Below are 56,182 nucleotides of genomic sequence, written 5' to 3' on the forward strand. Positions count from 1 at the left end.
ACCCCAGCCCAAGCGCTGGCCGACCTGCTCGCCAACCCGGCAGCAGCATGAACCCGTTGCTTCCACCGATGGATTCCGCCCTGGTTCTCTGCTCATATTTTGAGGGGAGAACCGGTGAGTTGAGGGGAGAACCGGTGAGTTGAGGGGAGATCCGTTCAAATTGCGGGAGGTCGAGGGGCGGGGTGCTCTGAGGGTGGGGTGTGGCGGGGCGGGGGGCCGGGGGTGCGCCGGGATTCGTCGTCGCTGGGGTTCTGCAACAGCACTACGGACTCGTCACCACTGACCGAGCGGAGTGCCATGGAATGGGTGGGGTGGCTGGGGAGTTTGCCGGTCGATTCGGGTCGATTCGGGTCGATTCGGGTCGGTTTTGGTCCCCGGTTCTGGTGAGACGGCTCGGGCGGGTTCGGGTGTGCTCGTTGTGTGGAAACTTCTTGTCGGCTGGTGCACTTTTGTTTCCACACAGGGGGGTTGGCCCGCCTTCGGCGGCCACTGAAGCCTTCGGGTACGGCGGGTCTGTGGCTGAGGGGGATGGCGCGGTCGGCGACCACGTTCACGCTGCTTTGGGCTGACGGGCTGTGGCTGGGGTTCATGAGGGGTCGCCCTGAAAGTGAGCGTTGCTTGGGGTGGGCGTTGCGGACGGGTGATCTGTCCACCGCGGCGGGTCAGCTCTCAGGCATCCTCGTCGTTGGCGGCAACCAGAGCAGGTCAGACACAGGCAACGTGGACGCGATCGCTGAGCGCACCATCCCCCTCAGCCCAAGACTGCCCTAGCCACCCTCCTCTGTAAGCCGGCCGCGGCGGCGAGCAACCACGAGCACACGTCGTCGGCCGCATCTGAGCGGCGTGCACGCACCCGCCCAACCATGTCCGATTCGTTCAAGACATCAGCTGACTTCTGCGAGAGGGTCGAGGGTATGGACATCTTCACCGCAGGTCGTGATTTCGTACGTCTCGAGGGCCGGCTGGTCGAGAACCGGTTGTTCGCCACGGTCTTCGACGGGGCCGACCCCGCTGGAGTCGTTGACGCGCTGCGTGGTTATCAGAACGCGGACGGTGGGTTCGGGCACGGGCTGGAGCCGGACAAGCGCTGCCCGGACAGCCTCGGGCTGGACGTCGAGACGGCGTTCGACATCCTGCTGGCGGCTGGTGCGCGGGACGAGGTGATGATTCGGCGTGCCGTCGACTGGCTGGCTTCGGTCGCGACCCCCGATGGCGCGGTGTCACTGGCGGCGCCGGTGATCGAGAGCTATCCGCGCGCCGAGCACATGAGCGAGTGGACGTACCAGCCGAGCCTCAACCCGACCGCCGGACTGGTCGGCCGGCTGCACAAGCTGGACGTCGAGCACCCGTGGCGCGAGTTGGCCGGCGGTTGGTGCGCTGCCCAGTTGGCCGCCGAGTTGCCGACCGAGGCGCACTCGCTGCACGAATCCCTGGAGTTCCTGGAGCACACGGGTGACATCGATCTGGATCGGGTCCGCGAGTGGCTGCCCAAGGTGTCGTATTACCGAGCAGATGCGGCCGATCCGTCGTACGGGGTGACGCCTTTGCAGTTCGCGCCCACCCCTGAAAGCCCTTGGCGTGCACTGTTTTCGGAGGCTCAGCTGGAGGCCCACCTCGACCGCTTGATCGCCGACCAGCAGGCCGACGGCGGCTGGGCGATCACCTGGGAACCCCCGGGCCAGGCCGCGACCCTGGAGTACCGGGGCATCGTGACGGTCGGTGCGCTAAGAACCCTGAAGGCCTACAACCGGTTGTGAATCAGACGGTCGGCCAGATCGGTGCGGGTGTAGAGGACGACTCGGCCGGCGCGGGCGCGGGCGACCAGGCCGTTGGCGTGCAAGGTGGCCAGGTGCTGGGAGATCGCGCTCGGGCTGACGTCGCGGCGGCGGGCGAGTTCGATCGTCGAGGTCGGGGCGTCGAGTGCCATCAGCAGGTCTGCCCGTGGGGTACCGAGGAGGTCGGCTAGCGCCTGGCGGGTCGGTGCTGGCCGGGTCTCCCAGAGGGTACCGATGCCGCGAGCCGGGTAGGCCGCGGTCGGCGGGCCGTCGGGGTCGAGTGGGCCGATCGTGTGTTTGGCGAACAGCGTCGGCACCAGCCAGAACCCGCGACCGCGGACGTCGCTCTCGTAGGTCAGCTGGTACGACGAGATCCGCATCCGCAGGCGGCCGTTGGCCCACTCGACGCTGGGGTCCAGCCCGGTCAGTACGGCGGCAGCGCCGTCCCGGGCGAGGAGTTGCGCCCGGTGGATCATGTCTGCCTCGAGCAGCGCGCGCATCCGGGGCCAATGCGGTTCGATGGCGAGCTCCCAGTACGCCGCGATCGCCGTACAGATGCGGTCGCGGAGTTGGCGCGGGCTGAGGTCGGCCAGGACGGGCGGGAGCGGGCGGCCGTCGTACGCGCGGAGCACGTCGGCGACGGCTCGGCGAGGCGGGGTGCTGCGGATCTGCGCGAGCTCCTCGTGCACGTCGGGGAGCGGTGAGGTAGGGCGCGGGGTGAGGAAGTCCGGCAGCCAGTGCAGCTCGGGGGTGACCAGTGCCATCAGGAGGTCGCGGTCCGGGTGGTCGTTGAGGAGCGCGAGGGTCTGGCGGATCCAGGGCAGGTGCAGAACGTGGGCGGACGGCGTGGTCAACGCCCAGAGACTGGTCGCCGTCTCGAGGATCGGCGAGCAGGCGAAGCGCATGTCGGCGAGGTCGTCGACGCCGAGCCGGTAGATGATCATTAAGGCATAGGCTAACTTTCTGGTGCTGGGTGAGCAGTCTGGCGTTCGCTGTCCGGTATGAGACAGATCCGCCTGGTATCCCGTCCGACCGGCTTCCCCACCGCCGCCAACTTCGAGCTCGTGACATCGCCGCCGCTCGACCTGTCGCCCGGTACGGCGTTGGTCGAGAACCTCTGGTTGTCCGTCGACCCGTATATGCGGCAGGCGATGGACTCCGACGAGTGGTGGGCCCTCGGCGCTCCGGGTGAGGGCCGGGCGCTCGGTCGAGTCGTGCAGAGCCTGACTCCGGCGTACGGGATCGGCGACATCGTGTTCCACACGCAGGGTTGGCGTACCCATGCGGTGGTCACACCATCAGCGAGTCGGCTGATCGAGGTCGAGCCGGGTGTGCCGCTGTCCGCCCATCTCGGGATCCTGGGCGGGACTGGGCTCAGTGCGTATGCCGGGCTGAAGCGCGTCCTGAAGCTGCAGCCGGGGGAGACGCTCTTCGTTTCGGCGGCGGCCGGCGGGGTCGGTACGGCGGCTGCGCGGATCGCCCGGTTGCTCGGGGCCGGGCGGATCATCGGGAGTACTGGGTCTGCCGAGAAGGCCAAGTGGTTGGTGTCCGAGGTGGGGTTCGATGCGGCGCTGAACTATCGGGACGGCTCGCTGGTGGAGCAGTTGGCCGCTGAGGCGCCGGACGGGATCGACGCGTACCTCGACAACGTGGGTGGTGAGCACCTGGCGGCGGCGATCGACGTACTGAAGCCGCGCGGCCGGATCGCGTGGTGTGGCGCGGTATCGACGTACAACGGGGACGGGGTTGTTGCCCCGCGCAACCTGTACGACGTGGTCGGGAAGGAGCTACGGCTGGAGGGGTTCCTGGTCCGGAACCATTTGGATCTGCGGCCCGAGCTGATCGAGTTCCTCACGCCGCACCTGCAATCCGGTGCCGTCGTCTCCGACGAGACGGTCGTGGACGGGTTCTCGCAGACGGTGGAGGCGTTCCTCGCGATGCTGCGCGGCGAGAACACCGGCAAGATGCTCGTCCAGTTGGCTGCTTAAGCGGACTCGGCGGGGTGCTCGACTTGGCGGTCGCCCCATTGGGTGAGGAGGCCGCGGGCGATCTCGAGGTCCTCGCGCAGGGAGCGGTCGGTGAGGTCGTCGGGGAGGGCGGCGAGGGCGTCGGCCAGCCAGGGGGCGATGGCGGCGGGCGCCAGATCGTCGGGGGTGAGGCCGGCCAGGCGGACGGCGCGAACGGCGGTGACCAGCTCGCAGGAGATGACTTCGCGGAGGGCGTCCAGGAGCTGAGCAGTCAGTACGGCGGCTTGGGGCGCGAAGCTGGCGTGGTGTTCGGCTCCACGGGACAGGGTCGCCGTACCGAGGGTGGCCGGTTGGGCGGAGGAGCGGACGGCGGCGAGGGCGTCGTGGGCGACGTACTCGATCATCATCACGCCGGAGCTGGCCTCGGCGCCGCTGGCGAGGAAGCGGCTCAGACCGGTGAAGTCCGGGTCGACCAGGTTGGCGACGCGGGAGGTGGAGAGGGTTGCGACGCTGTGCAGGCTGAGACGGAGCGAGTCGAGCGCGAGTGCGATCGGCATCGCGTGCCAGTTACCGTTGTGCAGCACGGTGTCGCCGGCCACGAGCGGGTTCTCGGCCGAGGCGTTGATGTCGATGCGCAGACTGTTGCCTAGAGCATCTATATGGTCGACGGCGGGGCCCAGGACTTGAGCGAAGGCGCGGAGGCCGAAGGGGTCCTGGATCCGTGCTGGTGGGAGCGGCAGGCCTTCGAGGAGGCCGCGCATCCTGCGGGCGACCCGGACTTGGCCCGGCTGTGGGCGAGCCTCGTGGACGCGGACGTCGTATACCTCGGCGTTGCCGCGCAGGGCGACGTGGGAGAGCGCACCGACTAGCGGTACGACGTTGATCAGGGTGGCGGCTTCGACGTACGCGAGGCAGCACTCGGCGAGGGTGAGGGCGTTGCTGGAGAGCAGCGGGAGAGCGCTGACGCCGTCGATCACAGGACCGAGGGCGAGTCCGAGCTCGGCGAGAGGGCCGAGGTCGCCGGTACCGATCGCGCCGCCGCGGTGCAGGTCGGGCAGCACGTCATCGTTGAGCAGGGCAACGATCGCGTCGGCGACCTCTGGTTCGAGACCGGAGCCGCCGGATGCCAACTGGTTGACCCGGATCAGCAGGCCGAGGCGGATCGCATCCTTCGGGTACGACGTCGTACCGGTCGTGGAGTGTGAGCCGAGCAGCCGCGCGCCGTGTTCGGGGTCCGACGTGAGCACGTCGCGGTTGGCGCCGACCCCGGTCGTCCGGCCGTAGACCGGCCGATGCCGGGCCACTTCGGCAACCGCCAGAGCCGACTCGTGCATCCGCTTCCGGGCGTCGTCGCCCAGCCGCACCGCGGTCCGCCGCTGCGCCAACGCGACGGCCTCCAACGGCGCCAACCCACCCCCGGACAGCTCCACCGGCTCCATTGCCCCAGTGTGAGACCGCCCCCGTTGTTCGGGTAAGCGCCGCGCCCGGATCGATGTCTGAGATCCGAGACGTCATCGCCGGAGCAAAGCGAGAGGGCCCAACCCCGCCCCGGGTGAGCCCTCGCGCTGCTTGTGGTTTTACAGCTGGCCGTAACGCTTCTTGAACTTCTCCACGCGGCCCTGGGTGTCCATCACGCGCTGGTTGCCCGTGTAGAACGGGTGGGTGGCCGACGAGATCTCCACGTCGACGACGGGGTACGTGTTCCCGTCGGTCCAGACAATGGTCTCGTTGCTCGCGCTGGTCGAACCGGTGAGGAAGCTGAAGTTACCGGACTTGTCCCGGAAGACAACCCGGCGGTAGTCGGGGTGAATGTCATTCTTCATGCTGCACTACTTCCTTCCAGATAAGGGGCGAACGGGTCGGTCAGTGGATGAACCGCTTCGTCCGCACGGAGGACACAACCATCCAGGCGTGCCTGTAATTCCCGGGTGTCCAGACCGACTCCGGTGATGGACAGGTACGACGCCCGGTCGCCGTACTCGGGATGCCATTCGAGCGCCGATCGCGCCTGGTGCTGCTGCCCGACGCCGGACCAGCGGTCGGCCGGCAGGTCGGCCAGCCACGGGCCCAGTACGCCGATGGAGATGTTGGTGCCGAAGCTGTCCCAGCTCAGGCGGTTCCGGTGCTGGGTCGCGATCCACACAGTTCCGCGGCCCCGCGCCGTACCGGTGACTAAGTCCTCGAGCACTTCATAGAGCCGCTCGGGGTGGAACGGTCGCGCTGACTGCCAGACCAACGTGCTGACCAGTTCGTCTTCGCGGATCGGCGCAGTAATAGAGCCGGGCTCAGTGCGGGTCTCGGCCGCATCAGGATCATGCAGCCGTACGGCGAGCAGCCCGGCCGGCGTGGTCTGAACACGCGCCTGCGGGTTGATCGCCTCGATCAGTGCGCTGGCGGTCGGGTCTTGAGAGCTCAGTACGACGGCATCGGCGTACTCGAGTTGCCGCGCAACCACCTCGGCGATCACCCGGCCATCCTCGGCGGCGGTCGCGATCCCGCGGTCCTGGATGAACTGGTCGCCGGTGAGGTCGTCGACGACGGTCGCGGTGTCGGCGGCCGTGATCACCGCGTCGACCCGCAGTTCGGTCTCGCGAGCGATCTCCTCCGCCAGCGACTGCGTGTCCCCGGCACCGGGCACCGACACGATCGCGACGCCGTACCGCTCGACCGCCGCGATGCTGAGCAGCAGTTGCACCAGCGTCCCGCGCATCGCACACGACACACACGGGTGGCCCATCCGGATCGTCTCCCGGTCGATCACCCCGGCCGCCGTCCGCGCGGTCCGGACGACCTCGCCGCTCGGCAGGTCACTCACGTCGTACTCGATCAGGACGCCGCGCGGGCCCGCGGCGGCCAGCAGGTTCGCGCCCACGGCCCCTCGGAATCCCTCGTCGACACCGGTCAGCAGGGTCACCGCCAGCATCCGCACTCCTCCCTTATTGAAAATGATTACCAGTACAAGGTACACTGCATCTCGTACTTGAGGAAAGGAACAGCATGGCCAAGCACAACGAACTCCGGCCGATCGTCAAGCTCCGTAGCACGGCGGGGACCGGCTTCACCTATGTAACGCGGAAGAACCGCCGGAACAATCCCGACCGGCTGATCATCCGCAAGTACGACCCCAAGCTGCGCCAGCACGTCGACTTCCGCGAAGAGCGCTGATCGATGGCTAAGACCAGCAAGATCGCCAAGAACGAACAGCGCAAACGCACCGTCGCTCTGTACGCCGACCGTCGCGCGGAGCTCAAACGCATCATCGCGGCCCCCGCCTCCTCCTTCGAGGAGCGCACGGCGGCCCAGTTGAAGCTCCAAAAGCTCCCCCGCGACGCCAGCCCCATCCGCATCCGCAACCGGGACGCCGCCGACGGCCGCCCCCGCGGCTACCTCCGCAAAGCCGGCATCTCCCGAGTCCGCTTCCGCACCATGGCCCACCGAGGCGAACTCCCCGGCATCACCAAGTCCTCCTGGTAATTCCCGGCGGCGCGCGACGTGGATGCCGCGCCCCCGGGTCCCGACGGCCCTCCGAGCTCAGGTGCTCGGAGGGCCGTCGCATGCGTACCGATCAACGGGTAGTGGTCCCGCCAGTCGCCGCATTGACGCGCCATCCCCGCGGCGACCCTGATCACCCAGCCCACCACTACCCGTCCGTCGGTACGCAACGCATGGCTATCCGTGTAGTCGTCGGGTGAGGGCGGTGGCGGCTTGGCGGAGGCGGTGGGTTAGGTGGAGGCGGTCGGCGGGGGTTAGGGCGTCGGTGCGGAAGGTGATGGAGATGGCGGCGGCTGGGTGGCCGGCGTGGTCCAGGGCGGCGGTGGCGACTGACGAGACGCCGGGAGTTATGTGGCCTTCTTCCAGGGCGTAGCCCTGGCGTTTTTCCTCGGCCAGGAGACGTCTTAGCTGGGTGAGGGATTCGGGGCCTTTGTCGGTGCGGCGGACGAAGGACTCGTTGGTGGGGAACAGGGCTCGGACCTGGGCGGGTGGGAGCTCAGCCAGGAGGGCTCGGCCGGAGGCGGTGAGGGTGGCGGGGAGGCGGACGCCTACGTCCGTGACGAGGGTGACGGGGCGTGGGGGTTGCTCTTTGAGGAGGTAGACGAGTTCTCGGCCGTGGAGGACGCCTAGGTGGGCGGTTTGGCCCAGTTCGGCGACCAGTTGGCCCAACAACGGGCGGGCCAGACGCTCGAGGGGGTCGTGGCGGAGGTAGGCGGAGCCGATCTCGAAGGCGGCGACGCCGAGGCCGTAGCGCTTCTCTTCGGGGAGGTGGACGACGAAGCTCTCGTCCATCATTGCCCTCAGCAAGTGGTACGTCGACGAGCGTGGCAGGCCGACCGCGGAGGCGATGCGCTCCATCGGTACCGGCCCGGGCTGGGTCGCCAAGAATGTCAGCACCCGCAGGGTGCGGGTCGAGGCGGGAACGTTGCCGCTCACAACGGCAGGGTAACCGGCCTGTCTCAGATTCCGGACGATTGGCGAGCTGAATTCTTCTGCGGCGCCCGCCGGAGCCACCAGCGCAACAGTTCGCCGGCGACGGCGAGGGCGAACAGACCGCCCGCCACAGCCCAGTCGAAATAGTCACCGCCGAGCAGGAATCCGACGCCGATCGACAGCGCCAGGAAGAACAGTAGGGTCAGCGCAAGCCGGGTCACAGCTCCTTCTCCGCGGTCCAGGCCCCACCGGACTCGCGGTATCCGAGCCAGCGGTTGACTGCGAGCATCGGCACATTTGCCGCGTCGTTCCCAGTCAGGGCGGTCACCATGCCGGCATCCCGCGCCGCTGCCAAGGCGTGCGACTTCACGATCTTCGCGAGCCCACGACCTCGGGCGGACGGTACGGTTCCGGTCAGGTTGGACCAGATCACCCGCCGATCCGGATCGACGGTGGTCGACACGAAGGACTGCACGTCCTCCCCGTCCAGCACGGCAAAGCTCAGGTCGCGCCGCAGGTCGGGGTGGTTCCACGCCCGCGCGAACCACTCGTCGTACCCGCCTCCGCCCGACAGGCCGCTCGGGTCGTCATCCCGTACGGCGACCTCCGCCTCGTGCAGTCGTTCCGGCGACACGGCGTCGTACGTGACGAGCTGCAGCCCGTCCGGCGTCGGAAGCGGATCCGGGGCAGTGCTCAGCTCAGCCTGTGAATGGCTCATGCGCCGGCCGATCGTGAAGCCGTGCCTGGTCGCGAAGTCGAGCGAGTCATCGTTGGCCACCGTGAGCAATCGCGCGGCGCCGGCCGCAGCGGCCCGCTCGATCACGCGCTCCACCAATGCGGTGCCGATCCCATTCCGCCGTACGGCAGGAGGAACCTGTACGGCGATCCGCACCCGCGGCGCCTGGTCATCCGGATCGGGGAGGTGGACGTTCGCGTAGCCGACGACCTCGGGTCCGGTGACGGCGATCAGGACGACCCGGCCTTGGTTGTTGCGGAGTTCGGCCTCGATCCCGCGTGCGGTCTTCACCAACTGCGGCATCGCGGCCGCCCAGACGCCGGCGATCCCAGCCGCGTCATCGGGCGTCGCCGACCGGATTTCGAACACCATGCACCCACCGTAGTGCCGCCCCAGGTCCATCCCCTGCCCCCATTTGGGACTCTCCTGACCCATTCGCGGGTGGTGCGGTGTACCGGTCTCTTCTCCGTGTGGGTCAGTTGATCGGCGTGCTGGTGGGCTGGCTGGGCGCTGTTCCACCGTTGGCAGTAGGTGACCTGCATGCAGTTGCTGGGGCTGCGGACAGGAAACGGGGGCCGTGAACAAGGCATAGCGTGTTCAAGCCCCCCGCGGGGGGTGCGCACCCCGGGCTGCATCCCGCGCCCCGGGGTAGCGGACCTGTGCCACCGTCCAACCTCCCGCGCGGCTGCTCGGGCAGGTGATGCTGAGCGTGGAGGGTCCGAGCCGTGCAGAGTTAGTCAGTGCTGGCGGTCCGCGCCCGCCACCTCACGCCCGCCCCGCCGCATCCCTCTCGCCCCGGCTTGCACGGTGGGTTCAGCCGCCGCGCAGAAACAGCGGTCCGTCGGCGAGTGGAAGGAGATTGCCGCCAGAAATCGATGACCAGCAGCACAGCGCGTCCAGTCGGCGACATCTTCCCCACACTCACGCCGTTCACATCGCCCGAGACCCCGCGATCGGACGGCAACCTATCGGTCGGACAACGCGCGAACCCCACCCACACCTACGTCACAAGAGTCCCATTTGGTGGGTCCGCTCCAAGGCCGGTTGATTAGTTGGGCGGCGGCGGCGGTATCAAGCAGCCCGCCTGGCGTTAACGTCCGAAAGACCTGCGGGCGTGGTCGGCGTTTCTTCGGACGTTCGGTGTGGTGAGCGCGGTTGGGCCGGGGTTTGCGGAGTGCTGGTGGCTGTCGCACTGCGGCGCCCCAACCGGTTTGGGGAGGGTTTGCGCGGCCCTGAACGAGATCTGGGGAGGATTCGCCCCCCGAATCGGTCCCATATCCTCCCCACACTGGCTGGATGCCGACCCGAGTCCTCCCTGCAACCGGCGACGGTTGCGTCCGAAGACACGCCGTACCAGGCTTGCGGGTCTTTCGGACGTCAGCTCGGCGGCAGGCCGGTTGACACCAACCCCGTCTAACTCACCGGCTTTGGGGTCCACCCATCAGGTGGTGGGAGGGCCAACGGCATGCGGTGGGCCCTCCCGCAACGCCGTGGGTCAGCCCATCAAAGGGGGATCGCACGGTGGATGTCTCGGGTTTGAGACAGGGACTGGGTGTCGTTGGGTGGGCAGGGCGTCGTGGAGGGGGTCCAATGATCGGGTGGAACAGACCAGCAGCACGGTGATCGTCGGAGTCGGACCGCTGACAGCGGCCGATGTCGTCGCGGTGGCGCGGTACGGCGCTCAGGTCCGGATCAGCGACCAGGCGCTCGAGGAGATCGCGAAGTCGCGGGCTGTGATCGAGGGCCTGGCGCATGCGGAGACCCCGCACTACGGCGTCTCGACCGGGTTCGGGGCGCTCGCGACGCGGCACATCGCGCCGGAACTGCGCGCTCAGTTGCAGCGCAGCCTGGTTCGGTCGCACGCTGCCGGCTCGGGGCCTGAGGTCGAGACCGAGGTCGTCCGTGCGCTCGCCCTGCTCAGACTGTCCACGCTGTCGACCGGTCGTACCGGCGTGAAGGTTGAAACGGCTCAGGCGTACGCCGGTCTGCTGAACGCCAAGCTGACTCCGGTCGTGCACGAGTACGGCAGCCTCGGCTGCTCAGGCGACCTCGCGCCGCTGAGCCACGTCGCCCTCGCGGTGATGGGTGAGGGTCAGGTTCGCGATGCCGAGGGCAACCTTCGTGACGCCGGCGAGGCACTGCAGGCGCACGGCCTCCAGCCGGTCGTCCTGGCCGAGAAGGAAGGCCTGGCGCTGATCAACGGTACCGACGGCATGCTCGGCATGCTGGTGCTCGCGCTCGCCGACCTCGACCGCCTGGTGAAGACCGCCGACATCGCCGCCGCGATGAGCGTTGAGGGTCAGCTCGCCACCGACCGCGTCTTCGCCGCCGACCTGCACGCCCTGCGCCCGCAGGTGGGTCAAGGCGCAGCCGCCGCCAACCTCCGCACGATCCTTAAAGACAGTGGGATTGTGGCCAGCCACCGCGGCCCCGACTGCAACCGCGTCCAGGACGCCTACTCGCTGAGGTGTTCGCCCCAGGTCCACGGTGCCGTCCGTGACACCGCTGCCCACGCAGCCAATGTCGCCGAGCGCGAACTCGCCTCCGCGATCGACAACCCCGTCGTACTCCCCGATGGCCGCGTCGAGTCCAACGGCAACTTCCACGGTGCCCCGGTCGGTTACGTGCTCGACTTCCTCGCGATTGCCGTGGCTGACCTCGCGAGCATCAGCGAACGCCGTACCGATCGCTTTCTCGATGTCGCTCGCAACCACGGCCTGAACGCCTTCCTGGCCGACGATCCCGGCGTCGACAGCGGCCACATGATCGCGCAGTACACGCAGGCCGCGATCGTCTCCGAGCTGAAGCGCCTCGCCGTACCGGCCAGTGTGGACTCGATTCCGAGCAGCGCGATGCAGGAGGACCACGTCTCGATGGGCTGGTCGGCCGCGCGCAAGCTGCGCAAGTCGATCGATGGACTCCAGCGGGTGCTCGCGATCGAGATCCTGACCGCCGCCCGCGCGCTCGACCTGCGCGCGCCGCTCATCCCCTCGCCAGCCACCGCCGCCGTACGGGATGCTCTGCGGCAGTACGTCGAGGGTCCGGGGACCGACCGTCATCTGTCCCCGGAGATCGAGCACTCCGTCCGGCTGGTTGCCGACGGCACCTACCTCACCGACGCCGAGGCCGTCACCGGCCCGCTCCAATAGAAGGGAACACCGACATGTCTTCCGGACCCCGTCCTGTGCGCGCCGCCCGCGGTACGACGCTGACCGCCCAAGGCTGGCAGCAGGAAGCCGCACTGCGGATGCTGCAGAACAACCTCGACCCCGAGGTTGCCGAGCACCCCGACGAGCTCGTCGTGTACGGCGGTTCTGGCAAGGCAGCTCGGGACTGGAACTCCTTCGACGCGATGGTCCGCACGCTGACCAACCTGAAGGCTGACGAGACCATGCTGGTCCAGTCGGGCCGGCCGGTCGGCGTCATGCAGACCCACGAGTGGGCTCCGCGGGTGCTGATCGCGAACTCGAACCTGGTCGGCGACTGGGCCACCTGGGAGGAGTTCCGCAAGCTCGAGGCGATGGGTCTGACCATGTACGGCCAGATGACGGCCGGGTCGTGGATCTACATCGGTACCCAGGGAATCCTGCAGGGCACGTACGAGACCTTCGCCGCGGTCGCCGCCAAGAAGTTCGGCGGCACGCTGGCCGGGACGGTCACGCTGACCGCGGGACTCGGTGGCATGGGTGGCGCGCAGCCGCTGGCCGTCACGATGAACGACGGCGTCGCGATCTGCATCGACGTCGACTCCAGCCGGATCGATCGGCGTATCGAGCACCGCTACCTCGACGTACGGGCGTCTTCTGTCGACGAGGCGTTGTCGCTGGCCGAAGAGGCGCGGAAGGCGCGTCGGCCGCTGTCGATCGGTGTCCTCGGCAACGCGGCCACGATCGTCCCGGACCTGCTGCAGCGTGGTGCTCCGATCGACATCGTGACTGACCAGACGTCCGCGCACGACCCGCTGATGTACCTGCCGGTGAGCGTCGACTTCGACGACTGGGTGACCGCGCGGGAGAAGGACCCGGCCGGGTTCACCGAGCGGGCGCAGGAGTCGATGGCGCGGCACGTCGAGGCGATGGTCGGCTTCCAGGACGCGGGTGCCGAGGTGTTCGACTACGGCAACTCGATCCGCGACGAGGCCCGCAAGGCCGGGTACTCGCGGGCCTTCGAGTTCCCCGGGTTCGTTCCGGCGTACATCCGGCCGTTGTTCTGTGAGGGCAAGGGCCCGTTCCGGTGGGCGGCGCTGTCGGGGAACCCGGCGGACATCGCCAAGACGGACCAGGCGATCCTTGATCTGTTCCCGGACAACGAGCACCTGACCCGGTGGATCAAGATGGCCGGTGAGCGGGTCGCGTTCCAGGGCCTGCCGGCCCGGATCTGCTGGCTCGGTCAGGGGGAGCGGGACAAGGCCGGTGTGCGGTTCAACGACATGGTCGCTTCGGGCGAGCTCGAAGCGCCGATCGTGATCGGCCGGGACCATCTGGACACCGGCAGTGTGGCCTCGCCGTACCGCGAGACCGAAGGAATGCTCGACGGCTCGGACGCGATCGCGGACTGGCCGTTGCTGAACGCGATGGTGAACGTGTCGTCCGGCGCGTCCTGGGTGTCGATCCACCAGGGCGGCGGTGTCGGCATGGGCCGGTCCATCCACGCCGGTCAGGTTTCGGTTGCCGATGGCACCGATCTGGCCCGGCAGAAGCTGGAGCGCGTGCTCACCAACGACCCGGCCATGGGCGTGATCCGCCATGTCGACGCCGGTTATGACAGTGCAGACCGCGTCGCCGCCGAGCGTGGGGTGCGGATTCCGATGCAGGAGTCCTGACCGGCTGCAACCGGTCAAATCCCTACCGTTATGGTGCACTTTCCCGCGGACCGAGATTCCGGCTCATCCAGGGTTTTTGGGGGATCGGTCCGCTAGGGTCATTCGGGCGACGGACGACAAGCGCGAAGGGGCGCCATGATCGAGTTCGAGGACGTCACCAAGAGGTATCCGGACGGCACCGTGGCCGTCGACAACCTGTCCCTGCGGATCCCCAGCAACGAGATCACCGTGTTCGTGGGGCCGTCCGGCTGTGGCAAGACCACGTCGCTGCGGATGATCAACCGCACCATCGAGCGCACCAGCGGGACGATCTCGATCGACGGTGAGGACATCAACAGCAAGGACGCCGTGACGTTGCGGCGAGGCATCGGCTACGTGATCCAGAACGCCGGCCTGTTCCCGCACAAGACCGTCGTGGAGAACGTCGCCACCGTGCCGAAGCTGCTCGGCTGGGACAAACGCAAAGCGCACAGTACGGCGATGGAGCTGCTCGAGCGGGTCGGTCTCGACCTCAAGCTCGCCGAGCGGTATCCGGCCCAGCTGTCCGGTGGCCAGCAGCAACGAGTTGGTGTGGCCCGGGCGCTCGCGGCCGACCCGCTGATCATGCTGATGGACGAGCCGTTCAGCGCCGTCGACCCGGTCGTCCGCAACCAGCTGCAGGAAGAGCTGCTGCGGCTGCAGCGCGACATCGGCAAGACGATCGTGTTCGTCACCCACGACATCGACGAGGCGATCAAGCTCGGTGACAAGGTCGCCGTACTGCGTGTCGGTGGCAAGCTGGCGCAGTTCGCCCCGCCGTCGGAGTTGCTGGCGAATCCCGCTGACGATTTCGTTCGCGGGTTCGTCGGACAGGATCGTGGTTACCGGGCTCTGACGTTCGTGCACCCGGAAGCGCTGCCGCTCAATCCAGTGCCGGCCGACCTGGTCGTGCAGGACGGCGTCCCCGTCGGATGGCGCGATGGCAGTGCGCCGGAGCTGCTGCCGGTCGGTGCCGTGTTCAAGCAAGGCGACTCGCTGCGCGCAGCCCTGGATGCAGTGCTGACGTCGCCGACCGGGTCCGGTGTGTGTGTCGACGACGAAGGTCGTGCGCTGGGAGTCGTCGACCAATCGACTGTCGCAGCGGTGTTGCACTCATGAACTGGATCGGCGACAACATCGGACTGATCGGGGAGCAACTGCGCGAGCACGTCTATCTGGCGATCCTGCCGGTGCTGCTGGGGCTGATCATCGCCGTGCCCCTCGGGTACGTCGCCACCCGCTACGCGTGGTTGGCGAATCCACTGATCGCCTTCGGTGGGGTGCTGTACTCGCTGCCGTCGATCGCCTTGTTCATCGTGATCCCGGCGATCCTCGGCACCAAGGTGCTGGCCACGATCAACATCGTCGTCGCACTGACGATCTATACGGTGTCGCTGCTGATCCGCAACGTGATCGACGGCCTCCGCTCGGTCCCCGCGGACGTCCGGCAGTCGGCCGTCGCCGTCGGGTACGGGACGCTGCACCGGGTGATCGCGATCGACCTGCCGATCGCCGTACCGGTGATCTTCACCGGGCTCCGGGTCGTCACGGTCGCGAACATCTCGATGGTGAGCGTGGGCGCGGTGATCGGCATCGGTGGCCTGGGCGAGCTGTTCACGCTCGGTTTCCAGAAGGACTTCCTCACTCCGGTGGTCGTCGGCGTGGTGTTGTCGCTGCTGCTGGCCCTGGTCGCCGACCTGATCCTGGTGACCCTGCAGCGCGTCCTGACTCCGTGGGCCCGCGTCGCGACGCCGGTAGGAGAGGTGGCCTGACATGTGGGAGTACCTCACCGACCCGTTCAACTGGTCCGGTACCGAGGGGATCTGGGCGCGGATCGTCCAGCACCTCTGGTACACCTTCGCCGCGCTCGGGCTGTCCGCGCTGATCGCGCTGCCGATCGGCCTGCGGATCGGGCACACCCGCCGCGGCGCGTTCCTGGCGATCAACCTCGGCAACGCGGCCCGCGCCCTGCCGAGCCTCGGCCTGCTGATGATCGCCGTCCTGCTGACCAACCAGATCGGCTTCCTGCCGGTGCTGATCGCGCTGGTCGCCCTCGGCATCCCGCCGATCCTGGCCTCGACGTACGCCGGTCTGTCCGGTGTCGACCCGGCCACGATCGACGCGGCCCGGGGGATGGGGATGACCGGGCGCGAGATCCTCACCAAGGTGGAGATCCCGATCGCGCTGCCACTGATCATCTCCGGGGTCCGCAGCGCCACGCTGCAGATCGTGTCGACGGCGACGATCGCCGCGCTGGTGTCGCTCGGCGGTCTCGGCCGCTACGTGGTCGACGGGCTGAAGCTCCGCGACTTCCCGCAGATGTTCACCGGCGCCCTGCTGGTGGCCCTGCTCGCCATCGTGCTCGACGCGCTGTTCGCGCTGCTCGGCCGGATCACCGTCTCCAAGGGACTCAAGATCGGCTGAACTGTCCGCCGTACCTGATGAACTTGGCCCTGACTTGCACCATCCATCGGCACCGGCCGATGGCCGACGAGAACACTGGAGGCTCTCGTGTTGAGAACCACACTCATCCGTACTGCGATCGCCGGGGTCGCGCTGCTCGGCCTGGCCGGTTGTGGAGGTGGGGACCAGCTCGGTGGCGACACGGCGGGTTCCTCGCCCGCTCCGGACAAGGTCACGAGCATCACCGTCGGCTCGGCCGACTTCTCCGAGAGCCAACTGCTGGCCGAGATCTACGGCCAGGCCATCGCGGCCAAGGGCATCGAGGTCAAGAAGAAGCCGAACATCGGCAACCGTGAGACCTACATGGCCGCGATCAAGGACGGCTCGGTCGACCTGGTTCCGGAGTACACCGGTGCCGCGCTGGCCTACTTCGACAAGAACTCCACCGAGACCGACCCGGACAAGGCGTACGACGCGCTGAAGGCCGCGGTCACGCCGGGGCTCGAGGTGCTGGACAAGTCGCCGGCCGCCGACCAGGACACCATCGTGGTGACCAAGGCGACCGCGGACAAGTACAACCTGAAGTCGCTCGACGACCTGAAGGCGGTCAGCAAGGACCTGGTCGCGGGCGGTAGCTCGGAGTTCAAGGTCCGGTCGGCCGGTCTGAAGGGCCTGAAGGAGAAGTACGGCGTCGAGTTCAAGGAGTACAAGACGCTGGACGCGGGTGGACCGCTGAGCATCAAGGCGCTGACGGACAACCAGATCCAGCTGACGAACCTGTTCACCACGCAGTCCGTCATCAAGGAGCAGGGGCTGGTCCAGCTCGAGGACCCGCAGCACATCCTGCCGCCGAACAACATCGTTCCGCTGATCCGGACCGACCACAAGTCGGCCGACATCGCGGCGGTGCTGAACGCCGTGGACGCGAAGCTGACCACTGATGCCCTGACCGACCTGGTCAAGCGCATCGACGCCGGCAAGGAGAGCGCCGACGCAGTGGCCAAGGACTGGCTGTCGAAGAACCCGCTGTCTTGAGTTTCGAAAATCTCTGGAGGGACCAGTCCGCCATCGGGCGAGACGCCGACACCGGCGGCTACACCCGAGGCGGCTGGACCCCCTCCGAACGCGAAGCCACCGAGTGGTTCCTCGACCAGTGCGCCGCCCGCGACCTGAAGGTCGAGTCGGACGGTATCGGCAACCTCATCGCCTGGTGGGGTCCTACGGACCGACCTGGTGTGGTGACCGGTAGCCATCTTGACTCGGTCATCGATGGGGGCGCCTTTGACGGGCCGCTGGGCGTGGTCTCGGCGCTGGCTGCTGTGGATCTGCTGCGGGCTCAGGGCTTCTCGCCGAGCGTTCCCGTTGGTGTGGGGGCGTTTGTGGAGGAGGAGGGCTCGCGGTTCGGGATGCCTTGTCTGGGGTCTCGGGTGGCGGCCGGAGTGCTGTCGGCTGAGAAGGCGCTGGCGCTGACTGATCGCCAAGGGGTGAGTCTGCGGGCAGCGCTTGAGGCTGCTGGGACTGACCCGAGTGGCGTTGGGCCTTCACCGCTGCTCGAACGGATAGGGACGTTCGTTGAGCTGCATGTGGAGCAGGGCCGTGGGCTGACCGCGCCTGTGGGTGTGGCGAGCTCGATCTGGCCGCATGGGCGGTACCGGTTCACGTTTGACGGTGAGGCGAACCATGCCGGCACCACGTTGATGGAGGACCGGCACGACCCGATGCTCACGTACGCGATGACTGCGCTCGCCGCGAACAAGCAGGCCCGGCTCGCCGGTGCGCGCGCCACGTTCGGTCGGCTGTCCATCGAGCCGAACGGCACAAACGCCGTACCGTCGCGGGTGATCGCTTGGCTGGACGCGCGGGCTGCGGACACCGCCACGCTGGAGTCGTTGCTAGCGGCAATCACTCGCCAAGCGGTCGAGCGCGCGGAACGCGACGGTACGACGGTGGCCGTCGTACCGGAGTCGGTGTCGCCGATCGTCGATTTCCCAGCTGGGCTTCGCGATCGGCTGGTCGGCGTGCTGGATGGTGCACCTGTTCTTCCGACCGGCGCGGGGCATGACGCCGGGGTGTTCTCGGCGGCCGGGATTCCGACCGCCATGCTCTTCGTTCGCAATCCGACCGGCATCTCGCACTCACCGGCCGAGTTCGCCGAAGAGGACGACTGTCTGGCCGGCGTCGAGGCGCTGGCCGCCGTACTGAAGGATCTCGCGCAGTGACGTCGTACTGGTGCTCTACCGCTCTCCTCCCCACCGGCGTCGCCTCGGGCGTGCTGGTGACCGTGGCCGACGGTCGCATCACCGCGGTCACAGTCGACGCGGACCCCGGCGATGCTGTCCGGCTGAGCGGGCTCGTCATCCCGGGGCTGGCGAACTGCCACAGCCATGCGTTCCACCGGGCGTTGCGCGGCCGCACGCAGACGGAGCGCGGCACGTTCTGGACCTGGCGTGAGCAGATGTACGCCGTTGCCTCTGCGCTCACGCCGGATTCGTACTACCAACTGGCCCGCGCCGTGTACGGCGAGATGCTGCTGGCCGGGATCACCGCGGTGGGCGAGTTTCACTACCTGCACCACGCGCCGGGCGGCCGCCGGTACGACGATCCGAACGCGATGGGCGAGGCGCTGATCGCGGCCGCGCGGGATGTCGGGCTGCGGATCACGCTCCTCGACACCTGCTACCTCGCCGGGGGAATCGACCAGCCGCTCAATGAGGTCCAGCAGCGGTTCAGCGACGGCGACGCGGCGTCTTGGGGCGCACGGGTTTCGGCGTTGAAGGGCGCGGACGACGTGGTGATCGGTGCGGCGGCGCATTCGGTGCGCGGGGTGCCGCAGGATCAGCTCGGAGCGGTTGCTTCCGCCTTCCCCGACGTGCCGCTGCACATCCATCTCTCCGAGCAGGTCGCGGAGAACGCAGCCTGCGTGGAGGCCTACGGGCGGACGCCGTCACAGGTCCTCGACGAGGTCGGATTCCTGAGCGGGCGGACGAGTGCGGTTCACGCGACGCACCTGACGCCGGTCGATGTCGGGCTGCTCGGGAGTTCCGCGACGTACTCGTGCTTCTGCCCGACGACCGAGCGCGACCTGGCCGACGGGATCGGTCCGTCGGTGGCGCTGCGCGACGCCGGCTCGCGACTCACACTTGGCTCCGACAGTCACGCGGTGATCGACCTGTTCGAGGAGATGCGCGCGGTCGAGCTGGATGAGCGGCTCGCCTCACAGGAACGCGGCCACTGGTCGGCGCCCGAACTGTTCACCGCCGCGACTGTCGACGGCCACCGCTCGATCGGCTTCGCTGATGCCGGGGTGATCGAGGTGGGCGCCCACGCCGACCTGGTCGCCGTCCGGCTGGACAGCATCCGTACGGCGGGCACCGGCGGAACCGTGGAGACCGCGGTCTTCGCGGCATCGGCGGCTGACGTGGTCGATGTCGTGGTCGACGGCCGCCATCTGGTTGCTGAAGGCAAGCATGTGAATCTGGATGTGCCCGCCGAGCTGGCGGCGTCGATCGGAGCGGTTACGACATGAGTTCTTTGCTGGTGACCGGGATCGGTTCGCTGGTGACCAACGACCCCGCGCGGGGTGGGCTGCTCGGCGAGATTCGTGATGCTGCGCTGGTGATTGAGGGCAGCAAGGTCGCGTGGGTCGGTTCGCGTTTTGATGCGCCGGCTGCTGACAACGCGATCGACGTGGCCGGGCGCGCGGTGATCCCGGGGTTCGTGGACTCGCACTCGCATCTGGTGTTCGCGGGTGATCGGGCTGAGGAGTTCGCGGCTCGGATGACCGGTATGCCGTACTCGGCCGGTGGGATCCGGACCACGGTCGCGGCCACTCGGCAGGCGACGGACGAGCAGTTGACCGCCAACGTCGCGCGGCTCGTCACGGAGATGCGGCGGCAGGGGACGACGACCGTCGAGATCAAGTCCGGCTATGGGCTGACCGTCGCGGATGAGGCACGCGCGCTCGAGATCGCGCGCCAGTTCACCGACGAAACGACGTACCTGGGAGCGCACGTCGTACCGGCTGACTATGCCGACGACCCGGCGGGTTACGTCGATCTCGTCACCGGTCCGATGCTCGACGCGGTCGCTGGGCACGCCAAGTGGATCGACGTGTTCGTCGAGCGCGGTGCCTTCGACGAGGACCAGGCCCGCACGATCCTGACGGCCGGCATCGCCCGCGGCCTGCAACCTCGCGTCCACGCCAACCAGCTCGGCGAAGGCCCCGGTGTCCAGCTCGCCTGCGAACTAGGCGCTGCGGCGGCCGACCACTGCACCTACCTCAGTGACGCCGACATCGATGCCCTCGCCCAGACCGGCGTCGTCGCCGGTCTGCTCCCCGCGATCGAGTTCTCCACCCGCTCGCCGTACCCGAACGCCCGTCGCCTCATCGACGCCGGCGTCACCGTAGCCCTGGCGACCGACTGCAATCCCGGCTCCGGCTACTCCTCGTCCATCCCGTTCTGCATCGCCCTGGCCGTCCGCGACATGCACATGACCCCCGCCGAAGCCCTCTGGTCCGCCACCGCCGGCGGCGCCGCCGCCCTCCGCCGCCAGGACGTCGGCCGGCTCACCCCGGGCGCGCAGGCCAACTTCGCCGTACTGGATGCCCCTAGCTACCTCCACCTCGCCTACCGCCCCGGCGTGCCGCTGGTGGCGCAGACGTTTGTCGGGGGGAGGAAGTGATGGACCGCCACCACCGATCAAAGTCGTCCGGAGCGGTTGCCACACGCTCAGCTCAGCGGTCAGGCAGCCCGCAGTAAGGGGTTGATCGGTGATGGGAGTCCGAGTGCCCGCGCGATGGTCGCCACCACCCACTCCGGGTCGTACATCACGTCCTCCCAGCTGAATCGGAGGATGCGCCAGCCACGGACCGTCAGATTCGTGTACCGCCGGCAGTCCCTGACCAAGGCCGGCCGGGTGCCGTGATGCTCGAAGCTGTCCGCCTCCAGCCCGAGCTGGAGGCGGAGGTGCCCGAGGTCGATCCTGGCGGAGAATCCGTCGTCCTGGATCGCGACCTGCGGAACGAAACCGTCGAACCCCGCCTCGATGACGAGGGCGCGAAGAGCCGACTCGAAGACCGACTCGGCGCGGCCGTCGGCCAGCGCGGCGACGTGCAGGATCCGTCGCCGGTGCGGCCCGCGGATTCCTGCTGCTGCGTCGAGCAGCTCGTCACGGTCGACGCCGCGCCTGAGCGCTGAGTCTGAGACCGCCAGCGACTCGCGTAGTGGCAGGGTGCGGATGCAATCCAGGACGGTGCGGATTGGTGTGGTTGCCCCATCCAGCATGGGGACGTCGGCCCAATGCAGGTGGCACGGCAGCCCGGCCCGGCGTCTGGCGCGATCCGGGGGGATGGTGACGTGGGGGAGCGTTGGCCGGTCGAGCACGCCGAATCCCCAGTGCTGGGCCGCGCTGAGATGGGACACGACTCCACCATGGCTCCGGGCTGCGGCGAGGGCTGCAGGTGCTTCGGGGAGTGAGTAGACGCCTTTCGCGATCCGGCGGATGTGTCCGGCCGCCAACGCCGTCCGAACCGCATGAGCGGACACGAGCGTGCGGAGCTCGGCCAAACTGGCGGTGCCGCCCCGCCTGCCCAGTACCTCGGTCACGTCCCGCATGCCCTCCAGGGTGGCGGAAATCGGTGCCCGGCGTCGGTGGTTGTCCACAGGCGGACCGCCACCACCGACCAACCTCGTGAAATGTGGCGGCGCAGGCGGTGCTGAGCGTGCGGTGTCGTCCATGGGTGACTTTGATCGGTGATGGCGGTCGGGCCTCCCGCCCGATCGGGCATCGGGGCACGCCTCTTTGGACGCGTTGGAGGCCCTTGCTGGTGGGGGGTGGGGCAAGAACGCTTGGGGCGAGGTGTGCCGCAGGTTGCGGGCCCCGACGGCGGAGGGATGGCTGATGGCGCGGCAGCATGAGGTCGACGAGGAGAGTCTGCGGGCTGCGGCGGTTTCGTCCAGTCGTGAAGTGGGTGGTGCTGAGCAGGCTCAGGTCGTGCCGGAGATGCTGCCCGGGTCGGCGGCGGCCGACCTGCAGATGCGCACTGGGCTGATGTTGTCGGCGCAGCAGGGCGCGGGGAACCAGGCGGTTCAGCAGCGGATGGGGGCCGAGGGCGGCGAGCTCGGGCCGGACCTGTCGTCCAAGCTGCAGGCTGGCCGGTCCGGCGGGCAGCCGATCGAGGCGGCGGCTCGGGCGGATCTCGAGTCGGGGATGGAGACCGATCTCGAGAGCGTGCGGATCCACACCGACAGTACGGCGGACTCCCTCAGCCGGCAGCTGAGTGCGAAGGCGTTCACGTCGGGGAGCGACATCTTCTTCCGGAGCGGCGCTTACGACCCGGAGTCCGGAGCCGGTCGGGATCTCCTCGGTCACGAGGTCGCGCACGTCGTACAGCAGGGTGGTCGCGCAGCGTCCGGGCCGCTGACCGTCGCGCCCGCGCACAGCGAGCACGAGACCCACGCCGACACGGCCTCGGGCCACGTCGGGCACGGCCGCAAGGCCGCCGCCGGACCGGCGTTGTCCGGCGCCCTGATCGCCCGCAAGACCGACGCTGACGAGTTGGACGAGGCGGGGGACAAGGCCGCGAAGGAGGACACGCTGTCGAAGGCCGCCAGCAACGTCACCAACGTCGGGGACCTGAACGCCGCCGTAGCTGCCAAGGCGAGGGTCGAGGAGGGCTCGGCCTGGCTCGAGACCGGCCGGCAGAACACCATGGCGGGTGCCGAGGTCACTCCGGCGCACGAGGCGGCCAACGCAGGAGTCATCCAGAAGCTCGACTTCTACATCGGCTTCGCCGGCGAGGAGACCCGGACCGGGGTGGACTTCATCGACCGCTACCGGAAGGCACACGCGGACTTCGCCCGGCTGGACGCGATGGCCGTTCAGTACGAGCAGATGACCGGGCAGAGTGCGTCGAAGTCGACCGACCTGCTGTCTGCGGAGACCGGAGCGACCAGTGGCGCCGACGCCGCGGCGAAGTTCGGTGGCCTCAGGGGACTTCCCGGTGATGTGACGGCCGGAGTGACAGCCGCGCGGGGCGCTCTGACCGCGACAGAGAACACGATGCGGCCGGTGAAGAATGACATCGGCACTGCCTCGGCCCAGGCCAGGATCGGGTTCCAGGAGGTGATCACGGCGACCGAGGACGTGAACAAGGCGGCTGCGGACAACAAGGTCAAGGAGAAGACCGAGGAGGTCGCGAAGGTCAAGGCCGATATCGCGGCATTGCAGGGGTGGATCTCCAAGGGGATCGACGTGGGCCTGGCCGTCGGTACCGCCGGTGTGACCAGCGGAGCCGCCGCGTTCGGTGCGGTGCCGGCGTCTCAGGGCACGGGAGCGGCCGCGTCGGCCGCGGTCTCGGCGGGCAGCGACGCCGCGGTCATGAAGGGCAAGGATCTGGCGTTCGACAAGGCCAAAGAAGTGGGCAAGGACGCGGCGACGGGATTCAGTGAGTTCGTCGCCACCAAGACCTACGAGCAAGAGCTCCGCCGTGCTGACGCCGGGTTGGCCATCGCGGCGAACCTCTCGGCCGGGCTTGCCGCGGAGATCGGTGGTAACCGGATCCGCACCGCCATCGAGAAGTGGAAGGTCAACCTCCAGATCCTGCGCGACAAGTCTGCCGAGTTCGACGCATTGCAGGCGACCATGGAGCAGCAGATCCGGGCGGTCGGCGAGGCCATGGAGGCCGCCGGGATGGGCAAGCAGGAAGGCGCGCGGTTCACGGTCATCGCCGAGTTCCGAAGTGCGGCGACCTCCTTTGTCAACGATGCCGATGTCACGCTGAAACTCGGTGCCCAGTACCGGGAGGCTATGCAGGAGGCCAGCGCGCGGCGCGGCAAGGCGGCGTACACCAAAGAGGACACCTCACCTGTCTGGTACGACACGTACAAGGGGTACGACGGCCGCTACCGGCTCCGGATGAACTACCTCAACCTCGGCATCCGGCAGGCGGCCGGTGAAGGCGGCTCGATCGAGACTGCTGACTTCATGCTGAAGGAGCTTGAGGCGTACCGGAACAACGCGGAGCGGTACCGCTCCGACATGGCCAAAGCGATGGGCGGGACGGCCTGACTCGACGCCGTCAGTCGGTCAGGTCCTTGCTGAGGAGGGACATGGTGGCGCCGTCGGCGCGGCGTTGTTTGCCGACCTCGACGTAGCCGCGGTCGGTGTGGAAGGTGAGGCCGGCGGGGTCGTCGGAGCGGACTCGGGTGACGACGCGGGCGAAGGGGTGGGCGGAGCGTTCGATGGCGCGGTAGACGGTGGAGGCGACGCCCTCTCGGCGACGGTCGGCGTCGACGACGATGCGGTCGACGAAGAGGAAGCGGTCGCCGTAGGTGGCGGAGAACCAGCCGTACTCCAGTCCGTCGTACGCCGAGCCCGGGGTGAAGGTGAGGACGAAACCGATCGGGCGGCCGTCGTCCTCGACGACCACGGCGTGCGCGGCGATCAGCCGGAGCCAGTCGAGGCGGTCCAGGCCGAGCGGGTCGACCAGGCCGGTCGCGGTGGTGTTGAGGGCGAGCACCGAGGCGTAATCGGCTGGGACGAGCGGGCGGAGTTTCACCTGGTCAGAGTCCCATGGAAGGCCTATTCCCGGGGAGGGGTATCCCTGGCTGAACCCGGGTCCCGACCCCGAAATCGGTGACCGCCCTTGGGAATGACCCGGGCCTCGTGCAATGTTGAGCCTAGTGAACTCAAGTTTGTTCAGTCACGGATTTGAATCCCGAGCGGCCGAACGGCAACATTGAGTCTGTATCACTCAACTCGTGGAGGTAAAGCATGGCCCGCGCGGTCGGTATCGATCTCGGTACGACGAACTCCGTCATCGCCGTACTGGAAGGTGGCGAGCCCACCGTCATCCCCAACGCCGAGGGAGCGCGCACGACGCCCTCGGTGGTGGCATTCGCCAAGAACGGCGAGGTCCTGGTCGGCGAGGTCGCCAAGCGCCAGGCCACGACGAACGTCGACCGGACGATTCGCTCGGTCAAGCGTCACATGGGCGAGGACTGGTCCGTCGACATCGACGGCAAGAAGTTCAACCCGCAGCAGATCAGCGCCTTCGTGCTGCAGAAGCTGAAGCGGGACGCCGAGGCGTACCTCGGGGAGCAGGTCACGGACGCGGTCATCACCGTGCCGGCCTACTTCTCCGACGCGCAGCGCCAGGCGACCAAGGAGGCCGGCGAGATCGCGGGCCTGAAGGTGCACCGGATCGTCAACGAGCCGACCGCGGCCGCGCTGGCCTACGGTCTGGACAAGGGCGCCGAGCAGACCATCCTGGTCTTCGACCTCGGTGGTGGCACGTTCGACGTGTCGCTGCTGGAGATCGGCGACGGTGTCTTCGAGGTGAAGGCGACCAGCGGTGACAACCACCTCGGTGGTGACGACTGGGACAACCGGATCGTCCAGTGGCTGGTGACCCAGTTCAAGAACAAGAACGGCACCGACCTGTCCGGCGACAAGATGGCCATGCAGCGGCTCAACGAGGCCGCCGAGAAGGCCAAGATCGAGCTGTCCAGCGCCGCCGAGACCAGCATTCACCTGCCGTACCTGAGCCTGACCGACTCCGGCCCGCTGCACCTGGAGGAGAAGCTCTCCCGGGCCGAGTTCCAGAAGCTCACCGCCGACCTGCTCGAGCGCGCCCGCGCGCCGTTCAAGGCCGTCATCAAGGACGCCGGCGTGGACGTGTCGAAGGTCGATCACGTCATCCTCGTCGGTGGCTCCACCCGGATGCCCGCCGTGGCCGAGCTGGTCAAGGAGCTGACCGGTGGCAAGGACCCGAACAAGGGTGTCAACCCGGACGAGGTCGTCGCCGTCGGGGCCTCCCTGCAGGCCGGTGTGCTGAAGGGTGAGGTCAAGGACGTCCTGCTGCTCGACGTGACCCCGCTGAGCCTCGGCATCGAGACCAAGGGCGGCGTGTTCACCAAGATCATCGAGCGCAACACCACGATCCCGACCAAGGGTTCGGAGATCTTCACCACCGCCGAGGACAACCAGCCGTCGGTGATGATCCAGGTCTACCAGGGTGAGCGCGAGATGGCCCGCGACAACAAGTCGCTCGGCAACTTCGAGCTGACCGGCCTGCCGCCGGCGCCGCGGAACGTGCCGCAGATCGAGGTCACCTTCGACATCGACGCGAACGGCATCGTGCACGTGAACGCCAAGGACCTGGCCACCGGCAAGGAGCAGCGGATGACGGTGACCGGTGGCTCCGCGCTGCCGAAGACCGACATCGACCAGATGGTCCGCGACGCCGAGCAGTACGCCGAGGAGGACCGGCTGCGCCGCGAGGCCGTCGAGTCCCGCAACCAGTCCGAGGGCCTGGTCTACCAGACCGAGAAGTTCCTGTCCGAGAACGAGGACAAGGTCCCGGACGACGTCAAGACCGAGGTCAAGGACGGCGTCGCGGAGCTGAAGAAGGCGCTCGAGGGCACCGACGACGCGGCGATCAAGGCCGCTTCGGAGAAGCTGTCGCAGTCCAGCCAGAAGATGGGTGCCGCGATGTACGCGAACGCCCAGGCCGCCGGCGGTAACGCCGACGACGGCGCGCCGACCGATGGCGCGACCGACGCGAACAACGACGACGATGTCGTCGACGCGGAGATCGTGGACGAGGACCGGCCGCAGGACAAGAAGGCGGAGGACAAGTGACGGATCGACCCACTGGCGGCGAGTTCGGCGACGGTGACCCCGTCGTCCGCGACAAGCGCCGGATCGACCCGGAGACCGGAGAGGTGCGGGAGCCTGAGCAGGCTCCCGCCGGAGCGGGAGTTCCGGACGACATCTCGTCGCTGACGGGTCCGTCGGCCCAGGAGGCCCTCCTCACGGAGGCCCTCTCGGAGCGGACGGCGGACCTGCAGCGGCTGCAGGCGGAGTACGTGAACTACAAGCGCCGGGTGGACCGGGACCGGGAGGCGAGCCGTGAGCTCGTCATCGGCTCGGTGCTCAGCGAGCTCCTCGGGATCCTGGACGACGTCGGCCGGGCCCGCGAGGCGGGTGAGCTGGAGGGCGCGTTCAAGGCGGTCGCGGAATCGCTGGAGCGGGTCACCGAGAAGCTCGGCCTGCAGAAGTTCGGCGAGCCCGGTGACGCCTTCGATCCGCGCATCCACGAGGCGCTGCTGCACAACTACTCCGACGAGGTCGACGGCCCGACCGCGACCATGGTGATGCAGCCGGGCTACCGGCACGGCGAGCGGATCCTGCGCGCGGCCCGGGTGGCCGTCTCGGAGCCGACCGAGCAACTGCCGGAGACCAAGGCAGAGAACGCAACCGATGAAAACGCGGAAGAGTCCGCAGAGTAACGACGGGAGGGGAGACGCCGGATGAGCACGAAGGACTGGATCGAGAAGGACTTCTACAAGGTCCTCGGCGTCTCCAAGACCGCCGAACAGGACGAGATCAAGAAGTCCTACCGCAAGCTGGCGCGGAAGTACCACCCGGACTCCAACCAGGGTGACGCCTCCGCGGAGGCGAAGTTCAAGGAGGTCTCCGAGGCGTACGACGTCGTCGGGGACGCCAAGAAGCGCAAGGAGTACGACGAGGCGCGGCGGCTGTTCGGCAGCGGCGGCTTCCGGATGCCGGGCGGTGGTCAGCAGGGCGGCGGCGGGTTCAACTTCGACGTCGGCGACCTGTTCAACCGGGGTGGCAGCGGTGGCGCGGCCAGTGCCGGCGGTGGTCTGGGCGACATCCTGGGCGGCATGTTCGGTGGTGGTGGCCGGACCACGGCCAGTACGACGACGGCGCGGCCGCGGCGTGGCCAGGACATCGAGACCGAGGCGACGATCGAGTTCGCCGAGGCCGTGAACGGTGTCACCGTCGGGCTGCGGATGACCAGTGACGAGCCGTGCAAGACGTGTCGCGGTACCGGAGCGAAGTACGGGACGGTGCCGAAGGTCTGCCTGAAGTGCGAAGGCACGGGTATGCAGACCTCGGTCCAGGGCGGCGTGTTCGCCATGACCGAGCCGTGCACCGAGTGCAAGGGTCGTGGTCTGGTCGTCGACCAGCCGTGCGAGACCTGCCACGGTTCCGGCCGCGGTCAGTCGAGCAAGACCATGCAGGTCCGGATCCCGGCCGGGGTCCAGGACAACCAGCGGATCCGGCTCAAGGGCAAGGGCGCGGCCGGCGAGCGGGGTGGCCCTGCGGGCGACCTCTACGTCACCGTGCACGTCACGCCGCACCGGATCTTCGGCCGGCAGGGCGAGCACCTGACACTGAGCGTCCCGGTGAGCTTCACCGAGGCGGCCCTTGGCGCCGAGATCAAGGTGCCGACGCTCGACGGTCTTCCGGTCACGGTCCGGATCCCCGCCGGGACGGCGAACGGCAGCAAGCTCCGGGTCCGGGGCAAGGGCTCGGTCCGCCGGGACGGCAGCAAGGGCGACATGCTGCTCACCCTGGAGGTCCAGGTCCCGCACGAGCTGACCGACGAGCAGCGCACCAAGCTGCAGGAGTTCAACTCGGCATCGGACCACCCTGACCTGCGGGCCGGGTTGTTCGGGACCACCTGATGGCCTCAGGAGCGAAGTTCGGCCAGGTGCCGACCTGGGACGACCGCACACCGATCTACGTGATCTCGGTGGCAGCCCAACTGGCCGGCATGCACCCGCAGACCCTGCGGCAGTACGACCGGCTCGGCCTTGTGGTGCCGAGCCGGGCGTCGGGCCGCGGGCGACGCTATTCCGCGTACGACGTGGCGCGGCTGCGGTATGTGCAGCACCTGTCCCAGGAAGAGGGCGTGAACCTGGCGGGAATTCGGCACGTCCTCGCGCTACAGTCGGAGGTAGAGGATCTGCGTTCCCAGGTGAACCAGCTCCTGGCAGAGGTCCAGCGCGGTGTCGGCGTCTCGCGACGCAGCACCGCCAGCCGGGTCTTCTCGGCCGGTCCCGCCGGCGATGTGATCGCCATGGGCCGCCAGCAGACCACGACGCGCTGGATCAGGACCCAGCCGCTGGAGCTCGGGCCGCGCTAACTGAACCACCGGAGGTTCTCGAACCCCACCCCTCGGGGCTTCCGGATCCGGTGGAGGGCCGTCGAATCCCCCCTCGACACCTCCACAGCCGAAGTCGCACCCTCCCCGGGTGTTCTTCGGCCCCCGCGGGGTGGTCCGTCATTGGGCCACCCTGCGGTCTCTTCACCTGTTGTCCACCTAGGCACCCGAAGTCCGACGTACGCTGGCCAGGTGACGCTGAGCCTGCAGACCGACCGGCTGCTGATCCGGGACTGGGAAGAAGACGACGCCGAGGCCGCGCTGGAGATCTACGGATCCGCCGACGTGGCGCAGTGGCTGTCGCCCGCGATCGACCAGGTGACCGACGTGGCCACCATGGGGATGATCCTGACCGCCTGGATCGAGGCCCAGCCGAACTTCGTCGTACCGGCCGGTCGTTGGGCGGTGGTCCGCCAGGAGGACAACGTGGTGATCGGCGGACTGCTGATCCGCCTGCTCCCGCCGTACGAGGAAGACCTCGAGATCGGCTGGCAGCTGCGGCCGTCGGCCTGGGGCAACGGGTTCGCCACCGAGGCGAGCAAAGCGTTGATGGGCTGGGCTTTCAAGACCGGCGACGTCGACGAACTCTTCGCCGTCGCCCGGCCGAACAACAAGCGCGCGATCGGCGCCGCTCGCCGGCTCGGCATGGAGTGGGTCGGCGAGACGGACAAGTACTACGACCTCAACCTGCAGGTCTATCGGCTGCGCGCGGCCGACTTCAAACCTTGAGGCTCCGGCGGCGGAGGCTGTAGGCGGCGGCCAGCAGCACGACTGCTCCGCAGATCGTGTAGGAGTTGCCGAGGTAGAGCTGGAAGCCGTGGTGGTGCAGCTCCTTGTCATGCATGTGCGGCGCCAGCCAGGGCAGGCCGATCCCGAAGGTGAGCGTCACGAACGCTGCCAGACCAGCCCGTACGGCGAACTGGCGGGAGCGGCCGGTCGTCCGGTACGACGCCGCTACGCGGGTCCAGAGCAGCGCGGTCGCGGGGAACGCCCAGACCCAGTGAGCGGTCCACGAGATCGGTGAGACGAGTACGCCGATCGTGGCCGTCAGCAGGATGGACTCCAGCAGGAGTCCGCGGTCGTAGGCCCGCCGTACCGTCACGAAGCCGACGACCAAGGTGATGAGGACCGCGGCGATCCAGACCGAGCCGATGCCCTGCGGACCGCCGGACAGCCGGTCGATGACCCCGCGCAGCGCCTGGTTGGTGACCAGCGTGCTCGAGCCCGGACGGGTCGGGTCGAAGATGTAGGTGCCCCAGAACTTCCAGGCCGCCTCTGGCATCACCACGAAGCCGAGCGCCATCGTCCCGGCGGTCGCCGCTGACGCGGTCAGCGCCTCGCGGTACCGGCGCGTCACGAGCAGGTAGATGATGAAGATGCCGGGCGTCAGCTTGATCCCGGTCGCGACGCCGATCAGTACGCCTCGGTACCGCGGCGGCAGATGCCCGAGCAGATCGATCATCAGGATTGCCATCAGCATCAGGTTGATCTGGCCGTAGTGGAAGGTGATCCGCACCGGCTCGAGCGCGAGCCCGGCCGCGCCCAGGATGAACCCGGTCACCAGCACGTGCCGCGTGGACCAGCGCGGTCGCAGCGCGCGGACGGTGAGCGAGCCGATGAGCAGCAGCACCAAGGCGTTGAGCACGGTCATCAGCACCCGGCCGCCGCCGGTGCTCAGTAGTCCCAGCGGTGCCATCAGGATCGCGGCGAACGGCGGGTAGGTGTACCCGAGCAGGCCGTAGATGCCCTCGTTGGCGGTGTAGATGTCCCGGCCGTGCAGAACCGCATCGGCCGCGGCGACGTACACGCGCAGGTCGTACTGCTCCTTGGCCGGCGGCCAGAACGCCAGACAGACGCTCACGAACACCACGGCAGCCAGGCTGAGAGTCAGGATCGGGCGCCGGATGACGATCGCACGGAGCCGCTGCACGGTCGTGCTGCCAGTGGCGACAGGATCGCCCAGGACCGGCTCGGTGGTGATTCCCACGGGACTTGTCGTCATGCTCCGACTCTCGCTACTGGGTCGGGCAGCGCATACCGCCCCGACGCAACAATGTACAGGGGGCGGAGCTCGTCATCGGCCAGCGCCTACTTGATGCGGTACCGGCTGACTGGCCAGCCGGAAGCCGTAGCCGATCACCGCGAGCGCGCAGAGCAGGTAGGAGTCCGCGGCGATGGTCTGACCCGCGCTGCAGCCGAACTCCCGGTCTCCGCCGAACGGCAACCAGCGCGGCAGCGCGAACAGGAACACCGCAATCCACACGGTGGACAAGCTTGTGGACAACGAGAAGAGCCGGCCGCGGTGCTGCCAGGCGAGTGCCGCCGCGGGGATCGCCCAGACCCAGTGGTTCATCCACGAGACCGGCGAGACGGCCAAGCCGGTGAACGCGGTCACGACGACGGCCTCGAAACCCAGACCACGCTCGTGTAGCCGGTGGGCGACGTACAGGCCGGCGACGCCGACGATAATTGCCATCAGCAACCAGAGCGGCCCGGATCCGCCGGTGAAGCGGATGAAGGCGCCGCGGATCGACTGATTGCTGATGTAGTGCGGCGGACCGACCCGGGCCGGATCGAAGATGTACTTCGTCCAGAAGTCGATGGCCGCCGTCGGCGCCACCAGGAACCCGATCACCAGGGTGAGAGCCGTGGTCACGCTCGCGACCAGGGCCTCGCGGTACCGCTTGGTGATCAGCAGGAAGACGATGAAGATGCCCGGTGTCAGTTTGATGCCGGTGGCAACACCAACCAGTATTCCGCTGTACCGCGGTGGGAGCACGCCGAGGAGATCGACCATCAGTAAGGCCAGTAGGACAAGGTTGATCTGGCCGAGCCGGAAGGTCGACTGCACTGGCTCGATCAGCAAGGTGGCGAAGATGAACAGGACGCCGGCCGCCGGTGGCCAGCGGAGCTTCTTCGTGATCACCCAGCCGATCACCAGCAGGGCAAGGGCCGAGGCCATGGTGATCAGCGTCCGGGCGAACGGCAGGCCGATGGCGAACGGCGCGAAAACCATGGCGGCGAACGGCGGGTAGGTGAAGCCGAGCCCCATCTCTGGGTAGTACTTCACGTGCGCCTGATAGATGTCCTCGCCGTTGACGAGCCCACGGGCGCCCGCGTAGTACACGCCGAGGTCATCCATGGTTGCTGACCACGGGTGCCAGAGCAGGAGGCATAGGACCGGCAGCATTGTCGCCGCCAGCACCACAAGGCGTTGCCGGTTCATGATGCCTTCGCGACCTTGGCCGCCGCGAGCAGCAGGACGGCGGCGCAGATCGCGTACGAGTTACCGAGATAGAGCTGGAATCCGTGGTGGTGCAACTCACGATCATCCATGTACGGCGCCAGCCAGGGCAGGCCGATCCCGAAGGTGACGGTGGTGAGCGCCGCGAGGGCGATCCGGTACCGCGCCCGCATCCAGGTCTCGCCGGCCGAGAACACTCGTGTCCACAGCAGTGCGCAGGCCGGGAGCGCCCAGACCCAATGCGCGGTCCAGGAGATCGGGGAGACGAGCAGGCCGATGGCGGCCGTCAGGAGGACGGACTCCAGCAGCCGGCCGCGGTCGTAGCAGCGTCGTACCGTGATGAAGCCGAGAACCACGGTGCCGGCGACCGCGATGATCCAGACCGGGCCCAGACCCTGCGGTCCACCGGAGAGCCGGTCGATGACGCCACGCCAGGCCTGGTTCGAGACCAAGGTGCTCGAGCCGGGGCGGGTGGGATCGAAGATGTAGGTGGTCCAGAACTTCCACGCCGCGTCGGGCATCGCCAGGAAGCCGATCAGCATCGTGGCCGCGGTCGCCGCGGCGGCCGTTGCCGCCTCGCGGTATCGACGCGTCACCAGAAGATAGATGATGAAGATGCCGGGCGTCAGTTTGATGCCGGTGGCAACACCGATCAGGACGCCGCGGAAGCGGCGCGGCAACACCCCGAACAGATCGATCATCAGGACCGCGACCAGCATCAGGTTGATCTGGCCGTAGTGGAACGTCATCCGCACCGGTTCGATCGCGAGCCCGGCCGTCCCGAGGGCGATGCCGGCGGCAACGATCCGGTGCTTCGGCCAGTGCGGCTTGAGCGCGCGGACTGTGATTGAGCCGATGACCAGCAGGGCCACGGCCGACAGTACGCTCATCACGAGCCGCCCGGCCCCGGCGCTCATCGCCCCGAGCGGCGCGAAGAGCAGCGCGGCGAACGGCGGGTAGGTGAACCCGAGCAGGATCGGATTGCCCGCGTGGGCCGTGTAGATGTCCTGGCCGTTCAGGACAGCATGCGCGGCAACGACGTACACCTGAAGGTCGTACGGGTCCTTCGTTGGTGGCCAGAGCGCCACGCACAGCGCTACAAAGGCTGCCGAGGCCGCGCTCACGAAGAGCGCTGGGCGGCGGCCAATAAGGTTGCCAACGGCCCCTTCAGGGGCGGGGCGTACCGGACTGATCGTCATGCTGTCGACGATCCCGGCCGGGCCCCCACCCGCACATCACCGCCAGGGCTGGTCCGTGCTCACCGCGCAGTACCAGGCGTGACACCGAAGACTCACTCCTGAGAGTGACGGCCTCCGGGGTGCCCCAGCGCGACAATGGGCCGGTGAAACACCTCTGGACCGAACAGCGCGCGCTGTGGCTGGACGCGGGCCTCGCGGCCGTCGCGCTGGTCAGCCTGCAGTGGCACGCGGCCGATCCGCAGCTCCCCGGCTGGCCGTTCGCGTGGCTGTGGCTACGCATGGTGCTGATGGTGCTGCCGCTACTGATCGCGATCCGCCGGGTCGAGCCGACGGTGGCGGTTCCGGGTCTGATCCTCGCTGCATACCTGGCCGCGCTGGTCGGTCAACCGCCGTGGTTCCTGTACGGCGGCATCGTCCTCGCGCTGTGGTCCCTGGCGGGTCGCTGCCGGCTGCTGACCGTGGCTGCTGTCGCGGTTCTCTCCGCCGCGGCTCCTGTCCTGCTGGACCTGAAGCGGTTCTCGTTGGCGACTGGCCTTTATCCGGACGCCTTTGCGGACTTCGGGAATGTCAGCGCGCCACTCGCCGTAGGTGCGCCCGGTATGACGCGCAACGATTGGCAGACGGTCTATTTCAACCGATGGCCGTGGTGGTTGTCGGTGGCGATCGTCGTCCTGGCCCTGGTGTTCGCGGTGGTGCGACGTCGGAGCCGCACCCAGGCGCCGTACGCCTGGCAACGGTGGGCGGACCTTCGCACGTTCCTGCGAGGTCCGGAGTCGGCCGGGATCCGGGATCTGCTGTTGGCGGTTGCCGTCGCCGGCCTGATCCTGACCGAGCTCGGGCAGGAGATCTTCAAGGGTGCTTGGTGGAGTGCGCCGAGCTGGATGCCGTACGGCGTCGCCGCTGCCGCCCTCACCCTCGCGGTGCGCAGGCGCTGGCCGGTGATCCCGGTCGCGCTGCTGGCCGCGGCGAGCCTGATCGCCAACTGGCAGTCGTTCCGGCCGGTCTTCAGCCTGTACCTCGCCTTCGGCCTGGCGTTGTACTGGCTGGTCGTCTCGCCCAAGCGGTCCCGGAGCCTGCGCTGGACGTTGCCGGTGGCAAGCGGTGTGCTCGTGGTGCTGCCGGTCATCACCCGAGTGATGCGGGTCAGGTACCTGCAGCTGATCTTCCCGGAGATCAAGCGCCGGGGCTGGGACACCACCTGGGACGGAGTGCTGCGCAACTCGACGTACGACGGCATCGCGGCCAACGTCTGGCCGATCGCGCTCTCGCTCATCCTGCTCGTGCCGGTTCTGGCGGCGCTGGGAGTCCGGCAGTATCGGCGGAACCGCGCGGCCGCCGAGCGTGAGGCTGAGCTGGAGCAGGCGGCGGAGGAGCTCGAGGCCGAGCAGGTCGTACTCACCGAGCGCTCGATCATCGCGCGCGATCTGCACGACGTGGTCGCGCATGCCGTGAACCTGATGGTGATCCAGGCGGAGACCGGTCCGGATCTCGTCCGGCGCGGCGAAACCGACGTACTGGCTGGGTTTCAGCGGATCGGGGACGCCGGGCGGCGGGCTCTGAGCGAGCTGGATCGGTTGCTATCCACGTTGCGCGACGAGGAAGGGATCGCCGATCCACAGCTGGCTCCCCAGCCGGGCCTCTCCGATCTGTCACAGTTGGTGGCGGATGTGTCCAAGGACCACCTGCCGATTGAGTTCGACCTGGAGGGTGATCTCGACACACCTCCGGAGGGTCAGCAGTTGACGGCGTACCGGCTGGTGCAGGAGGCACTCACCAACGTGATCAAGCACGCGAAGGCGACCGGGGTCCGGGTGGCGGTGCGGAGCGAGGAGACAGGCGTGCGGGTCGAGGTGACCGACGACGGAGTCGGGTTCGATGTTGCCGCGGCGCGTCGTGGGAACCGGCACGGTCTGGCCGGGATGCGTGAGCGGGTTCGCATCGAGGGCGGCACGCTGGACATCCGCAGTACGCCGGGCTCTGGGACGACCGTGGACGCGTGGATCCCGGTCGGGGGTCGCAGGTGAACGACCGGCCGATCAAGGTGATGGTGGTCGACGACCAGGATCTGGTACGGGACGGGATCGCGATGATCCTGGACGGGCAGCCGGATATCGAGGTCGTCGCCCAGGCCGTCGACGGTGCAGACGCGGTTCGGCAGGCTGGGGCGATCCTGGACCTGGCCGTTGTCCTGATGGACGTGCGGATGCCGGTGATGGACGGGCTCGAGGCGACGCGACGACTTGCCGGCGGACCGCGGGTACTGATCCTGACCACCTTCGATCTCGATGAATACGTGTACGACGCTTTGCGTGCCGGCGCGAGTGGGTTCCTGCTGAAGCGGTCGTCGCGGGACGAGCTGATCAACGCGGTCCGGGTGATCGCGGCCGGTGACGCCCTGTTGGCGCCGCCGGTGACTCGGCGGTTGATCGACCGGTTCGCCGATACGCGGCTGGATCCGGCGGTCGCTGCGCGGCTCGACGTACTGACTGCCCGGGAGCGTGAGGTCCTGGTGTTGGTTGCCAAGGGCAACTCGAACGCGGAGGTCGCGGAAGAACTGCATCTGACCGAGCACACGGTGAAGACGCATGTCAGCCGGATGCTGACCAAACTCGGGCTGCGCGATCGCGTCCAGGCAGTCATCTTGGCGTACGACGCCGGGCTGGTGACCGCCGGTCAGAGGTGACTAGTGGACAACGGTGAGAAGTGGACATCGTGAGTCGTTGACGGGTGCCAAACGAGCGACTGAAGCTTGTCGACGTGCTCACACTTGCCGCCCTCCTGACCACCTCCCTCCTCGTCGTACCAGCTGCTGACCCGCCGCCCATCCACTACATCGACGCTGCAGCGGGCAATGATTCCGCCGCCGGAACCAGCCCCGCTACGGCGTGGAAGAGCCTCGCCAAGGTCAACGCCGCCAACTTCGCCGCCGGTGAGCAGATCATGTTCAAGCGCGGTGGTTCCTGGACCGGAACGCTGAACGTGAAATGGAACGGCGTCACCATCGGCGCCTATGGCACTGGCGCCCTGCCGAAGATCGGTGGGCCCGTACTGAACTGCGTGAACGTCACCGCCTCGGATGTCTTCATCGGCGATCTGCGAGCGAGTGGCTGCAACTGGGCCGGCTTCGAACTGTGGGGCGACAACATCGTGATGGACACCGTGCAGGCCGACAACAACGTTGCCGGTGTCTCGATCACCGATGGGTCGGATTCGAACGAGATCCGCTGGAGCGCCATCGTCGACAACAACAAGATGAGCGTCGACGACGACAACCTGCCCGACGACGACTCCGGCGCCTTTGGGATCCTGGTACACGGCGACGGCAACAAGATCCGGCACAACACGATCAGCGGCAGCTTCCACACCAGCCACGACTACGGGTACGACGGCGCCGCGGTCGAGATCTTCAACGGCGACCGGAACTACATCGAGTACAACAAGACCGCCGACAACGACAGCTTCACCGAACTCGGCCACGAGGAAGGCCAGACCGCGGACGACAACGTGTTCGCCTACAACTCGGTCACCTCGACGAAGCCCTCCGGCACCTTCCTGATCACCCGCGGCGCGAAGAGCCACATCGGTCCGGTACGCCGGACGCTGGCCATCAACAACTCGGTCAACCTGCCGAACGGCGACGGCTGGAGCTGCGACCAAGGCTGCGGCCCCGGCATCCTCAAGCTGCGCAACAACATCGTGAAGGTCGGCAAGAAGGTCGGCTACGACGACTCCTTCGACACCCACAACCCAGCCGACGCCGCCGACGAGGACCGCGGTGTCTATCAAGGCGCGGTCTACCAGTTCACGCTAGGTGCGCGTTCAGTGAAGGCAGATCCCTTGTACACAAGCGCTCTGGACCTCCGCCTGAAGGCCGGTAGCCCGGCGATCGGGCGCGCAGAGAAGCCCGGGTACGACGAAGACCTGGCCGGCAAGTCCCTGATCGGCTTGTCCGCTTGGGACTCCGGCGCCTACCAACGCTGACAAGCTCCCGCTGCTCCGGGGCATGCCCGCTCCTGCGCACCTGTTCGCTGCGATGCGGGACCCGAGCTCGTCGGGCCTCCGCACCTGGTTCGCTGCGATGCGGGACCCGAGCTCGTGGGGCCTCCGCACCTGGTTCGCTGCGATGCGGCCGGTTTCGTACGGCGTTTGGTTGCTCGCCGCTGCGGCCGATTTACAGTGGCGGGTGGCTGGCGTCCGGCGCGTGGCTGAGGGGGATGGTTCGGTCGGCGACCACGGTGGGCGTTGCTGGGGCTTTGAGGGCTGTGGTTGCGGTCGGTAGTGAACGAGGCCTGAAAAGTGACCGATTGTGGCGGTTTGAGGCGGATGCTCTCGCGCGGGCCATCGCCCCCTGCGCATCTGATGGGTTCCCCCATTAGCTTGTGGGTTCTGTACCCGCATGGGAGTCCAGAACCCACAACCTCATGGGGTAACCCATCAGATGGCGGGGGCTCGGGGGTACTGCCGCGTCTGGCATCCCTCGCTAAGTGGTGGATTTTCGTCATCGGGTCCCTAAAACTCGTCAATTAGTGCGACCTACCCCGTGTTTGGGTTCGCCGGCGCGTTGTCGGTGAGTTTTTCGGCTCCATGCGCCGAAAAACTCACCTATAACGGAAGCTCAACCGGAGGGAACGCGGTCACCGACCCGCTGGCGCGGTCGCGTGCTCGGCTGGCACGGATCGCGCGGACCTCCGCCACTCACCAACTCTGCCGCGTTCGACAAGTCCACGCTCAGGCGCCTGGCTCGAACCTGGCCAGAAGGCTGTTGGTGAGTGCTGGGCGTCCGCTAGTCGAGGACTGCGGTTGCCTCGATCTCGACGAGGTGCTCCGGTACGTCGAGGGTGGCGACCCCGATCAGCGTGGCGGGCGGGGTCGGGGTGGTGCCGAGTTTGGTAGCGGCGCGGGTGATTCCTTCCAGCAGGGCCGGCATCTGGTCTGGCGTCCAGTCGACGACGTAGAACGTCAAACGCGTGACGTCGGCGAACGTGCCGCCGGCTGCGGCGAGCGCCGTACCGACGTTCAGGTAGGCCTCTTCGACCTGAGCGGTCAGGTCGGCAGGGGCGTTCCAGGCGACTTGGCCGGCGATGAAGACGAGGCGGGTGCCGGTGGCGATCGCGACCTGCTGGTACACGTCGACCGTCGGGAGTCCGTCGGGATTGATCAGTGTGATGGCCATGATGCCCTCTCGTGCTCTCTTGTAGTTACTCAGGAACCGTAGGAGAGTGTGAGGCGGTACGGAAGAAGGCACTTTTCGGTGACGGGGGAACCTGATGGGAACCAAGCAGGTCAGCGGCCTGTCGGCGGCGGAACAGGCCGATCTCGGGCGCGCGGATTCGCTGGCGCGGGAGATCTTCTCCGACGTGGCGAACAAGTGGGCGTTCCTCATCATCGAGACGCTCGGCGATGAGACCCGGCGCTTCAGCGACCTGCGCAACCGCGTCGACGGCATCAGCCACAAGATGCTCACCCAGAACCTGCGGATGCTCGAACGCAACGGCCTGGTCGAGCGCACGGTGTACCCGACCGTCCCACCCAAGGTCGAGTACACCCTCACCGAAGCAGGTCAGGGACTACGGGCGACCGTCGACAGCATGTGCGCCTGGACCCACAAGTACTTCGATCACATCGAAACCGCCCGCCACACCTTCGACGAGTGATGCAGGGGGATGGCAAGCCGCCATCCCCCGCGCTCCCTACTTCACGCCGTGGGCCCACCTTCTGTCGTGGCCGAACAGGCGGTCGTCGACTGGTACGGCGTGGAGGGTCTGGAGGCGGTCAGCGGTGGGGCCGAACCCTGAGCCGACCCTGGAAATTTGTAGAGTTGAGTGGAATGGACTCAACTTTGGTTAGGTTGTACCTAGAGACTGTTGTTGTCTGAACTGTGAAAGGCTGGAACTCCATGGATGTTCAGCGGTTGACGACGCTGGCCCGCGAAACGCTGTCGGTCGCCATCCGTCAGACCTCCGCGGCGGGCAACCCGACCGTGGAACCGATTCACCTGCTGTCCGCGCTGTTCGCGCAGCCCGAGGGGACCACGATCGGTCTGCTCGAGGCCGCCGGCGGCTCGGCGGACGCCGTACGGGGTCGGGTTGCCGAGCAGGTTGCCCGCCTGCCGAAGGCGAGCGGGGGAAGCGTGCAGGCGCCGAGCCTGTCACCGAAGACCGGTGAGGTGCTGAACCAGGCTGAGCAGCGGGCCCTCGGGCTCGGGGACGAGTTTGTCTCCACCGAGCACCTGCTGATCGCGCTGGCGACTGTCGACGGGCCTGCCAAGACGGCGCTCGGGGTGACCCCGGAGGCGCTGCTGCAGGCGTTCGACCAGATGCGCGGCAACCGGCGGATCACTTCGCCGGAGGCTGAGGGCACCACCAAGACGCTGGAGAAGTACGGCGTCGACCTGACCGAGCGTGCTCGCGATGGAAAGCTTGACCCGGTGATCGGGCGTGATTCCGAGATCCGGCGCGTCGTACAGGTGCTGTCGCGCCGTACGAAGAACAACCCGGTGCTGATCGGTGAGCCCGGCGTCGGCAAGACCGCCGTCGTCGAGGGGCTGGCCCAGCGGATCGTGGCCGGTGACGTGCCCGAGTCGCTGCGTGGCCGGCGGCTGATCAGTCTCGACCTCGGGGCGATGGTCGCGGGTGCGAAGTACCGCGGTGAGTTCGAGGAGCGGTTGAAGGCGGTGCTGACCGAGATCAAGGAATCCGACGGTCAGGTCATCACCTTCATCGACGAGCTGCACACCGTCGTCGGCGCCGGTGCGTCCGGTGAGGGTGCGATGGACGCCGGCAACATGCTGAAGCCGATGCTGGCGCGCGGTGAGCTCCGGATGATCGGTGCCACCACGCTCGACGAGTACCGGACGCGGATCGAGAAGGACCCGGCGCTGGAGCGTCGGTTCCAGCAGGTCTTCGTCGGTGAGCCGTCGGTCGAGGACTCGATCGCGATCCTGCGTGGGCTGAAGGAGCGGTACGAGGCACACCACAAGGTGGCCATCTCCGACAGCGCGCTGGTTGCGGCCGCGACGCTGTCGAGCCGCTACATCAGCGGTCGCCAGCTGCCCGACAAGGCCATTGACCTGGTCGACGAGGCTGCTTCGCGGCTGCGGATGGAGATCGACTCGTCCCCGGTCGAGATCGACTCACTGCGCCGTACCGTCGACCGGTTGAAGATGGAGGAGCTCGCGCTCTCCCGCGAGGAGGACGCCTCGTCGCAGGAGCGGCTGGAGCGGCTGCGCGCCGACCTCGCCGACCGCGAGGAAGAGTTGCGAGCGCTCGAAGCGCGCTGGGAGCGGGAGAAGTCCGGCCTGAACCGGGTCGGTGAGATCAAGGAGCGGATCGACGAGCTGCGCGGCCAGGCCGAGCGCGCCCAACGCGACGGCGACCTCGGGACCGCGGCCCGGATCCTGTACGGCGAGATCCCCGAGCTGACCAAGGAGCTCGAGGAGGCCGACGCGGAACCTGCCGTGATCGATGGTCCGGAGGCGATGGTCGGCGAGGAGGTCGGACCCACCGAGATCGCCGAGGTGATCGCGATGTGGACCGGGATCCCGACCGGCCGGCTGCTCGAAGGTGAGACCGGCAAGCTGCTCCGGATGGAGGATGAGCTCGGCCACCGCCTGATCGGTCAGAAGGAAGCCGTGAAGGCGGTCAGTGACGCCGTACGGCGGGCGCGGGCCGGCATCTCCGACCCCGACCGGCCGACTGGTTCGTTCCTGTTCCTCGGGCCGACCGGTGTCGGCAAGACGGAGCTGGCGAAGGCTTTGGCCGACTTCCTGTTCGACGACGAGCGGGCGATGGTTCGCATCGACATGTCCGAGTACAGCGAGAAGCACAGCGTCTCGCGGCTCGTCGGTGCACCTCCCGGCTACGTCGGCTACGAAGAGGGCGGTCAACTGACTGAGGCGGTACGGCGGCGTCCGTACGCGGTGATCCTGCTCGACGAGGTCGAGAAGGCGCACCCGGAGGTCTTCGACATCCTGCTGCAGGTGCTCGACGACGGCCGGCTGACCGACGGTCAGGGCCGCACGGTCGACTTCCGCAACGTGATCCTGATCCTGACCAGCAACCTGGGGTCGTCGTACCTGGCCGACATGTCGCTGGACGAGAAGGTCAAGCGCGACCAGGTGATGGCCGTGGTGCGGCAGTCGTTCAAGCCGGAGTTCATCAACCGGCTCGACGAGATCGTCCTGTTCGACGCGCTCGGCAGTGAGGAGCTGACGAAGATCGTCGCGCTCCAGATCAGCGCCCTCCAGCGCCGCCTGACCGACCGCCGGATCACGTTGAACGTTGACGAAGGTGCGATGGAGTGGCTGGCTCTGACCGGGTACGACCCGGTGTACGGCGCCCGTCCGCTGCGTCGCCTGGTGCAGTCCGCGATCGGCGACGAACTCGCCCGCGGCCTGCTGAACGGCAGCATCCGCGACGGCGAAACCGTCCGGGTGACGCTGAACGAGTCGAAGGACGCGCTGGAAGTCACCGCCTGAGTCCTTGCCCGGTCTGCAAAGATCGGGGAGTGTTCGGGGCCGAGTACTACGAAGAGAACGGGCCGCCACGTCAAGTGACGGTGGCGACCATCGTGGTACTCGGCTTCGGTGTTCTCTACGCCTTGCTCGGCCTGATGGCCCTCACCTCGGCCGGTGACCAGATCTCCGAGATCGTCATCGGCTCGAAGGGTTCATCGGCCGTCGTGGTCGTGGTCGCCTGGGTCGGCGCGGTGCTCTACATCCTTCCGGCCCTCTACCTGCGCCGCGGCCGCCCGTGGGCCCGCTACCTGATCATCGCGGTAGCCGTCCTCGGCATCCTCGGCGGCCTGCTCTCGCTCCCCACCGGCCTGGTAGGCCTGGCGATCCACGGAGCCCTCCTCGTCCTCATGCTCCAAAAACCCACCAAACGCTGGTTCCGCCGCTGATGGAGATCTGGATCAACCCCGCCTGCTCCAAATGCCGCGCGGCCACCGACGCCCTGGATGAGGCCGGCGTCTCGTACACCGTCCGCCGCTACCTCGACGACCCACCCACAGCCGCCGAACTGGACGCCGTACTGACTCGCCTCAACCTCGACCCGTGGCACGTCGTACGCCACAACGAACCCGAAGCCGCGGCGCTGGCCGACCTACCCCGCGACGACACCCACCGCCCCGACTGGATCGCCGCGATGGTCGCCCACCCGATCCTCATCCAACGCCCCATCCTGACCGCCGACGATCACACCACAGCCGTCGTACGGGATCCGGAGACCCTGGCCCGCTTCCTGCCCTGAATCCCCGGTGCCGGCGCTCGCCTCCCCGTCGTCGGGCATTGGAGGGGATATCTGCTGAATGTGCTGGTTCTCCCCTCGAATTTTGGCGGGAGAACCGGCGACATCAGGGGTTATCCCCTCAAATTGCGGGGCGGGGCGGGACTAGGCGGGTACGGCGGCACGGTTGTCAGCTTTGGTCGGCCGATGCAGGAGCCGATGCTCTGGTTACCGGATGTTGTCGCCGGCGCCGCTACTGCGGCGCATCTGGGGGACCCGAGGTGGCTCGTCGCGATGTCCGAGGTAGCCATCGTTCACCAAGAGACTGTCCGCTGAAAACGCGAAAGCTGGGCCCCTTCATCCGGAGGGAATCCCAGCTTCACTTCTCACCAAGCAGCGCGTGGCGAGCTGACACCAGTATTACACAGAACGTGAGGGCTGTCGCAAGCGTTTCGGCGTCAGAGCTTTTGGAGGCGGGTCAGGGCTTCTTGGAGCAGGGCTTCTTTTTTGCAGAAGGCCCAGCGGACCAGGGGGCGGCCGAAGTCCTTGTTGTCGTAGAAGACTTGGGTGGGGATGGCGACGACGCCGGTGCGTTCGGGGAGGAGGCGGCAGAAGTCGATGCCGTCGGTGTGGCCGAGGGGGCGGATGTCGGTGGTGATGAAGTAGGTGCCGGCGGGGCGGTGGACCTCGAAGCCGAGGTCGGCGAGGCCGTCGGCGAGGAGGTCGCGGCGGGACTGCAGGGTGGCGCGGACCTCGTCGAAGTATTCGTTGCCTAGGGCAAGCGCATTGGCGACGGCCGGTTGGAAGGGCGAGCCGGAGACGTAGGTGAGGAACTGCTTGGCGGTGGTGACCGCCGTGACCACGTCGGGGGAGCCGGTGACCCAGCCGATCTTCCAGCCGGTGACGGAGAAGGTCTTGCCGGCGCTGCCGATGGATACCGTGCGGTCGGCCATGCCGTCGTACGTCGCCAACGGGATGTGCCGGAAGTCGTCGTACACGAGGTGTTCGTAGACCTCGTCGGTGATGACGACGAGGTCGTGTTCGACGGCCAGGTCCCGGATCCCGCGAAGCTCGACGTCGGTGAGGACGGTGCCGGTCGGGTTGTGCGGGGTGTTGATCAGCAGCACCTTGGTGCGCGGGGTGACGGCGGCGCGAAGCTCGTCGAGGTCGAGCCGGTACGACGGTGCGCGCAGCGTCACGGGAACCCGCCGACCACCGGCGAAGGCGATGCCGGCGGCGTACGAGTCGTAGTACGGCTCGAGGGCGATCACCTCGTCACCGGGTTCGACGAAGGCGAGTAGCGCGGCGGCGATCGCCTCGGTGGCGCCGGTGGTGACCAGCACCTGGGTGTCCGGGTCGTACGACAGGTCGTAGAACCGCTTCTGGTGGTCGACGATCGCCTGCCGCAGCGCGGGGATGCCCCGGCCGGGCGGGTACTGGTTCGCGCCGGCGCGGATCGCGGCGATCGCGTCCTCGAGCAGCGAGTCGGGACCGTCGGTATCGGGGAACCCCTGCCCGAGGTTGACCGACCCGGTCGCGACCGCGAGGGCCGACATCTCGGCGAAGATCGTGGTGCCCAGCCCGTTCAACCGCTCAGCGTGTCCGCGCATACCTGACCTTAACTGTTGGCGTTGCGCACCATCTGGGCGAGCCAGTCGCGGGCCGTGGCGCGATCCGATGCCGCGAAGGAGGCCTCCAGTTCGGCCTCGACCTCCAGTACGGCGGGGGCCGCCGTGGCGAGGCGGTGTTTGCCGGCTGGGGTGAGGAACACCTGCTGGGTACGACGGTCCTGCGGATTCGGGCGGCGTTCGGCCAGTCCGGCCTTCTCCAGCCCGGTGATCAACTCGTTGGCGGACTGTCGCGCCGTACCGACCATGCGGCCGACGTCGGCGACGGTGAAGCCGGGGTGATGGGTCAGCACCATCAGGGCGCCGTACTGCTGCACGGACAGACCGTGCTCGGCCAGCGCGACGGCGACGGCCGAGCGCATGGAGAGCCAGGCGTGCCGCACCAGAAACGTCACACCGAAGCTGTCGTCCGGTCCACTCATACGCCTCATTCTGCCAAGCGTCGTCGAAAAGTGATTGACAGGAACCTGTCAATCACCGCAGACTGAAACCTCGTCAGGGTCCTGTCAATCATAGGAGACATGGTGTCCCAACCGCCACTCCCCACCCGTCCCGGCCGGGTGCTCGCCGTTCTCGTCCTCTCTGCCTTGCTCATCTGGATCGACTCGACGGTCCTCGGCATCGCCCTCGAACGCCTCGCCGACCCCGTTGACGGGCTCGGCGCGACGCCCGGTCAGCTCCAGTGGGCGATCGGGATCTACTCGCTGCTCTTCGCGACCGCACTCTTCGCCGCCGGCGCGCTCGGCGACCGCTACGGTCACCGGACCGTGCTGATGATCGGCCTGGTTGTCTTCGGCGCCTCGTCGGCGTGGGCCGCCTGGGCGACCGGACCGACCATGCTGGTTCTCGCCCGAGCCACCATGGGTCTTGGCGGCGCACTGATCATGCCGACCTCGATGGCCATCCTCGGCAGCACTTTCGCCCCCGAACGGCGAGCAGGCGCCATCGCCGTCTGGTCGTCCGCAGCCGGGGTCGGCGTCGCGGCCGGTCCCGTACTCGGCGGTCTGTTGCTTAGTCGCTTCTGGTGGGGTTCGGTCTTCCTCATCAATCTGCCGCTGGTCGCCATCGCGCTCGTCGGCGCCGCCCTCGTCCTACCGAACCCACGCAGCCCGCAACGCCGCCGCCTCGACCCCCTCGGTCTCGGACTGTCCACGCTCGGTCTGCTGGGGCTGTCCTACGGCCTGATCGAAGGCGGTCACCAAGGCGGCTGGAGTCGCTGGCAGGTCTGGGCGAGTATCGCGGCCGGCCTCGTCCTGATCGCAGCCTTCCTGTACTCCGAGGCGCGTGAACACGACCCGAGCTTCGATCCCCGCCTGTTCCGTAACCGCCACTTCGCGGCGGGAAACGTCGCCCTTGGCGCGCTGTTCCTGACCATCACCGGCCAGGCGTTCTATCAAACCTTCTATCTGCAAGGCTCCCGCGGCTTCAGCCCACTCCATGCCGGGCTACTAACGTTGCCTGGGGCAACAGGCGTCGTACTGGGTTCGCCACTCGGTGCCCGGCTGGCCGCCCGGTTCGGGATCGCCCGCATCTCCGGTACGGCGTTGGCCGCGTTCACGCTCTGTCTCATCCTGAACCTGACCTACACCGTCGACACCTCGTTGGTGTGGTTCTGCATCGTCGGTGCGACTGCCGGTCTCGCGATCGGGGCTGCCGTCGCGCCGACCACCGCGGGCGTGGTCGCGACCCTTCCGATGGACCGGATCGGTGCCGGATCCGCGGTCAGCAACGCGATCCGGCAGGTCGGCAGCGTCCTCGGCGTCGCCGTGATCGGCACGATCGTCTCGTCGACGTACCAGCACGCGATCGCGCCGTCCGTGGTCGGATTGCCCGACGCGGTGGGCGAATCCGCCGAGGCCACCCGGCACTTCGCGGTCGCGTCCGGACGTCCGCAGTTGGTGCCGCTCGCGAACGACGCGTTCATCCACGCGATGCACACGGCCGCGCTGGTTGCTGCGGGCTTCACGCTGGCGGGAGCGGTCGTCCTGATCCTTGCCTTCGGCTCTCGCCGAAGCCCGAGCGCGCCCGCATCGGAAGAGCAGGTGGCTGAACCGGTACGCCCCTAGGGTCTGGGCCATGCACAGACCTTCAAGCCGGTGATCCATCGCCACGACGTGATCTCGATCTTCGGTGCGAACTTCTCTAGCGCCGGCAATGTCGTCTGGATCAAGCAGAACGGCAAGTTCACCGCGATCCGGGCCGGAGGCTCGTGGTGGTACGAGTCTCCGACCCAGATCAACGCTGTCCTACCGGATGCGGTGGTGGCGGGTGCCAACGTCACCGTCTCGGTCACCAGCTTCGACGGCCGTGATTCCAACAGTCAGGTCATCATCGTGCTGTCTTAGTTCGCTTAGTTCCAGGGCGACGGAGCCGGCGGCGGTACGACGGTAGGCCGGTCCTCGCACCAGGTTGCGCCGTACCAATTGCCGTCGTTGCCGGTCAGCAGCCGTACGTCGAACTCGGGCGGACCGTCGAAGTGGAAGGTGCCGCAGTTGTTGACGAACGGGGCCCCGACGTTGCGGGCGTCGACGTTCTCGAAGGAGGCGAAGCCGCCGACCCGTGCGTTGAAGACGCCGGTGCCGGTGCCGTCGACCTTGATGTTGCGGACGGCAACGTTATTGATCGCGTAGGTGTCCTTCACCGGCCAGTCGACGACGAACATCATCGCGTTGTACGTCGAGTCCAGGAACGAACTGTCGGTGATCTGCAGGTCGGCGTCCATCGTGGACTGCAGGGCGTACAACCAGATCGCGCCCAGCCCGATGTTCCAGTTCAGATCGCGGGGTCCACCGCGGACCGTTGTGTTGCGGGCGAAGGTGAGCTTGCCCTCGAACGGTGTCGCGTTGAAGCGTGATCCGGCGTGCAGTGTGCTGCCCTCGCGGATCGGGTCCGCGACCAGGTTGTCGGTGACCGCGTTGTCCTTGCCGCCGTAGATGGCGATGTTGTTCGCCAGTACGGGGGTCTGGACGGTGTTGTGGTCGTAGACGTTGTCGTGGTTGGCGAGGTTCTGGGCGTTGGACTCGGACCACATCGCGAGGCCGTCGTCACCGCTGTTGCGGACGAAGTTGTTGGTGGCGCGAACGTTAGAGACGCCGAGGTGCAGGTTCATGCCGTCGGCGACCGCGTCGGTGATGACGTTGTTGCGGATCAGCAGGCCGTCCATCGGGCCGTCGAGCCAGATGCCGACCTTGGTGTGGTGCAGGTAGAGGTTCTCGATCGTCGAACCGCCGCCGATCGCTCCGCCGATCCCGTTGACCTGGTCGGTGTCGATCCGTTCCCGCACGTCACTCTCGATCGCGAAGTCGGAGAGGTGGACGTTCGTGCTGCCGCGCGCATCGGCGTACTTGCCGTAAAAGCCCGGTGCGCTGTGAACGGACTTGTCCGGCGCGGGTTCGGCGAGCGGCAGGACCTTGCCCTTGATGATCGTGTGCCAGTTGCCGGCGCCGCGGATGGTGACCTTGTCGACCACGATGTGCCGGTTCACCTGGAACGTGCCCGCCGGGATGAACACCGACCAGCCGATCTTCTTCGCGGTCGCGATGGCGCGGTCGATGGCGGGCGCCGCGTCACGCTGGCCGGTCGGGTCCGCACCGAACAGCCGTACGTCGAGCGAGTGCGCCGGCTGCCGGTTCGGCGCCTTCACGAGCTCGAAGTCGGCGACGTCGATCACGGTCCAGGCGGCGTTCGTGTGCTTCGGTACGGCGAACCTCACGCGATCGCCGGCCTGGTAGGTCCGGTCCAGCAGCACGCGCTGTTCGTCGTAGAAGTGGTTCGGCCGGAAGGGCTTGGCAACCGGGTCAGGCTCGGGCTTCCACCAGCCGGGGGTCGGGTCGGCGTTCGGGTCGTTGGAGAACGGATACATCGCGTACAGCCAGGAGTACTCCGACGTGAGCGTCAACGTGCGCTTGTGCTTGCCGTTGACCGTCAGGTCGAGTGGCGCCCGGATCCCGCCGCCGGTTGGGGCGTCCGGGATGCTGTAACGCAGGGTCAATGCGTTGGCCGCGTGCGTCAGCGTGAACTCGACGTACTGCTGAGATTGCAGCCGTACGGCGGTCCGGCCGGACGCCTCGGCGGGCAGCGTGTAGGCCTCGCGGCCCGGGCCGATCTGCTCCCCGGTGAAGAAGGCGTTCTCCGCCTCCTGCTCGACGAACGGAACGGTAGCTCCCCGCCCGGCGACCAACGCCGGATCGAGCCCGGCGCGAGTGATCCGCGGTGCCGGGTTCGCAGCCGTCGCGGTAGTAGTGAGCGTCGCGCCGAGCACGGCCGTCGTCAGGGCGACGGCCAGGGCGCGCAGGTGTGTTCGGGACATTGGCGGATCCCCTCCAGACGAACTGCCTGGAGGTTATGCAGTAGACCACTCCACCGCAAGATCTCGACAGAATTTCGAAAAAACCCGCGCCCCGCCCCTCGTCCTCCCACCTTGTGCACCGCCCAGCCATATCTAGCCCGCCGAAATGGTTGGTGGGTGCTCAAGGTGCTCGCCGATGACCACCCCGTGCTCAAGGAGCAGCCGGCGCACTTTTGTGCACGGCTCAGTCGTGGAGGGGCGACTTTGTGCACCGCTCAGTCACTTTTGCGCCGCCGAAGTGGTTGAGGGGTGCTCAAGGTGGGTTAGTTGGGTTGGGGGGTGGGGCGGAGGGCGCGGAGCCAGAGTTCGGTCTGGGCGATGTGGGCGGAGGCGGCGGTGGCGGCCGCGGCGGGGTCGCGGTGGGTGATGGCGGCGAGGATCGCGCGGTGGCCGCGATCGCTGGTCTGCTTGATCGCGTCGAACTCCACGCCCGGCTCGAAGATCCGGTAGTGCCCACCGCGCCCGCGGATGACGGCGGTCAACGCGGTCACGGTCGGGTTGGCCCCCGCCGTACAGATCGCGCCGTGGAACTCGGCGTCGAGTTGCTGGATCTCGGCGGCGTCCGTGGTTGCTTCCAGACGGTCGAGGATCTCGGCCAGACGGTCTGCCAACTCAGGGTCTTGTCGCGCAGCCGCTGACGCAGTCGCATGCGCTTCGAGCACCCGTCGGACCTCGAGCAGTTGGAGCACCCCCTCAAGCGGGATCAACTCCACCGACAACGAGAACCGGCTGATGATCTCCGCCGGATCCAGTGCCGACACATACGTCCCCGACCCGTGCCGCGACTCGATCACCCCGAGCGCCGCCAGCGACCGCACCGCCTCGCGCAACGAACTCCGCGACACGCCCAGCTGATCGCACAACTCCGGCTCCGGCGGAAACTTGGCCCCCGGCCCAAGCGCGCCGGACGCGATCATCTGCCGCAACCCCGTCAACGCCGTGTCAGTCGCCGCCACCGCTCACCTCCGCGTTCCTCAAGTCCTCAGACCATTCAAGCCCACAATCGCCCAATTCCGCCAAAAATGCGAGCCAACCCCCGCAGTCATCAGACATCACCCCGCAGGAACGCGGTCAAGTCCCATGCCCGCCAGCGCCGCGGCCCGAGCGCCTCGTACGGCGAGGGCCCAGCCACCGGATCGCCTGAGACCCACACGGTCGCCATTCCGAGCTGTTCGGGGACGCGCAGGTTGACCGCCAGATCGTCGCAGAACACGGCTCGCTCCGGGGCGACGGCGTACCGATCGACGAAGCGCCGGTAGCTCTCGGGGTACGGCTTCGGGATGAGTTCCCCAGCCAAGATGTCAAAGACGCCGTCGAAAAGCCCGGTCAGGCCGAGCCGGTCCAGTGCCTGGTCAGCGTGATAGGCGGAGCCGTTCGTGAAGAGGAGTTTGCGTCCAGGCAGCCCGCCCAGTACGGCGGCCAGTGCCGGGTCGGCGTGCAGGACGGAGTAGTCGATGGTGTGTTCCCACGCGAGGTAGTCGTGCGGATCGATGCCGCGGGTGTTCATCAGGCCGCGCAGGGTGGTGCCGTGCTCGGCGACCAGGGCCGCTTGCAGGCGTCGGGTCTCTGGTTCGTCGGCGTCGAACAGCTTGGCCAGGTAGGCACGGATGCGTGCGTTCATCTGGTCGGCCAAGCCGGTGCTCGGCGGATAGAGGGTGTTGTCGAGGTCGAGGATCCAGGTGTCAGCGGCGATTGGCACCCGGCCAGATTAGTAGTGACAGACTGGGGCGAGGATCGATGGGAGGACGACGTGGCGACTGCGCTCATCACGGGACCTACTGCCGGTATTGGCCGGGTGTTTGCGGACAAGCTGGCGGGTGAGGGGTACGACCTTGTGCTGGTTTCGCGGGACGAGGCGCGGCTGAAGGAGGTCGCGGCGGAGGTCACGCAGCAGTACGGCGTGGAGTGTGAGTCGCTGGCGGCGGACCTGACCGATCCCGAGGACCTTGCGAGGGTGGAGGCGCGGTTCCGGAGCGGGCCGATCGAGGTGTTGGTGAACAACGCCGGCTTCGGTCAGAAGAAGCCGTTCTGGGCCAACCCGGTCGAGGCCGAAGAGAAGCAGCTGGATCTGCTGGTGCGGGTCGTGTTGCGGCTGACGCATGCGGCGGTGCTGCCGATGATCGAGCGTGGGTCGGGTGCGGTGATCAACGTGTCGTCGGTGGCTGGGTTCGTACAGCGGGGTAGTTACAGCGCGCACAAGTCGTGGGTGACGAACTTCTCGGCGGGGCTGGCGACCGAGCTGCACGCCAAGGGTGTTGCGGTGATGGCGTTGTGCCCGGGGTTCGTGCACACCGAGTTCCATGACCGGATGGGGATGGACAAGACGATCATTCCGTCGTTCCTGTGGCTGGACGCGAAGGATCTGGTCGACGCCGCGTGGAAGGACCTGATGCGGGGCAAGGCGATCTCGATCCCGAGCCGCCGGTACAAGCTGCTGGCCGCCGCGGCGCGCTACACCCCGCGCACGCTGATCGCGCGGGTCTCCACGGTCGGGCTGGACGGGCGCCGCCGCCCGTAGTCAGCGCAACGGATGGTCGGTCCCCTGACCGCCGGTCAGGGTGACGGCGGCCGCGATCGCCTTCGCGTCGAGTGGGGAGTCGGCCATGGCGTGGCCGGCGAACCCGCTGCCCACGCCGAAGATCATGGCGTTGAGTCCGCCGTCGACCAATGCCTGCCGGCCGTCGATCTTGGTGTTGGGCTTCTCGTCCGGCAATGGTTTGTTGATGCCGGCGGCTGGTAGCCGGGAGACCTGGGTCGGGTCGGACGGATGGGAATCGGCCACGGCGACCTCATAGGTGACGTACTTGCCGGGACGGACATACGGGACGCGGACCAGGACGACGTCGCTGTCCGGTGCGAAGAGTCGTCGGGGGACGGTGAAGGGAACCTTCAAGGGCGCCGGGCTCTTGCGACGATGGATGCTCTCGGCAACATGTCGCGCGCGCGCCACCCGATCCGTCTGATCGGTGTACACCGCAACGGTCCCCCACGCGTCGTCGGCGTACTTCCAGGTGATCGTCGCGGCACCCGTGTCCTCGATGACGACGTGCACCGGCCGGCCCTCGATGGGCTCGAGCGTCCGGATCGCCGGCCCGACCGCGACCGCGGGCTGCAGACCGGGAGCGTAGAGCGTGGCGACCGCGCTCGGATCGGTCGGGTCGGCGCGGTCGGTCCGGGCGAGTGCGATGATCTGGAACCGCCGGCCGGTGACGTACTGGTACGGCTGGAAACCACCCGCTGTACCGCCGTCGAACTCGCGGCCCCAGATCTCGAAGGGCTCGTACGGCGGCGGTCCGGCAACCGGCGGTTCCTGGAAGGCGTTGAGGATGGGGCGCGCGGTGGACGCGACGCCGACGACGGCGACCACGGCGAGGCCGCCGAGGACGCGGCGGCGGCGGACGGTACGGCGGCCGTCGTGGATCGCGCGGTCGATACTGATCGACTCGGTGGACTCGTCAGGGGCGTCGCGCAAGGCCTTCAGGAGACCGGCGTAGTCCTCGTGTTGCTGGTTCATGCCCGCTGCTCCTTTCGGTCGAAGGCTGCGAGGTTGGACCCGAGTTGGCGGCGGAGCAGGGTGAGACCGCGGGCGGTATGACTCTTCACGGTGTTCTCCGGACATCCGAGGGTGGTCGCGACCTCGCGAACGGACAGGTCGTAGAGGAATCGCAGGACAAGGACAGTGCGGACCTTCGGCGGAATGCGGTCGAGAGCCTCGGCAACGACTAGCCGCGTCTCCACCTCGCGACCGCGCGGGGCCGGCCGCTCGATCGGTTCGTCGGTGAGTTTGACCTTCGACCAGCGCAGGCGGCGTTCGTTGAGGAACGTGCGGACGACGATGGTCCGGACGTATGCATCCAGGTTGTCCGCGCTCCGCGCCTTGTGCCAGTGCACGTAGAGCTTGGTGATCGCCGACTGAACGATGTCGTCGGCCCGGTCGCGGTCCTTGCACAGCGACCCCGCGAGTCGGCGCAGCTCCGGAAGACGCGCCGTCACGTAGTCGACGTACTGCTGCTCGTCCTGTCCGCGCACGGTCACATCACCCGCCAGACCCACAGGCCGCCGACGAGTGAGCCTCGCCCGAGCAGTTCATCCAGACAAGTATGCATCCGCTCGTTCCCGGGCTGTACGACGATCGCATCCGCGTTCCAGTACTCCAGATCCGCCCTCAACTGGGCCGGCGCGATCACGCACGCTCCGCCGTCCTGCACCTGCCAGAACATGGTTGAGGTGGGACGCGGCACCGCGCCGTACCCGCCCTTGCCCTCAGGACCGTGCGGGCCGACGAAGTACCCGTCCGGGAGCGTGAACCCGAAGTCGGCCTCCCGCTGCCACTGCAACGGCGCCCCGTTGGCCCCGTTCGTCGGCGGCGCCGGTACGACGGAACGCCCCGGCCGCACGTAGTTCCGCCAGAGCCCGGCGCTGAAGAACTCCGGACTCGGACCGCGATCGATCGCCGTCAGTGGGACCGGCACGATCGGCAGCAACGCGGCGGCGACCAGGACGTAACCGACCTTCCGGAACCGATCGATGCCGAGAGCAAGTAAGGCGCCGATGATCGGAATGCAGACCATGGTCAGCCGTGATTCGACCACGGAGTCGTAGAGCGGCAAGTGTCGGATGACCGCCCAGGGGCCGGGTACGTCGATGCCGAACACGTCCATCGATCGGCCGGTCGACAACCAAGCGAAGATCAGTGCGGTGATACCCAGCACGCGGACCTTCGGTTGCTTGCGCAGGGCAATGAGCAGGCCGAGGATCAGGAGCAGTAACGGCCAGCCGAAGAACGCGTTCTCCTCGGTCGGATTGATCGAGAGCGCCTGCGCTGTCTCCGGATCGCCGGCCAACGCCCAGGAGTTGAATGCGGTGAACGCGCCCAACTGGTTGCCCGCGCTTCCATGTCCGAGCTCGTGGTAGCTCTGCGGCCCGAAGAACTGCCAGGCCAGCGGCAGTGCGACGATCGCCACTGTGATCGCACCCGCACCCAGGATGGTGGTCGCATATCGGCGGACGAAGGTGGACGACTCCAGCGGCCGGACGACGGTATAGATCGCACCGAAGACAACCAGGCCGGTTGCCGCGAGCAACAGAACCTCCTCGCCGAGGAAGATCTGGTACGCGATCAACAGGCCGAGCATGATCGCGGTTCGCCGACCGGGCGGTCGCGGCAGGAGGAGCAGCGGGATCACCGCGAGGACGACGAAGTTCGGGTGTGCGTTCGCGTGCGAGATCATCGCCGGTGCGAAGCCGCAGAACAGTCCGCCGACGGCGGCGGCCGGAGCCGAGGCCAGTCGTCGGGAGAACATCCAGAACCACGCGTACGCCGTACCGGCTAGTCCGAGCGTGAGGATCAGTACCCAGGTGACGCCGGAGCCGAGCCAGACTGTGACCGGGATGAGCGGGATGCTGAGGCCGAACATGGCGGTGTTGGCCATCAGGTTGACGCCGAGCGGGTGGTTCATCAGCGTTGTGGACAAGGGATTCTGGCCGTTCAGCACCTGATGGGCGGTGACGTCGAAGAACCATTGCCATTGGTTCTGATCCTGGCCGCTGTCCCAGAGGTAGCGTCCGTTCGGATCAGCCCAGATGCCGTGCAGCAGGATGACGGCGGCGCAGAGGTAGCCGAGGGCAACCAATGTCGCCGTCAACCGGCCCACCCGGCGACGGGTCGGCGGGGGAGCGGGCCGCAGTTCGACTACGGTCATGGCGCACCCAGCAGTTCGGGCTGAAGGAGCTGGTGCAGTGGCGGCAGCCCGTGGTGGTACCGCCGGATCCGGCCGAGCTCGACCAGGCCGGACAGGTAGCCGGACGGCCGCAGCTTCGAGCCCTCGCGGTCGAACCAGCGCACGGGTACCTCGGCGACTTCGAGACCGAGCCGGTGGAACAGATGCAGCACCTCGGCATCCGAGCACCACCCGTCGATGCGGGCCAGCTGGAACACGAGGCGCGCCCGCGGTCCGTCGTACAGCTTGAAGCCACACTGGGTGTCCTGAATGCCCGGTACGGCGAAGGTCTGGATCAGCGCGTTGCCGAGGCGACCGCACGTCTCCCGCAGTCGGCTCTGTCGGACTGAGAGCTCGGACTCCGGAAGCGCGCGGGATCCGATCGCCGCGCTCGCACCGCGGTCGAGTGCGGTCTGCAGTACGGCGAGTTGCTCGATCGGGGTGGCGTTGTCGGCGTCGCACATCAGTACGCGCTCACCGCGAGACGCGAGGATTCCGATCCGTACGGCGTGGCCCTTGCCGCGGTTGACCGGCCAGCGGATCAGCCGGACCCGGTCGTCCCCGGTTGCTTGGACAGTCCGCGCGGTGGCGTCGGCTGAGCCGTCATCGACGACCAGGACCTCCCAGTCCGGGCACACCGTCCCCAGGTAGGCGGTCACGGCCCGCAGGGTGTGCGGAAGCCGCCGCTCCTCGTTATAAGCGGGAATCACCACGCTCAGCTGAACTCTCACACCACGCAGACACCGGCGACGTTCTCGATGGTTGAGTGACCTGGGTCACAACCGAGGCTGGAGGCCGACCAAGTGGTACCGCACGGCGACCTCGGTCAGTACGTCGAGGGTCGCGGTGATCAGCGGGTGGTCCGCGCGACTCCGCCGGACGGCCGCGTACACGCGTCGTACCGGGGCTGGATCGGGGAGCGGACGGATCAGCGCGAGGGTCGGTGCGGGGACGGCGAGGCGGGGGACCAGCGAGACTCCGGCGCCCGAGGCAACCAGCGCGGCGACCGCGTGGAAGTCGTCGGATTCGTGGGCGATCTTCGGCTGGAAGCCGGCCTGTTCACAAGCCAGCAGTACGACGTCCCGGATCGGGTTGCCCGGCGCGGTCATCACCCAGTTGTCGCCGGCGAGCATCGAGAGATCGACCGCGTCGTGACCGGCCGCCGGGTGGGTCGGCGGTAGAACTGCCACGAAAGGCTCGGCGTACAAGGGGATTCTCGTCAGCCGCTGGTCGTCGGGGCGGGGTGAACCGCGGTGCTCGACGGCGATGGCGAGGTCCGCGTCACCGTCGAGAAGTTGGGTGATGCCCTGGTGGCCCTCGGCATCGCGGACGACGAGCGTCAGGCCGGGGCTGGTCTCGCGGAGGCGGGCCAGGGTCGGTGCGACCAGGAGGCTGATCGCGGTCGCGAAGGCGGTGATCCGGACCTCGCCGGTCGTGCCGTTGGCGAACAGCTTCAACGCGTCCTCGGCCCGCTCGACCTCGCCGAGGATCGTGTCGGCGTGCACTAGGAGCAGGCGGCCGGCGGAGGTGATCGCGACCCGGCGGCCGCGGCGTTCGAGCAGCTCCTGGCCGACCTCGGACTCCAAGGCGGCCAGCTGCTGGGAGACCGCCGAGGGCGTCAGATGCAGCACCTCGGCGGCCGCAGTCACGGTGCCGTGATCAGCAAGCGCGCGCAGGACCCGCAGCCGTCGTAC

At 67.8% G+C, this 56,182-nt stretch carries 53 protein-coding genes (2 of these 53 running past the window's edge); 29 read left to right on the forward strand and 24 right to left on the reverse strand.

Annotation, left to right across the window (positions count from 1 at the left end):
• Nucleotides 1–914: 914 nt before the first annotated feature.
• A complete protein-coding gene (locus ACFVWG_RS38415; protein WP_391548433.1) occupies nt 915–1,757 on the forward strand; it encodes a hypothetical protein in 843 nt (280 codons plus the stop codon).
• Here ACFVWG_RS38415 and ACFVWG_RS38420 read toward each other — a convergent pair.
• Nucleotides 1,742–2,719, reverse strand: coding sequence for an ArsR family transcriptional regulator (locus ACFVWG_RS38420; RefSeq protein ID WP_391548434.1), 978 nt, complete (start codon nt 2,717–2,719; stop codon nt 1,742–1,744). The two genes, ACFVWG_RS38415 and ACFVWG_RS38420, sit on opposite strands and share 16 nt — an antisense overlap.
• Nucleotides 2,720–2,776: 57 nt before the next feature.
• Here ACFVWG_RS38420 and ACFVWG_RS38425 point away from each other — a divergent pair, with 57 nt between their 5' ends.
• Nucleotides 2,777–3,763, forward strand: a complete 987-nt coding sequence (locus tag ACFVWG_RS38425; RefSeq protein ID WP_391548435.1) for an NADP-dependent oxidoreductase — start codon at nt 2,777–2,779, stop codon at nt 3,761–3,763.
• Here ACFVWG_RS38425 and ACFVWG_RS38430 read toward each other — a convergent pair.
• From ACFVWG_RS38430 to ACFVWG_RS38440, 3 genes are all read right to left on the reverse strand, one after another.
• Complete coding sequence (locus ACFVWG_RS38430; protein WP_391548436.1) at nt 3,760–5,181, reverse strand: aromatic amino acid lyase; 1,422 nt, start codon at nt 5,179–5,181, stop codon at nt 3,760–3,762. The two genes, ACFVWG_RS38425 and ACFVWG_RS38430, sit on opposite strands and share 4 nt — an antisense overlap.
• A 138-nt stretch (nt 5,182–5,319) precedes the next feature.
• Nucleotides 5,320–5,565: a type B 50S ribosomal protein L31 gene (locus ACFVWG_RS38435; protein WP_391548437.1), complete on the reverse strand. Its 246-nt coding sequence runs from the start codon at nt 5,563–5,565 to the stop codon at nt 5,320–5,322.
• Complete coding sequence (locus ACFVWG_RS38440; RefSeq protein ID WP_391548438.1) at nt 5,562–6,665, reverse strand: CobW family GTP-binding protein; 1,104 nt, start codon at nt 6,663–6,665, stop codon at nt 5,562–5,564. The genes ACFVWG_RS38435 and ACFVWG_RS38440 overlap by 4 nt, the downstream gene beginning before the upstream one ends.
• A gap of 74 nt (nt 6,666–6,739) precedes the next feature.
• Between ACFVWG_RS38440 and rpmG the strand changes: the two genes are divergently transcribed.
• Together rpmG and rpsN are read left to right on the forward strand one after the other, a co-directional pair.
• A complete protein-coding gene (rpmG, locus tag ACFVWG_RS38445) occupies nt 6,740–6,907 on the forward strand; it encodes a 50S ribosomal protein L33 (protein WP_391548439.1) in 168 nt (55 codons plus the stop codon).
• 3 nt (nt 6,908–6,910) lie between these two features.
• A complete protein-coding gene (gene rpsN / locus ACFVWG_RS38450) occupies nt 6,911–7,216 on the forward strand; it encodes a 30S ribosomal protein S14 (protein WP_391548440.1) in 306 nt (101 codons plus the stop codon).
• Nucleotides 7,217–7,411: 195 nt separating this feature from the next.
• Here rpsN and ACFVWG_RS38455 read toward each other — a convergent pair whose 3' ends face one another.
• The 3 genes from ACFVWG_RS38455 to ACFVWG_RS38465 are packed head-to-tail and all read right to left on the reverse strand — an operon-like array spanning nt 7,412 to nt 9,275.
• Complete coding sequence (locus ACFVWG_RS38455; RefSeq protein WP_391548441.1) at nt 7,412–8,170, reverse strand: IclR family transcriptional regulator; 759 nt, start codon at nt 8,168–8,170, stop codon at nt 7,412–7,414.
• Between the two features lie 23 nt (nt 8,171–8,193).
• Entirely contained in the window at nt 8,194–8,388 is a 195-nt protein-coding gene (locus ACFVWG_RS38460) for a hypothetical protein (protein WP_391548442.1), read from the reverse strand.
• Complete coding sequence (locus ACFVWG_RS38465; RefSeq protein ID WP_391548443.1) at nt 8,385–9,275, reverse strand: GNAT family N-acetyltransferase; 891 nt, start codon at nt 9,273–9,275, stop codon at nt 8,385–8,387. Before ACFVWG_RS38465 ends, ACFVWG_RS38460 begins: the two co-directional genes overlap by 4 nt.
• 1,226 nt (nt 9,276–10,501) lie before the next feature.
• On the opposite strand from ACFVWG_RS38465, the gene hutH reads away from it, so the two are divergent.
• The 9 genes from hutH to hutI all read left to right on the forward strand — a co-directional run bounded on the left by hutH (nt 10,502) and on the right by hutI (nt 20,829).
• Nucleotides 10,502–12,052, forward strand: coding sequence for a histidine ammonia-lyase (gene hutH, locus ACFVWG_RS38470; protein ID WP_391548444.1), 1,551 nt, complete (start codon nt 10,502–10,504; stop codon nt 12,050–12,052).
• A gap of 14 nt (nt 12,053–12,066) precedes the next feature.
• Nucleotides 12,067–13,725 carry a urocanate hydratase gene (gene hutU, locus ACFVWG_RS38475; protein ID WP_391548445.1) on the forward strand — a complete coding sequence of 553 codons (1,659 nt, stop codon included), beginning with the start codon at nt 12,067–12,069 and terminating at the stop codon, nt 13,723–13,725.
• Between the two features lie 135 nt (nt 13,726–13,860).
• On the forward strand, nt 13,861–14,862 hold the full coding sequence (locus tag ACFVWG_RS38480) for an ABC transporter ATP-binding protein (RefSeq protein ID WP_391548446.1): 1,002 nt from the start codon (nt 13,861–13,863) through the stop codon (nt 14,860–14,862).
• Complete coding sequence (locus tag ACFVWG_RS38485) at nt 14,859–15,515, forward strand: ABC transporter permease (protein ID WP_391548447.1); 657 nt, start codon at nt 14,859–14,861, stop codon at nt 15,513–15,515. Before ACFVWG_RS38480 ends, ACFVWG_RS38485 begins: the two co-directional genes overlap by 4 nt.
• 1 nt (nt 15,516) lies before the next feature.
• Nucleotides 15,517–16,167, forward strand: coding sequence for an ABC transporter permease (locus tag ACFVWG_RS38490; RefSeq protein WP_391548448.1), 651 nt, complete (start codon nt 15,517–15,519; stop codon nt 16,165–16,167).
• A gap of 87 nt (nt 16,168–16,254) precedes the next feature.
• Entirely contained in the window at nt 16,255–17,181 is a 927-nt protein-coding gene (locus tag ACFVWG_RS38495) for an ABC transporter substrate-binding protein (RefSeq protein ID WP_391548449.1), read from the forward strand.
• Nucleotides 17,178–18,365: an allantoate amidohydrolase gene (locus tag ACFVWG_RS38500; protein ID WP_391548450.1), complete on the forward strand. Its 1,188-nt coding sequence runs from the start codon at nt 17,178–17,180 to the stop codon at nt 18,363–18,365. The genes ACFVWG_RS38495 and ACFVWG_RS38500 overlap by 4 nt, the downstream gene beginning before the upstream one ends.
• A complete protein-coding gene (locus tag ACFVWG_RS38505) occupies nt 18,362–19,672 on the forward strand; it encodes a formimidoylglutamate deiminase (protein WP_391548451.1) in 1,311 nt (436 codons plus the stop codon). Before ACFVWG_RS38500 ends, ACFVWG_RS38505 begins: the two co-directional genes overlap by 4 nt.
• Nucleotides 19,669–20,829, forward strand: coding sequence for an imidazolonepropionase (gene hutI / locus ACFVWG_RS38510; RefSeq protein WP_391548452.1), 1,161 nt, complete (start codon nt 19,669–19,671; stop codon nt 20,827–20,829). Before ACFVWG_RS38505 ends, hutI begins: the two co-directional genes overlap by 4 nt.
• Before the next feature lie 59 nt (nt 20,830–20,888).
• Here hutI and ACFVWG_RS38515 read toward each other — a convergent pair whose 3' ends face one another.
• Nucleotides 20,889–21,761, reverse strand: a complete 873-nt coding sequence (locus ACFVWG_RS38515) for a DUF559 domain-containing protein (protein WP_391548453.1) — start codon at nt 21,759–21,761, stop codon at nt 20,889–20,891.
• A 286-nt stretch (nt 21,762–22,047) separates the two neighbouring features.
• On the opposite strand from ACFVWG_RS38515, the gene ACFVWG_RS38520 reads away from it, so the two are divergent.
• Complete coding sequence (locus tag ACFVWG_RS38520) at nt 22,048–24,216, forward strand: DUF4157 domain-containing protein (RefSeq protein WP_391548454.1); 2,169 nt, start codon at nt 22,048–22,050, stop codon at nt 24,214–24,216.
• 10 nt (nt 24,217–24,226) lie between these two features.
• On the opposite strand, the gene ACFVWG_RS38525 is transcribed toward ACFVWG_RS38520, so the two are convergent.
• Nucleotides 24,227–24,706, reverse strand: a complete 480-nt coding sequence (locus ACFVWG_RS38525) for a GNAT family N-acetyltransferase (RefSeq protein WP_391548455.1) — start codon at nt 24,704–24,706, stop codon at nt 24,227–24,229.
• A 215-nt stretch (nt 24,707–24,921) separates the two neighbouring features.
• On the opposite strand from ACFVWG_RS38525, the gene dnaK reads away from it, so the two are divergent.
• The 5 genes from dnaK to ACFVWG_RS38550 all read left to right on the forward strand — a co-directional run bounded on the left by dnaK (nt 24,922) and on the right by ACFVWG_RS38550 (nt 29,851).
• Nucleotides 24,922–26,790 carry a molecular chaperone DnaK gene (gene dnaK / locus ACFVWG_RS38530; protein WP_391548456.1) on the forward strand — a complete coding sequence of 623 codons (1,869 nt, stop codon included), beginning with the start codon at nt 24,922–24,924 and terminating at the stop codon, nt 26,788–26,790.
• Nucleotides 26,787–27,440, forward strand: coding sequence for a nucleotide exchange factor GrpE (gene grpE / locus ACFVWG_RS38535; protein ID WP_391548457.1), 654 nt, complete (start codon nt 26,787–26,789; stop codon nt 27,438–27,440). Before dnaK ends, grpE begins: the two co-directional genes overlap by 4 nt.
• A gap of 21 nt (nt 27,441–27,461) precedes the next feature.
• Nucleotides 27,462–28,643, forward strand: a complete 1,182-nt coding sequence (gene dnaJ / locus ACFVWG_RS38540; protein WP_391548458.1) for a molecular chaperone DnaJ — start codon at nt 27,462–27,464, stop codon at nt 28,641–28,643.
• Nucleotides 28,643–29,104, forward strand: coding sequence for a heat shock protein transcriptional repressor HspR (locus ACFVWG_RS38545; protein WP_391548459.1), 462 nt, complete (start codon nt 28,643–28,645; stop codon nt 29,102–29,104). Before dnaJ ends, ACFVWG_RS38545 begins: the two co-directional genes overlap by 1 nt.
• Nucleotides 29,105–29,314: 210 nt before the next feature.
• Complete coding sequence (locus tag ACFVWG_RS38550; RefSeq protein WP_391548460.1) at nt 29,315–29,851, forward strand: GNAT family N-acetyltransferase; 537 nt, start codon at nt 29,315–29,317, stop codon at nt 29,849–29,851.
• On the opposite strand, the gene ACFVWG_RS38555 is transcribed toward ACFVWG_RS38550, so the two are convergent.
• The 3 genes from ACFVWG_RS38555 to ACFVWG_RS38565 form a co-directional block, all read right to left on the reverse strand.
• A complete protein-coding gene (locus tag ACFVWG_RS38555; RefSeq protein ID WP_391548461.1) occupies nt 29,841–31,124 on the reverse strand; it encodes a glycosyltransferase 87 family protein in 1,284 nt (427 codons plus the stop codon). The two genes, ACFVWG_RS38550 and ACFVWG_RS38555, sit on opposite strands and share 11 nt — an antisense overlap.
• Nucleotides 31,125–31,196: 72 nt before the next feature.
• Nucleotides 31,197–32,348, reverse strand: coding sequence for a glycosyltransferase 87 family protein (locus ACFVWG_RS38560; RefSeq protein WP_391548462.1), 1,152 nt, complete (start codon nt 32,346–32,348; stop codon nt 31,197–31,199).
• Nucleotides 32,345–33,565 (reverse strand): glycosyltransferase 87 family protein, encoded by a 1,221-nt coding sequence (locus tag ACFVWG_RS38565; protein WP_391548463.1) that lies wholly within the window; start codon nt 33,563–33,565, stop codon nt 32,345–32,347. Before ACFVWG_RS38565 ends, ACFVWG_RS38560 begins: the two co-directional genes overlap by 4 nt.
• A gap of 143 nt (nt 33,566–33,708) precedes the next feature.
• On the opposite strand from ACFVWG_RS38565, the gene ACFVWG_RS38570 reads away from it, so the two are divergent.
• From ACFVWG_RS38570 to ACFVWG_RS38580, 3 genes are all read left to right on the forward strand, one after another.
• Complete coding sequence (locus ACFVWG_RS38570; RefSeq protein ID WP_391548464.1) at nt 33,709–35,589, forward strand: sensor histidine kinase; 1,881 nt, start codon at nt 33,709–33,711, stop codon at nt 35,587–35,589.
• Nucleotides 35,562–36,248 carry a response regulator gene (locus tag ACFVWG_RS38575; protein ID WP_391548465.1) on the forward strand — a complete coding sequence of 229 codons (687 nt, stop codon included), beginning with the start codon at nt 35,562–35,564 and terminating at the stop codon, nt 36,246–36,248. The genes ACFVWG_RS38570 and ACFVWG_RS38575 overlap by 28 nt, the downstream gene beginning before the upstream one ends.
• A 74-nt stretch (nt 36,249–36,322) precedes the next feature.
• Nucleotides 36,323–37,546: a hypothetical protein gene (locus ACFVWG_RS38580; protein WP_391548466.1), complete on the forward strand. Its 1,224-nt coding sequence runs from the start codon at nt 36,323–36,325 to the stop codon at nt 37,544–37,546.
• A gap of 802 nt (nt 37,547–38,348) precedes the next feature.
• Here ACFVWG_RS38580 and ACFVWG_RS38585 read toward each other — a convergent pair.
• Nucleotides 38,349–38,738 (reverse strand): RidA family protein, encoded by a 390-nt coding sequence (locus ACFVWG_RS38585; RefSeq protein ID WP_391548467.1) that lies wholly within the window; start codon nt 38,736–38,738, stop codon nt 38,349–38,351.
• A gap of 94 nt (nt 38,739–38,832) precedes the next feature.
• Here ACFVWG_RS38585 and ACFVWG_RS38590 point away from each other — a divergent pair, with 94 nt between their 5' ends.
• From ACFVWG_RS38590 to ACFVWG_RS38605, 4 genes are all read left to right on the forward strand, one after another.
• On the forward strand, nt 38,833–39,219 hold the full coding sequence (locus ACFVWG_RS38590; RefSeq protein ID WP_391548468.1) for a winged helix-turn-helix transcriptional regulator: 387 nt from the start codon (nt 38,833–38,835) through the stop codon (nt 39,217–39,219).
• Between the two features lie 242 nt (nt 39,220–39,461).
• A complete protein-coding gene (clpB, locus tag ACFVWG_RS38595; protein WP_391548469.1) occupies nt 39,462–42,041 on the forward strand; it encodes an ATP-dependent chaperone ClpB in 2,580 nt (859 codons plus the stop codon).
• A gap of 29 nt (nt 42,042–42,070) precedes the next feature.
• Nucleotides 42,071–42,466 (forward strand): hypothetical protein, encoded by a 396-nt coding sequence (locus ACFVWG_RS38600; protein WP_391548470.1) that lies wholly within the window; start codon nt 42,071–42,073, stop codon nt 42,464–42,466.
• On the forward strand, nt 42,466–42,816 hold the full coding sequence (locus ACFVWG_RS38605; protein ID WP_391548471.1) for an ArsC/Spx/MgsR family protein: 351 nt from the start codon (nt 42,466–42,468) through the stop codon (nt 42,814–42,816). Before ACFVWG_RS38600 ends, ACFVWG_RS38605 begins: the two co-directional genes overlap by 1 nt.
• Nucleotides 42,817–43,250: 434 nt before the next feature.
• Here ACFVWG_RS38605 and ACFVWG_RS38610 read toward each other — a convergent pair whose 3' ends face one another.
• Both ACFVWG_RS38610 and ACFVWG_RS38615 read right to left on the reverse strand, forming a co-directional pair.
• Nucleotides 43,251–44,402, reverse strand: a complete 1,152-nt coding sequence (locus tag ACFVWG_RS38610) for a pyridoxal phosphate-dependent aminotransferase (protein WP_391548472.1) — start codon at nt 44,400–44,402, stop codon at nt 43,251–43,253.
• An 8-nt stretch (nt 44,403–44,410) separates the two neighbouring features.
• Nucleotides 44,411–44,842 (reverse strand): MarR family winged helix-turn-helix transcriptional regulator, encoded by a 432-nt coding sequence (locus tag ACFVWG_RS38615; RefSeq protein WP_391548473.1) that lies wholly within the window; start codon nt 44,840–44,842, stop codon nt 44,411–44,413.
• Nucleotides 44,843–44,941: 99 nt separating this feature from the next.
• Here ACFVWG_RS38615 and ACFVWG_RS38620 point away from each other — a divergent pair, with 99 nt between their 5' ends.
• Both ACFVWG_RS38620 and ACFVWG_RS38625 read left to right on the forward strand, forming a co-directional pair.
• On the forward strand, nt 44,942–46,486 hold the full coding sequence (locus ACFVWG_RS38620) for an MFS transporter (RefSeq protein WP_391548474.1): 1,545 nt from the start codon (nt 44,942–44,944) through the stop codon (nt 46,484–46,486).
• A 30-nt stretch (nt 46,487–46,516) separates the two neighbouring features.
• Nucleotides 46,517–46,765: a hypothetical protein gene (locus tag ACFVWG_RS38625; protein WP_391548475.1), complete on the forward strand. Its 249-nt coding sequence runs from the start codon at nt 46,517–46,519 to the stop codon at nt 46,763–46,765.
• 5 nt (nt 46,766–46,770) lie between these two features.
• Here ACFVWG_RS38625 and ACFVWG_RS38630 read toward each other — a convergent pair whose 3' ends face one another.
• From ACFVWG_RS38630 to ACFVWG_RS38640, 3 genes are all read right to left on the reverse strand, one after another.
• On the reverse strand, nt 46,771–48,729 hold the full coding sequence (locus tag ACFVWG_RS38630) for a glycosyl hydrolase family 28-related protein (protein ID WP_391548476.1): 1,959 nt from the start codon (nt 48,727–48,729) through the stop codon (nt 46,771–46,773).
• Between the two features lie 302 nt (nt 48,730–49,031).
• Nucleotides 49,032–49,724, reverse strand: coding sequence for a FadR/GntR family transcriptional regulator (locus ACFVWG_RS38635; protein ID WP_391548477.1), 693 nt, complete (start codon nt 49,722–49,724; stop codon nt 49,032–49,034).
• A gap of 89 nt (nt 49,725–49,813) precedes the next feature.
• The gene (locus ACFVWG_RS38640) at nt 49,814–50,467 is read right to left on the reverse strand and encodes a pyrimidine 5'-nucleotidase (RefSeq protein ID WP_391548478.1); all 654 of its coding nucleotides are present in this window, start codon (nt 50,465–50,467) and stop codon (nt 49,814–49,816) included.
• 51 nt (nt 50,468–50,518) lie between these two features.
• Between ACFVWG_RS38640 and ACFVWG_RS38645 the strand changes: the two genes are divergently transcribed.
• Entirely contained in the window at nt 50,519–51,286 is a 768-nt protein-coding gene (locus ACFVWG_RS38645) for an SDR family NAD(P)-dependent oxidoreductase (RefSeq protein WP_391548479.1), read from the forward strand.
• On the opposite strand, the gene ACFVWG_RS38650 is transcribed toward ACFVWG_RS38645, so the two are convergent.
• Nucleotides 51,287–52,282, reverse strand: coding sequence for a hypothetical protein (locus ACFVWG_RS38650; protein WP_391548480.1), 996 nt, complete (start codon nt 52,280–52,282; stop codon nt 51,287–51,289).
• Nucleotides 52,279–52,797 carry a SigE family RNA polymerase sigma factor gene (locus ACFVWG_RS38655; protein ID WP_391548481.1) on the reverse strand — a complete coding sequence of 173 codons (519 nt, stop codon included), beginning with the start codon at nt 52,795–52,797 and terminating at the stop codon, nt 52,279–52,281. Before ACFVWG_RS38655 ends, ACFVWG_RS38650 begins: the two co-directional genes overlap by 4 nt.
• A 2-nt stretch (nt 52,798–52,799) precedes the next feature.
• The gene (locus ACFVWG_RS38660; protein WP_391548482.1) at nt 52,800–54,470 is read right to left on the reverse strand and encodes a hypothetical protein; all 1,671 of its coding nucleotides are present in this window, start codon (nt 54,468–54,470) and stop codon (nt 52,800–52,802) included.
• Nucleotides 54,467–55,219, reverse strand: coding sequence for a dolichyl-phosphate beta-glucosyltransferase (locus ACFVWG_RS38665; protein ID WP_391548483.1), 753 nt, complete (start codon nt 55,217–55,219; stop codon nt 54,467–54,469). Before ACFVWG_RS38665 ends, ACFVWG_RS38660 begins: the two co-directional genes overlap by 4 nt.
• A 45-nt stretch (nt 55,220–55,264) precedes the next feature.
• Nucleotides 55,265–56,182: the 3' portion of a LysR family transcriptional regulator gene (locus tag ACFVWG_RS38670; RefSeq protein ID WP_391548484.1), read on the reverse strand. Its footprint extends 9 nt past the window's final position; the window shows 918 of its 927 coding nt (coding positions 10–927); the start codon falls outside the window, past its right edge — the gene reads right to left on this strand; it ends in the stop codon at nt 55,265–55,267.
• Nucleotides 56,148–56,182 carry the final stretch of a hypothetical protein gene (locus ACFVWG_RS38675; RefSeq protein WP_391548485.1) on the reverse strand. 184 nt of this gene lie beyond the right edge of the window, so 35 of the gene's 219 nt are visible here — the last part of the coding sequence; its start codon lies beyond the right edge, outside the window; it ends in the stop codon at nt 56,148–56,150. The genes ACFVWG_RS38670 and ACFVWG_RS38675 overlap by 44 nt, the downstream gene beginning before the upstream one ends.

Source organism: Kribbella sp. NPDC058245 (assembly GCF_042882005.1).
In the GTDB taxonomy this organism is placed as follows: Bacteria; Actinomycetota; Actinomycetes; order Propionibacteriales; family Kribbellaceae; genus Kribbella.

Excerpts from the sequence above, each read along its gene's own strand:
- ACFVWG_RS38415 (WP_391548433.1), top strand. The coding sequence starts at position 915 with ATGGACATCTTCACCGCAGGTCGTGATTTCGTACGTCTCGAGGGCCGG.
- ACFVWG_RS38420 (WP_391548434.1), bottom strand. The coding sequence starts at position 2,719 with ATGATCATCTACCGGCTCGGCGTCGACGACCTCGCCGACATGCGCTTC.
- ACFVWG_RS38425 (WP_391548435.1), top strand. The coding sequence starts at position 2,777 with ATGAGACAGATCCGCCTGGTATCCCGTCCGACCGGCTTCCCCACCGCC.
- ACFVWG_RS38430 (WP_391548436.1), bottom strand. The coding sequence starts at position 5,181 with ATGGAGCCGGTGGAGCTGTCCGGGGGTGGGTTGGCGCCGTTGGAGGCC.
- ACFVWG_RS38435 (WP_391548437.1), bottom strand. The coding sequence starts at position 5,565 with ATGAAGAATGACATTCACCCCGACTACCGCCGGGTTGTCTTCCGGGAC.
- ACFVWG_RS38440 (WP_391548438.1), bottom strand. The coding sequence starts at position 6,665 with ATGCTGGCGGTGACCCTGCTGACCGGTGTCGACGAGGGATTCCGAGGG.
- rpmG (WP_391548439.1), top strand. The coding sequence starts at position 6,740 with ATGGCCAAGCACAACGAACTCCGGCCGATCGTCAAGCTCCGTAGCACG.
- rpsN (WP_391548440.1), top strand. The coding sequence starts at position 6,911 with ATGGCTAAGACCAGCAAGATCGCCAAGAACGAACAGCGCAAACGCACC.
- ACFVWG_RS38465 (WP_391548443.1), bottom strand. The coding sequence starts at position 9,275 with ATGGTGTTCGAAATCCGGTCGGCGACGCCCGATGACGCGGCTGGGATC.
- hutU (WP_391548445.1), top strand. The coding sequence starts at position 12,067 with ATGTCTTCCGGACCCCGTCCTGTGCGCGCCGCCCGCGGTACGACGCTG.
- ACFVWG_RS38480 (WP_391548446.1), top strand. The coding sequence starts at position 13,861 with ATGATCGAGTTCGAGGACGTCACCAAGAGGTATCCGGACGGCACCGTG.
- ACFVWG_RS38485 (WP_391548447.1), top strand. The coding sequence starts at position 14,859 with ATGAACTGGATCGGCGACAACATCGGACTGATCGGGGAGCAACTGCGC.
- ACFVWG_RS38490 (WP_391548448.1), top strand. The coding sequence starts at position 15,517 with ATGTGGGAGTACCTCACCGACCCGTTCAACTGGTCCGGTACCGAGGGG.
- hutI (WP_391548452.1), top strand. The coding sequence starts at position 19,669 with ATGAGTTCTTTGCTGGTGACCGGGATCGGTTCGCTGGTGACCAACGAC.
- ACFVWG_RS38515 (WP_391548453.1), bottom strand. The coding sequence starts at position 21,761 with ATGCGGGACGTGACCGAGGTACTGGGCAGGCGGGGCGGCACCGCCAGT.
- ACFVWG_RS38520 (WP_391548454.1), top strand. The coding sequence starts at position 22,048 with ATGGCGCGGCAGCATGAGGTCGACGAGGAGAGTCTGCGGGCTGCGGCG.
- dnaK (WP_391548456.1), top strand. The coding sequence starts at position 24,922 with ATGGCCCGCGCGGTCGGTATCGATCTCGGTACGACGAACTCCGTCATC.
- dnaJ (WP_391548458.1), top strand. The coding sequence starts at position 27,462 with ATGAGCACGAAGGACTGGATCGAGAAGGACTTCTACAAGGTCCTCGGC.
- ACFVWG_RS38545 (WP_391548459.1), top strand. The coding sequence starts at position 28,643 with ATGGCCTCAGGAGCGAAGTTCGGCCAGGTGCCGACCTGGGACGACCGC.
- ACFVWG_RS38555 (WP_391548461.1), bottom strand. The coding sequence starts at position 31,124 with ATGACGACAAGTCCCGTGGGAATCACCACCGAGCCGGTCCTGGGCGAT.
- ACFVWG_RS38560 (WP_391548462.1), bottom strand. The coding sequence starts at position 32,348 with ATGAACCGGCAACGCCTTGTGGTGCTGGCGGCGACAATGCTGCCGGTC.
- ACFVWG_RS38565 (WP_391548463.1), bottom strand. The coding sequence starts at position 33,565 with ATGACGATCAGTCCGGTACGCCCCGCCCCTGAAGGGGCCGTTGGCAAC.
- ACFVWG_RS38585 (WP_391548467.1), bottom strand. The coding sequence starts at position 38,738 with ATGGCCATCACACTGATCAATCCCGACGGACTCCCGACGGTCGACGTG.
- ACFVWG_RS38590 (WP_391548468.1), top strand. The coding sequence starts at position 38,833 with ATGGGAACCAAGCAGGTCAGCGGCCTGTCGGCGGCGGAACAGGCCGAT.
- clpB (WP_391548469.1), top strand. The coding sequence starts at position 39,462 with ATGGATGTTCAGCGGTTGACGACGCTGGCCCGCGAAACGCTGTCGGTC.
- ACFVWG_RS38605 (WP_391548471.1), top strand. The coding sequence starts at position 42,466 with ATGGAGATCTGGATCAACCCCGCCTGCTCCAAATGCCGCGCGGCCACC.
- ACFVWG_RS38610 (WP_391548472.1), bottom strand. The coding sequence starts at position 44,402 with ATGCGCGGACACGCTGAGCGGTTGAACGGGCTGGGCACCACGATCTTC.
- ACFVWG_RS38615 (WP_391548473.1), bottom strand. The coding sequence starts at position 44,842 with ATGAGTGGACCGGACGACAGCTTCGGTGTGACGTTTCTGGTGCGGCAC.
- ACFVWG_RS38620 (WP_391548474.1), top strand. The coding sequence starts at position 44,942 with ATGGTGTCCCAACCGCCACTCCCCACCCGTCCCGGCCGGGTGCTCGCC.
- ACFVWG_RS38630 (WP_391548476.1), bottom strand. The coding sequence starts at position 48,729 with ATGTCCCGAACACACCTGCGCGCCCTGGCCGTCGCCCTGACGACGGCC.
- ACFVWG_RS38650 (WP_391548480.1), bottom strand. The coding sequence starts at position 52,282 with ATGAACCAGCAACACGAGGACTACGCCGGTCTCCTGAAGGCCTTGCGC.
- ACFVWG_RS38660 (WP_391548482.1), bottom strand. The coding sequence starts at position 54,470 with ATGACCGTAGTCGAACTGCGGCCCGCTCCCCCGCCGACCCGTCGCCGG.